We start from the raw sequence: 57,671 nt of genomic DNA, 5'->3' as shown, positions 1-57,671 counted from the left end.
AAATCCCTTTTTTTCCTTTTTTGGCACGATCTTAAAATCATTTTTCTGCATAATCTTTCCTTCTGATATGTATACTTAAATTATACAGAAGCAAATACGTTTTCAATAATTATTTAATGTTTATCATTAAATAATTATTGTTTAATAAAATAGGATAGCTTTTTAGCTATCCTAAATCTTGAAAACAACTCTCTTTGATGCATTGTTTTAAATAATTCTCATCTTTTTTATCGGCATATGTAATATGAAAATATAGAGCACGTTCATCCTGCATTAATTTTGCTTCTATTTTATAGATTCCATCCTCTTCTTTATCCAGTATTTGAATTGTCTTACCATGATATACAATTGGCTTGACTTCTTCCAGTTCATTTAGATATGAACAAATATGTGGTTCTTTTGAAGCCTGAATCAACCATGCCCAATGTGCATCATCTTCATAAGGAGACATCAAACAAAGTGCATTATTTACAGGATCAAAACTTCTTTCACTTGCTCCATCGGCTACTACTTTCGCATCTTGGAATAAATGATAGACTTCTTTTGTTTTATATTGAATGACTTCTTCCTCCATAGGTACCGCATCGTTTAAAAGCTTTTCTCTTTGTAACATATCACATAAGTAGTTATATTCGTTAACTGGAAGAGGAATACTGTCATCTTGTTTATACGCTAATTCAATATAATCACAAATCGTATTCGCATGTTTTTGTGTTTGATCATTCATCATTGTATATCGACCAACACCTTCTTTAGAAAGAAGAACCAAAGCACAGTTTTTAAAGAATTGTGCATCACGATCAAAATTATTCCAGATATAGAAGTTATCCATCAAATCATGTAAATGCATCTCTCTAAATTCTTTCGTATCGATATCTCCAATACTGGTAAATATACGATCTTTCTTTTCAATAGGTAAGAAGAATGTTTCTTCATACAAATAATTCTGCGTTTTCAACAAATCATTTGTCAATAAAGCATTTCTTAAATACTCAAGCTCATCTTCATACACATGGTGAAGACGATGAAAATCTTCATCTTCACTAAATTCAAGATCGTCTACCAATTCATATTCTCCTGGCACTTCTTCTTGAATATCCTTACAAATATCTACGACAAAGGCGTGGAAACCAGCTCCTGCATGTCTTGTATTGGCATGAATGATCATATCCTCTCCATCTTCAGAAATAACGATCTTACCTTGTGGGCATACGATCATCTCAACCACATCACCACGATCTTCAATCTGAACCTGTTCTCTTTGCGCCAATAAGCCTAGAACTTGATACAATTCATTTTTTTCTTTTTCATTACGATCTTTACAAATCATAGAAACATACATGTAAAAGACCCCCTTTTCATTTGCGAAAATATTTTAACACAATTTTTCTATAATAATGTATAATACAGTCATGAATCAAATTAGTAAAGACTGGAAAGATTATGAAGTCATAGATACAGGAAATAAAGAAAAACTCGAAAGATGGAACAAGACAATTTTAAGAAGACCGGATCCTGTTTGTATCTGGCCTATTGAAGACGAATCAAAATGGAACAATGTTGATGCGATTTATCATCGTTCAAAATCCGGAGGAGGCCACTGGGAAACAAAACACCCAATCAAAGAATTTTGGACAATCGGTTATAAAGAATTGCGCTTTAAAATTAGTCCAACTGGTTTTAAACATACTGGATTATTCCCTGAACAAGCTGCGAACTGGGATTTTGTAATGAATAAAATTCGCAATTCAAAACGTGATGATATACGTGTTTTGAATCTATTTGCCTATACAGGCGGGGCTACGATCGCCTGTTCTAAAGCCGGAGCAAAAGAAGTCGTCCACGTCGATGCTGCTAAAGGTATGATTCAATGGGCTAAAGAAAACATGGAGCTAAATCATCTAGAAAATAACACAATTCGTTTCATCGTTGAAGACTGCTTAAAATTTGTCAAAAGAGAACAAAGACGACAAAGAACATATCATGGAATCATTATGGATCCACCTAGTTATGGTCGAGGACCTAAACAAGAATTATGGAAACTAGAAGATCAACTATATGAACTTGTTGATGAATGTCAAAAGATCCTTGATAAAGATGCCTTATTCTTCTTAGTAAACTGTTATACCACTGGTTTTAGTTGTAAAACATTAGAAGAAGTATTATCTCGTTCTTTATTGCCATCACATCCAGGAAACATTGAAACTGGAGAAAACCTTCTTCCTGTTACCTACAACAACAGTATTCTTCCTTGTGGAATCTTTGGAAGATGGACAAAAGACTAACTGATAAAAAAGACCTTTCACTCCCTTCATGATCGTGATTGGTCTTTTTTCTTAGATTATTACATCACATGTAGATTTTATATCATATTTTTTAAAATATGCATTTTCTTTAGGAATCCATTCCTTGATAAAACGTTCAAGTAAATTCTTTGAACGCTTTTCAAGTCTGTTTATTTGTTCTTCTGAATCTAGATCGATCCAAATCTTCCTGGTATCAAACTCTTTAAAATAGGGATGACAACTATAACTTCCTTCAATCACCATAATATCTTTGTAAGGAACATGAATCGGTTCTTCTAATTTTAATGTTTGACAGTTATATCTTTGATAGACAATGTTCTCTTGTTTAGACCATGGATCAAAAATTTCTTTTTTCACTCTTTCATAATCCACATTCCCGCCAATTTCTTCCAGGCGTTCTGGCACACGTTGAAATGGTTGGAGAAAATAATCATCCATATGAAAAATAGTTAATGAAAACAATTCATGAAGAATGTTTGAAAATGTTGTTTTTCCACTTGCGCAGGGTCCTTCAATGCAAATTAGAGTTCTTTCATTATTTTGAATTTGTTTATATACAAATTCTATACCTTTCATATAATCTATATATTCTTTTTTTATAACTCTATAATGTGGATCATAAGTATCAACATATTCTTTTGAATGATGTAGATTATTAGAAGGCTGAAGATCATATTCCATTAATAAACTTTGGTAAAGCTTAGTATCTGGATCTTGTTTTGAGCTACGAATGAACAATAAATTATACAATTCTTCCTTTTCTTTCATAGAACTACAGCTAACTCTTACATATCCATTCCCTATATTTTGTATTGATGGCTTAGAGTTATCTTGGACTACTTCCTGCTTCAATTGATCTAGACAATCTTTAACAGAAGTAATCATATGACCATTACCAAAACATGCTTGATATATTAATTTTGATATATCTTGACTGGTTGCCTGGGGATGTAGCTCTTTTTCTAAGTTGATTGCATCTATGATAGATTTCATTTAAACCCTCCAAAATAAAAAGGTCTTTCGACCTTTTTATTATACTATAAACTATTTAACTTCGAATACTGGAACCACTACACCATTATAGTTTTCTTCGATGAAATCTACTGTTTTCTGTGTTTCTAATACAGATAATAGATCTTGAATTTTCTGAGAATCTTCATCACCTTTACGTACTGCGATAACATTTGCGTATTGATCTGCTGCTTCAGAATCAGTTGATTCAGTTACCAACAAATAATCTGTGATATCTGCATTTAAAGCGTTATTACCATTTGCGATTGCGAAATCAACTTCATTTAGTTTTGTAGGAACAACTTCAGCTGCAAGTTCAATGATTTCTACATTATGTGGATTTTCAACGATATCAGCCTTTGTAGCTTCCAATCCTTTGCCTTCTGCCAAAGTAATAATTCCTTGTGCTTGTAAAAGCTGCAATGCTCTTGCCTCATTAGTTGTATCGTTTGGCACAGCAATTTGTGCTCCATCTGGTACATCACTTACATCTGTGTGTTTTGAAGAATAAATTCCTAGTGGTTCAAAGTGAATCTTTGCAGCGCTCACTAAATCATCTTTATTTTCACAATTGTTTGCTACCCAGTCTTCTAGGTATGGTGTATGTTGGAAATAGTTACAATCAAGTTCACCTTCATACAATGCTTGATTTGGTTTTACATAATCAGAGAATTCAACCACTTCTACTGTATACCCTAATTCTTCAAGATCTGGAACGATGTTGTTGATGATTTCTGCATGTGGTGTAACACTTGCTCCAATTGTAATTGTTTTGTCTTCTGCTGCATCGTCTCCTGATCCTGATGAGCAGCCTGTTAATGGTGCTGCAACCAATGCACATGCTAATAATCCTTTTACAAATTTTGTATTCATTTTTCTTTTCCTCCTATTTAATATTTATTTCTTACTTATAATAAGTATCGAAACCTAATGTGTTGTTTTCCTTGCCAAGAAATTTCCAATTCCTTGAACCAAGATTGTTAATAAAACTAGAATGGCTAAGCTAACCCATAAAATGTCATAATTATATTGATTATATCCATAATTGATACAGAAAACACCTAAGCCACCACTACCTGTAACACCTAGAATTGCCGTCAAACCAATCATAGAAATCAATGTAATCGTAAACCCTCGAATAATGCTTGGAATACTTTCTCTTAGATACACTTTCCAAATAATTTCAAATGGGCCAAATCCCATAGATTGACTTGCTTCTACTAAACCTCTATCAATCTCCGATAAGGCCTGTTCCATTTGTCTAGCACAGAATGGAGCAGTTCCTATGATCAAAGGTATATACGCACCTTTTAAACCAATAGAAGTACCCATGATCAATTGAGATAAGGGTGTTAATATCATCGCTAAGATAATAAATGGAGCTGCACGGAATAAATCTATAATTTTTCCTAAAACTGTATAAACCGCTTTATTTTCCAAAATATCACCCGGTCGAGTAACAACTAAGATTGTTCCAAAAATCAAACCCAAGATCAGTGCTATAGAACCACTAATCAAGATCATCAATAATGTTTCATAAATTGATTCTACAAATACATCAAAACGATCTACGACATTAGGCATGATCTGAATGATAAAATCCATCATTTCTTCATCACCTCCACAACAACATCATTATCTCTACACATCTGTAAAGCTTTCTTGATGTTTTCATGATCTCCTGTAAAGATCGTTATCAAAGTTCCAATTGGACTGTCTTTTACAACTTCGACATTTCCAAATATGATGGAACAGTCAACATTGAAATCTCTTGAAATCTTAGAAATCAAAGCTTCTGAAGTATTTCCACTTTGATATTGAAGCTTGATAATTTGTTGATTCTCATTGATTTGAACCAATGGATTGTTTGCCTCGATCAATTCATCGATCTTTCCTAAGTTATTCGTCGTATTGATAAAATTCTTTGTGACTGGCATCTGTGGATGTGCAAATACAGTAACAATGTCACCTTCCTCAACAACACGTCCATTTTCCATTACCGCAACACGATCACAAATTTCTTTGACTACAGCCATTTCATGTGTGATCATAACAACCGTTAGCTTTAATTCCTTATTGATCTTTTTGATCAATTGAAGAATGCTTTGTGTTGTGTGTGGATCTAGAGCACTTGTTGCTTCATCACATAACAAGACCTTAGGCTTTGTAGCTAAAGCTCTGGCTATCGCAACACGTTGTTTCTGCCCTCCTGATAATTGACTTGGATATGAGTCTTTTCTTTCTACTAAATCAATCAATTCAAGAAGTTCCATGACTCTTTTATCAATCTGTTCTTTATCCATTTTTAGATGTCTTAGTGGAAATGCTATATTTTCATAAACCGTTCTTGATTTCATCAAATTAAAATGTTGGAAGATCATTCCCATTTTTTGACGTTCTATACGAAGTTCTTTTTCTGTGATCTTTAATAAATCTTTACCATCAAAAATCACTTCGCCATGTTCCGGTTTTTCCAATAAATTGATGCATCGAACCAGTGTCGATTTTCCAGCTCCGGAAAAACCGATGATTCCATAAATCTGTCCTTCATCAATCTGTAAGCTTACATCTTTAACCGCATGTACATCACCATCTTTAGTATTGAATGTCTTGGTGATATGTTTAAGATTTATCAAGCAAACCATCCCTTTCTATAAATAAAAAAACTTTCATCCTGCTATAGGACGAAAGTTGAACTTACGTGTTACCACCTATTTTCACAAAACAATCACTTGTTTTGCCTCATCGAGTACCATCATACTCTATCGCTATAACGGGCGACCCCGTCATGACCTACACTCTCGATCATGCGACTCCAAGACCATGTTCCAATAAGCTGTTTTTATCCTCTTTCAGCATACAAGGACTCTCTTCTAAAAAACTTCTTAAAGTACTCTTCTTTTCTTCATCATTTTGTATTTATGGTAAGATTTTACCAACAAAAAAAATATATGTCAAACGTTTTCTGAAAATTTTTCATAAAATTTTCAACAAACAATCCAATTTGGATAAAAAGGAATTCCATTTTTGATCATCCTATGAATCAAAGGACGCCCCAATGTTTGATAATAATGTTCCATTGTGGGAACCTGTAAAATTAAAATATCTGCTAGTTTACCCTTCTCCAAGCTTCCTCTATCACTTAAGCCAAATGTCTTAGCGGGTAAACTTGTCATAGATTCCAACAAAGTTCTTAAGTCCACTTTATACATATTAAATAGAATATATGCCAAATGTTGAAAACTATATACATATGAATTTGGCTTACCAAAACCACACGACACGATAAACTTTTGTGGTTTTAATTCATGAAAATCCTGTTCTCTTTCAATAATAGGATACTTACTTTCTTGTTTTCGAACAAAGACATCCTGCGTAAGTTCTTTTTTTTGAATTCTTTTTTTATCTGATAAAATTGTTAAGATTCCATTTGTTTTCATGGCATACAATGCTGAATTATTCTCTCGTAATTGATCCCCTAAACGCACCTTAGAAAACCCCTCAAAATTACAATCGATAAATGCCGGTATTACCGTTTCACCACAGGCATCTAAAACACGGGTTGCGCTGTCAATCCATTTTTTATAGTCATGCACACCTAGATCAATGATCTTATCATGATGACATGCGATAAATGCATGCTTATATACCGTAAAATCTTTATCACAGGTATATAAACTTTCAATATTTTTTATTATAAGTGTCGCTTTCATGATTTCCCCTTTTCTTCTATAATTATATCATAATGAGGTGGTAATACATGTTATTCTTTAAAAAGAAACAGAAAGTAATCATAACGATCCATGGCTTTGGAAAAAATGTCCAACATGAATTTGATCCTTTGGCAAAACACATCGACAAAAAAAAGTATCAAATCATTCAATTTGATATGTATGACCCCTATGATCCTCACGACGATAATTACGAAACATGGATCAAGAAAGCAGAAGATAAGATCCAAGAATATAAAGACCAGGAAATTATCCTTCTTGGCTTTTCCATGGGAGGCGTCATTGCCAGTTATCTAGCAAGCATCTATCATGTAAGATCCTTGATCCTTGTTGCTCCTGCTTTTCAATATCTTGATTTAGCCAATATCACAAACCATGGCATCAAGATAGTTAAGAATCTAGCTAAAAAGAGTGTCAGTGTTCCATCTGCATCACAAACCAAAGCCTTTCAAACGATCATAAATCAATACAAAGAATCTATTTATCATATCGACTGTCCCGTTACAATTTTTCATGGAACAAAAGATGAAGTGATTCCGGTTGAAAGCTCAAAAAATATTTATTCAAATATTCCCGGTAAAAAACGTTTGATCTATATTGAAGGTGGCAAGCATAGAATGCTGTATGACGGAATCATGGAAGAATGTATTTTTACCTTAATTGATGATGCTTTAGAAGATAAGCTAATTTAAAAAGAGCCATCGGCTCTTTTTACTTATATTCATTTAACATTTCTAATTTCAATGTTAATAGTTTTTCTGTTAGATCTACATAATACTCCTGAGGATATTCAAAACGTTTGATTTCCTCCCAAATATACTCTAACTGTTCTGCACAATAAGCACGAATCTCATCAAGAGTAGGTTCTTCATACACTTGTTCACCTCTAATAAAGATTGGAACTAATAATTCTTTTAAGATATAAGATCCTGCTGGAATAACTTTATATTTCCATCGAGACATAGGGTGGTAAATCGTAAGATCTTTTGATTCATCCAACTCCTCATCCCATAAAGCCATTAAATCAGCTTGTGCCATATTTGTTTCTTTATCAATGATGCGATACAACTTCTTAAGTCCTGGATTTGTGACTTTTTCAACGTTATCGCTGATCTTGATCTTAGGAATGATCTTACCATCTTTTTCGATCGCAACTAATTTATAAACACCACCAAAAACAGGTGAATTTTTTGAACAGATTAAGTTTTCTCCTACACCAAAAGAATCGATTTTAGCACCCTGCTGGTGAATCAAGGATGTAATGACATATTCATCTAAAGAGTTGCTGACAACGATTTGACAATCCTCAAGTCCTGCTGCATCTAATTCTTTACGTACCTTTTTTGAAAGATAAGCCATATCTCCAGAGTCAATACGAACACCTTTTAAACGATAACCATTTGGCTCTAGATAATCTTTAGCAACTTTGATTGCATTTTTGATACCTGATTTTAATGTACTGTATGTATCAATCAACAAAGTACAACTTTCCGGATAAGTTTTCGCATAATATAAGAAAGCATCATATTCACTATCAAAGCTCTGAATAAAAGAATGTGCCATGGTTCCCAATACAGGAAGACCATATTCTTTTCCGGCATATGTCGTTGCACTTCCAGCACAACCTACGATATATGCAGCTCTGGCTCCATAAATTGCCGCATCAAAGTTATGTGCTCTTCTTGCCCCAAATTCCATAACAGCTCTTCCATCACTGGCCTGTACGATACGACGTGCCTTGGTCGCAATCAAAGTTTGATGATTTAATGCCAGTAATAAAGCCGTTTCTACAAGCTGTGCTTCAATGATCGGTGCTTTTACACGCACCAATGGTTCATAAGGGAAAACCGGAGTCCCTTCTGGAATCGCATAAATATCTCCTGTAAAACGAACAGTTGATAAATATTCTAAAAATTCATCTGTGAACTGGTTCAAGGAACGCAAATATTCAATTTCTTCTTTTTCAAAATGCAAATTTTTTACATATTCAATAACTTGCTCTAACCCTGCAAAGATACACAAGCCTCCATCTTCTGGGTTATGTCTATAAAATAAATCAAACACAACTTCACGATTTTTATCTAAATTAAAATAACACTGACTCATGGTCAGTTCATAAAAATCCATTACAAGTGATAAATTTCTAGTTTCCTTCATAATTTCATCCTCTAATTTCTGAGACGACCAGAATTCCATTTGTCGCCATATTTTTTAAGCTTACATCATTCCAAAAATAAGCATCATGTATATCTTCGACATGATATGTTTCAACCAGATTAGCTGGAACAATGACTCTTTGTTCACAATGATTATGCTCATTCAAATAACTTTGCAAAGAGAGCGCAAACTGTAAAATGCAAAGATCCGTGCAACAGCCTACAATAATCAAATCTTTATAACGAGAACACTCATCCTGCAAGAATTCCTGAAATTCAGGAGCTACAAATGTGTTCGTACTATTTTTGTGAATGATCCTTTTGATGTGATCTTTTAATTCATCAATTATTTCAGCTTCTTTTGTTCCAATCATACAATGTTGTGGATACGATAAAAATTCTCTTGTCTTTGGAGGATGGGTATCGCATACAAATACATTGCGACATTCTAATTGATCCATTAATTTCTTTTGACCTTCTGCAATAGACATAATTGCAGGATCAGCCAAAGCCCCCTCTTTAACAAAGCCGTTGACCATATCAACAACAAAAACGACCGGGTCTTTTAATTCATCTACATTCATTGGTTTATATAGGTTATTTTTTAATCTTGCCATAAAAATTCCTCATTTTTTTTATTATATCATGCAATAAAGAAATAAAAAAAGAGAAAACCTTGATGATTTTCTCGCGTATTAGCTTATTCTTCTTTCTCACTGTTTTGATAAGCTTTTAATTTTTCTTCCAGCATGCTCATAAAATCTGGATTGTTCTTGATGTATTGTTTAGCTGCTTCTTTTCCTTGTCCAATCTTTTCACCTTCATAGCTAAACCACGCACCAGCTTTTTTGATGATATTGGCATCAACGCAAAGATCGATCAATTCAGAAACATATGAGATTCCCTCTCCATACATAATTTCCAAAACCGCGCTCTTGAATGGAGGAGCCACCTTATTTTTGACAACTTTTACTTTCACTTTATTTCCGACAATATCGGTTCCATTCTTGATCGCATCGGCTTTACGTATATCAATACGTACCGAAGAATAGAATTTTAAGGCACGTCCGCCTGGTGTTGTTTCCGGATTACCATATACAACGCCAACTTTTTCACGCAGCTGGTTGATGAAGATTGCCGTACATTCATTATGATTCATCAAGCCGGCAAGCTTACGCATAGCTTTGGACATCATACGAGCCTGGCTTCCAACTTGAAGATCTCCCATTTCTCCATCCAATTCTGCTTGAGGAACCAATGCTGCAACACTATCCACGACAACTAGATCTACAGCACCACTGTCAATTAACATCAACATGATGTTAAGTCCCTGCTCACCTGAATCGGGTTGCGATAAGATCAATTCATCAATATCTACACCCAGATTACGTGCATACACTGGGTCGATAGCATTTTCTGCATCGATAAAAGCTGCACGTCCACCTTTCTTTTGAACTTGTGCGATCGCATGAAGAGCCAGAGTTGTCTTACCACTGGATTCAGGACCAAAAATTTCAATGATCCTTCCTTTAGGGTATCCACCAATTCCTAAAGCCTGGTCTAATAAAAGACTTCCAGAAGGAATCGGTTCTACATCCACTGCAGCTCGATCTCCAAGCTTCATAATAGAACCTTTACCATATTCACGTTCAATTTCTGTTAAGACATCTTCTAATAATTTATCTTTTGATTCTGCTTTTGCCATAATTACTCCTTCATTATGATTTCTGCAAGATTGTTGATCATATCTTGGACAACCTGCATTCTTAATTCATTTCGTTCTAAACCTTGATATTGGAAATGATAAACTTTTACTGCATCTTTTGATGCGATAGCACAAAAAACACAACCTGCCGGTTTATCTTCCATTGCATCTGGACCTGCATTTCCTGTAAAAGAAACACAATAGTCACTCTGTGTGATCTCTCTAGTATTTTGTGCCATTTGTTTTGCACATTCTCCAGAAACAACACCAAATGTATCAATCAAATCTTTCTCTACATGTGCCATCACTTGTTTCATTTCTGTAAAATACGTTACAAAGCCACCTTTTAATACAGCACTAGCTCCCGGTATAGAAGCAAGCGTACTGGTAAAAAGGCCTGCCGTCAAACTTTCACAGCTGGAAACTGTTACATGTTTGTCTTTACAAAGTTCGATAAGATCTTTAGCTGTTTGCATTACATAGACTCCAAAATATACTTCTTTAATTTCATAAAATAAATATATCCACTATATAAAGAAGCTAAAGTTGCAGCCCACAATAGAATCTGGTCTACAGGTAATCCGAGATATGAGAAAGGCCAGTTCTTCAACAACAAGAATACGATTGCAACCATCTGCAACACTGTTTTAAGCTTTCCATAGAATCCTGCACTTACAACTTTTCCCTGACTAGCGGCTGTCATTCGAAGTCCATCCACAAACAAATCACGTGCAATCATCAATAGAACCGCTATAATATTCGCTTGATGTGTGTAAGCCAACATGATCAAAACAGTATTTACTAACAATTTATCCGCAATAGGATCTACAAACTTTCCAAATGAAGTAATCAAATGGTATTTTCGTGCAATCATCCCATCCAGCATATCTGTTATAGATGCTGTCGCAAAAATAATAAAAACTAGAACATCACGAAAGGCTAATCCACTTGTTTCATCCATCACCCAAAAATTATCACCTATACAAAGATATACGATTACTACGAGCGGTACTAAGGCTATCCTTACCATCGTAAGCTTATTTGGCAAATTCATTCTCGTCACTCTCCTGTTTGTTCATTTGCTTTGATAATTATATCTAGATATGCGGGTTCTCCCGGATACCAGTAGTTTTCATCAAAGGCAAGATTATTGCCATTGACAGAAAACTGATTACCTGAATAAGAACCTATTTCAATTTCCAATGTACATTCTTTATCCACGGTGATTTCTTTCTTGAAAGTATCACTATAAATCGTACTTGTATCCCCTGTGATTACTTCGCCATCTTTATAAATAACAACTGTACTGTCCAAAGGTAGGGTAATTTCTAATTCCAGTGGTGTCGAATTTTCCAAAACATTTGTTATCGTATATGTATTTGTACTTGTATTTTCTATTACGATATCTTCTTTTTGTGCCTCCTGTTGTCTTTGTTGGGCTAATCTTTCTGTCTCCGCTTCTTTTTCAGCTAATTCAGCTTTACGATTTGCTTCTTCCTGCAAAGCCTGCTGCGAAGAATAATAGTCTAATCCAAGATTTACCACAAACAACAAACCAAAAATTAAAACACCTGCGATAATTCCTACTCGGATCAAACGTTTTCGCGACCATTTCAAATTTCGTGACAAACGAGTAATCCTTTTTTGAAAATTGCTCTGTTTACTTCTCTTTATCTTTCTTCCCTGCCCTGAAGGCATAGAAGCTACCATACGTTTTTGAGCCTGCGTTAAAGCCATGTTCCGTTGATGTGCATATGCATTGATATTAGCATCAACTTCAGCTTGAACAGCTTGCCAGTTAACTCCGATTGCATCACAATATGCTCGGACAAAATAACGAACAAAGGAGAAATCATCCGAAAAAACTTCCAGGTTATTCATTTCAATTGCCTGAATGTACTCAGGAGCCAAACGAGTTTGCGAGCTCACATCCTGGATGGAAAGTTTAAGGTCTAGTCTGCGTTGTCTTAAGATTTGATAATAAGTCACCTAAAAACTCCCCCTTTGCCCGTACATTATAACAAGAAATCTTCTATTTTTAAAATCAATATTCACAAAAAAACACGTAGCATAAAAACTACGTGTATGATTTATTCGACTGTTACAGATTTAGCTAAATTTCTAGGCTTATCAACATCACATTCATTCTGTAAAGCTGCATAATAAGCAATTAACTGTAACACGATCGTAACAGGTATCAAAGACAAATAAGGATGAATATTATCAATCTTAAATACATGGTCATAATCGGAAGATACTTTTTGCATGGAAGTGATCAAGATCACATGCGCTCCACGAGCCATCGTTTCTTCAATATTGGAAAGCGTTTTTTCGGCCACATTTTCCTGCATTGCTAACGCGATAACTACGCTGCCTTTTTCAATTAAGGCAATAGGTCCATGTTTTAATTCTCCAGCATAGTAGGCATCTGCATGTATATAGGATATTTCTTTTAATTTAAGGGCTCCTTCCAAAACACTCACATAATCCAACTGTCTACCTATGAAATATGCATCTTTTTTATTTTTTAACAAGCTTGAAAAATCTTTGATCAATTCTATTTGTGAAAGAATCTTTTCGACATGCATATCCATGTTCTGTAAATCTTGCAACAAAGAATCAACATCCAAGATAGAACAATTCATTTTTTGAGCCAATTGGATCATCAATACACATAACAAAACAAGCTGTGTCGTATAAGCCTTGGTGCTTGCAACTGCAATTTCGGGTCCTGCACATGTATAAAGCGTAACATCAGCCAATCTTGAAATCGTAGATCCAAGCACATTTGTGATCGCAATTGATTTCGAGCCTTTCTCTTTAGCCATTTTTAAAGCAGCCAAAGTATCTGCTGTTTCCCCTGATTGACTTACTAAGATACATAATGTTTTTTTGTCCAGTTTAGGATCTCCATAGCGAAACTCACTGGCTGGCATGCAAAAAGATGGAATATTCAGCCATTTGTCAAATAAGTATTGAGCATACAAACAAGCATGATACGCTGTTCCGCAGCCAATAAAATAAACACGATTAAAATCTTCAAAATGCCAATCCATCTTGTCAAGTTCATCGATCTTGATCTGTGTATGATCCATGTACATTCTCAGTGTTTCATGTATTACATAAGGTTGTTCATGGATTTCCTTTTCCATAAATGTATCATAGCCACCTTTTTGGGCCGCCGCTATATCATAAGGAACATGTTGTTTTTTTACCTCAACCAAAGTTCCATCAAAATCCATGATTTCAATAGAATCTGGTTTTAAAACAGCCAGCTGATCATCACCTAATACGATCACATCTTTGGTGTATTCCAAAATGGCAGGAATATCACTGGCACAAAAACTTGCCTGATCATTCTGTCCTAAGATCATTGGACTTTCTTTTTTGGCAACGATGACCTGATCTGGATGATCAAGTGATACTACACATAAGGCAAAACTACCTTGAAGATATTTTAAGGCATGCCTGGTTGCTTCTAGTAAATTCCCTTCATAATAATAATCAATCAAATGCACGATACATTCGCTGTCTGTCTGTGAAACAAAGGGATAGCCTACTTCTTTTAAATAATTACGAATTGCCTGATGATTTTCGATGATCCCATTATGAACGATTGAAATCGTATTAGAACGATTGGTATGAGGATGTGAATTCAGTTGACTGGGAATCCCATGCGTCGCCCAGCGCGTATGTCCGATCCCTGTACTTTGATGATGCTCTTGATGTTTGAGCTCCTCTTTAAGATCACTTAAACGACCTTTAACTTTATACGTATTAAGGCCTTGACTATCCACCAAGGTAACACCCGCAGAGTCATATCCTCTATACTCTAGTTTTTCAAGACCCTGCAACAAAAATGGCAAAGCACTCGTTTGCCCAGTAAAAGCTGTGATTCCACACATAATAAAAAAACCTCCATTTACTTTTATTCATGGAGGATACCTATATGAATTTGTTCAACCTTCACAGATTGTTTTTGTCATACTTTTAAGGTCGTATCAAACCTCCAGATCACCCGCCGAATCTTTCGATAAATCTGGTCCTCGTCAACTGCAAGCAGTCCTGGCGCTATTCTCTTCAATTTTCTCCATGATGTTTTTATTATACAGAAATCTTTAAAAAAATAAAGGGTATTTGATCTAATTTCTTTATAACAATTCGAAAAGAAAACTGGTATTTCTACCAGTTGTATTTCTATCGTAATACTTTTTCTTTAAGTTTTTCCACTTCTTTTTTTCCATCTCTAATTAAATTGTCTTTGGCAGCTTCAGCCTTATCTTGAAACTTTTCAAGATTGTATTCTGCCTCTTCTTTTGCGAGTTCTGCCTTCAATTTCATTTCGTCCTTGGTCGTAAGTGAATCTTGTTTTAATGTCTCCAGTTTATCAATGATTGTCTGATTACATGTCTCAAGATCTTTTTTTAAATTATTCATGTTTTCTCCTTTAGAACATCTGTTCTATATTCTTATTATACCTTTACCTTTAAATAATAGCTTGTGATATGCCCAGAATACATTGAATAGTAAAGAAAAATGAATTAATATGCAGGTAAGGAGCAATATCATGAATTTTTTTAGAAAAAAGAAAAAAGAACCTCAACCTTTCATAATGACAGACAACAGCATTATACGAAGACACTATCGCTTTACCGGTATCGTTCAAGGTGTTGGTTTTCGTGTGGAGGTATGGAAACGTGCCGTTGATCTAGGCTTAGTTGGATGGGTAAAAAACAACTATGATGGAAGTGTCGAATGCGAATTGCAGGGATCACAAGAAAAAATGGATCACTTGGTTGCATCTATGAAGAAGATACCAAGGATCCATATTGAAAGCATCTCAGTCCACCAGATTCCCTTAAAACATGAGAGTGGTTTTGAAATGATGGGTTATTAATTTTTAGATAAAGATTGGATGGCTTTTAATCTTTGTAAAGTTAAATCACTTTTATCTTCCGGCATTTGTTGATAGATCATAGACCATTTCTTTTGTTCTTTTTCCATAAAATCATAGAACACTTGATCTTTCTGCATATTTTTACCATAAAATATTTCTGCCTGATTCAAACTTTGAGTAGATTTTAGATCATGAGAAACCTTCAGGAGCGGATAATAATGATTTCCATCGTGGATCATCCGCTCTTTTTCTATACGCAGATGATGGCATGCACAATATTTTCGCAAAGAATCTTCATCTTTATGCGGCATCAAAAGAAAAGTTCGATTTGTACAATCCCCATTATCAAGGATCATTTCAATGGTCTTACTACCCATGCCCGCAATTACCACAAAATCAACTTCTGAAGAAAGTCCGGAAATTCCATCCATCAAGACACATTCAATCTTATCCTGCAAACCAAGCTCTTCAATTGCTTTTTTCGCATTGTTCAATGGTCCTTGGGCAATATCACATGCATAAGCCTTTAAAACCTTCTTTTGGCGAATTGCTTCAATGGCCACATAAGCATGATCGCATCCAATATCAGCTAGAATCGTTCCATCGATCCAATCAACGATTGCCTGTAATCTCTTTGATACAGATATCATGATTTAACAAAATCTTTTAATCGTTTAGAACGATTTGGGTGTTTTAATTTACGTAATGCCTTTGCCTCAATCTGACGAATTCGTTCGCGTGTAACATTGAACTCTTTACCAACTTCTTCAAGTGTACGTGTTCTTCCATCCATCAAACCAAAACGTAACCGCAATACTTTTTCTTCACGTTCTGTAAGGCCTTGTAATACGTTATTGATTTCGTCTTTTAAAAGCTGGTTATTAGTATAATCGTCTGGAGACAAAGTTTCCTTATCTTCGATGAAATCACCCAGATGAGAATCATCTTCTTCGCCAATCGGTGTTTCAAGGCTCACTGGATCTAGAGCAATCTTCTGGATCTCACGCACTTTATCCGCTGTGATATTTTCCATTTTTTCCGCAATTTCTTCCGGTAATGGATCTCTTCCTAGATCCTGTACCAATTGACGTTGAATTCTTGTAAGCTTATTGATCGTTTCTACCATATGCACTGGAATACGAATTGTTCTTGCCTGATCGGCGATTGCACGCGTGATAGACTGACGAATCCACCAAGTTGCATATGTAGAGAATTTAAAACCTTTTGTATAATCAAATTTTTCAACCGCTTTGATCAAACCACAGTTTCCTTCCTGAATCAAATCTAGGAACAACATACCACGTCCAACATATTTTTTGGCAATGGAAACAACAAGTCTTAAGTTACTTGAGATCAACACTTGTTTTGCCTCTTCTCCATCGGCAACAACACTGGCAAGTTTTTTTCTTTCTTCTATATCAAGATCTGGTTCTTCCAACTTTTTCTTTGCGGCTTCTCCATCTTGAATTCTCTTGGCAATGATTGGCTCTTCTTTTGGATCCAACAATGGAATTTGTCCAATTTCCTTCAAATACATCTTTACTGGATCATTGATCTTAGTATGCGATGCATTGGCAAATGTCTGCTCTAACTGAGAAATTTCATCTTCGATGGAATTTTCATCGACTGCATCATCAATTCTAGAATCTAGATCTTCATCCACATCATCAATGACTTCTTCATCCATATCAAACTCGTGTTGATCCATGAAAGAGATCTCATTTTCGTCACACCAGTCAAACAACTTATCCATGTCATCATCTGATAAATTTAACTGGGAAATAGACTCTATAAACTGATTTTGTGATACTTCAACATCAGCATCGCGGCACGCAAGAATATATTCTTTGGCATCTTCTAAAGTGGCGAACTTTTTGTTTTTTAAAGCATCAGTTAAGGAATTTGTCATAACATCAACCATCCTTTCTTCTAAGTGCATTTTTTTGCACGATAAGTTCATTTTTCTTAGAAGCTAATTTCAGCTTTTCCATAGCCGAAGGCATGCTCTCTATTTTTTGATTGATTAAGTCAATCTGCTCTTTAAGCGTACATTCCTTGATCTTGATAAGACAATCTTGGAAGTATTCTTCATCATATTTTCCGGGTAGAGAGCTATTTCCTATCAAACTGATAAAAAAGTTTCTAACTTCTTCTTCATCGATCGAAGCTATCAGACCATCCATATCCAGACGATCTTTACTTCGATACATATCGTAACAGTAAAGCGACAATTTTGAGCATAGATCATCTTTAAAGAAACCTATCTCATCTTTAAATCGCATTGCTGCTTCTTTTGACAATAACATCATGGCAAGGCATGATTGCTCTGCTTTCAATCTTCCCTGCAAAGGCGCTTCTAAATACGTATATGATCTAGGCGCACTTGTACGTTTTCGCTCCGATGGCTTTTGATTGTGCTTTAAAGCACTAAAATCAAATCCTGTCTGCGTTTTTATGCGTGAAAGATATGTTGCGCTTTCGACTTCATCACAAGTTTTCTTGATCGCATCATAAATCTCTTCGGCATACTTTTTCTTATCTTCATAGTTATCCAGATTGTACTTAGTCAACAGATAACCAAACAAAAATTCTACATATGAAACAGTCTTGGAAATCAATGCTTCCAGACCATCTTTCCCTTGTTCTTCAAATATTTCATCCGGGTCTTTCTTTGTACGGTTGTTTACGATTACAAAGTGAAGTCCATGTTCACAAGCCATCTTGGAGAATTTATACGTAGCATCCATACCCGCTCTATCCCCATCATAACAAACCACGATACCAACTTGTAATCGTTTCAATAAATTGATCTGATTTGTCGTACAGGCTGTTCCCAGACAAGCAACACCTTCATGGATATCGGCTTTTTCCAAGGCAATGACATCCATGGCTCCCTCAACCAGGATACAACGATGTTTTTTACGAGCAAAATCTTTCGCTCGATGATAGTTGAATACAAGATTTGATTTTTCATAAATCTTTGTTTGTGAAGTATTGATATATTTAGGAGCCCCCTCTTTATTTGTAATGATACGCGCTGTAAATCCAACTGGATTTCCATTTTCATCATGAATCGGTATCATCAAACGATCAAAGAAGGTTGAAGTGTATCCATCATTTCCTTCACGAATCAAACCTGTATCCAACAAAATTTCATCACTGTATTTTTTAGCTTTTAAATAATGGTAGGACTTTTCCTGTGCTGGAGCATACCCGATTTGGAATCGCTTAATGATATCTTCGTTGATATTTCGTCTATGACAATATTCAAGGCATGCCATACCAGTAGCAGCATTCAACTCATATTGAGTATAAGCGATATAATCATTCATAACATCATAATAAGGTTGATTTACATTTGGCTTTGCTTCAAATCCATTCGTACTGATTTCCAATGGATACCCTATCATCTGCGCTACCTTGGCAACAGCTTCCGGAAAAGAAATTTCTTCTATCTTTTGTACAAAAGTAAATACATTTCCTCCTGTTCCACATACAAAACACTTAAAGATCTGTTTATCTGTAGAAATAGATAAACTTGGATCGTGATCATCGTGGAACGGACAGATTGCTCTGTAATTCTTTCCTTTTTTTTCCAATGTTAGATAATTAGACATGATATCAACGATATCCGCCTGTTGGCGTATCGCTCGCATATCCTCTTCTTTTATCCAGCTCAAATCATACCACCTGCTTAAAATTTGATTCTTTGTTCAATATAATCTTTTAACTCACTTAAGGCTACGCGTTCTTGTTCCATCGTATCGCGATCGCGTACTGTTACACAGTTATCTTTTTCGGTTTCAAAATCAACCGTAACGCAAAATGGCGTTCCGATAGAATCCTGACGACGATAACGTTTTCCAATACTTTGAGCATCATCATAAGTACATGTAAATTCAGAAGCAAGATCACTGAAGACCTTGGAAGCCTGATCATTTAATTTTTTAGATAATGGAAGCACAGCTACTTTATAAGGTGCCAGATAAGGATGTAAATGAAGAACCAAACGTTCATCATTTTCAAGTTGCTGCATCTCATAAGCTTCACACATAACCGCCAAGATCAAACGTTCAACACCAACACTAGGTTCAATAACATATGGAATATATTTAGAATTTGTTTCCTGATCAAAATACTCCAATGACTGCTTGCTGGTAGTCTGGTGAGCTTTTAAGTCAAAATCCGTACGATCGGCAATGCCCCATAACTCACCCCAGCCAATTGGTTCTGAGAAATTGTATTCAATATCACTCGTACCATTTGAATAATGTGCCAGCTCCTCTGGATCATGAGCACGTAAACGAATGTTTTCTTCGCTTAAACCTAGATCTTTTAAGAATTGCACACACGCATTGCAGTAATATTCAAACCATTCAAGATCGGTTCCTGGTTTACAGAAAAATTCAAGTTCCATCTGTTCGAATTCACGAGTACGGAAAATAAAGTTTCCTGGTGTAATTTCATTACGGAAACTCTTACCAATCTGACCAATACCAAATGGAAGTTTCTTACGCATCGTTCTCTGTACATTTTTAAAATTTACAAAGATACCCTGTGCTGTTTCAGGACGCAGATAAATCGTGCTCTTAGCATCTTCTAAAACGCCCTGGAATGTTTTAAACATCAAGTTAAATTGACGGATACCGGTAAAATTCTTTGCCCCACATTTTGGACATACGATATCATGGTTGGCAATGTAATCCTCCATCTCTTCATTTGTCATTTTTGAACAGTTCACTTCATGATTCGTTGCCTCTTCAATTAACTGATCTGCTCTAAAACGTGATTTACATTCCTTACAATCCATCAATGGATCACTAAATCCACCAACATGTCCGCTAGCTACCCAAACATTTGGATTCATTAAAATGGCACTTTGAAGTCCAACATTGTTTGGATCTTCCTGGATGAATCGTTTCCACCAGGCATTTTTTATATTATTCTTCAGTTCGATTCCCAAAGGGCCAAAATCCCAAGTGTTCGCAAGACCACCATAGATCTCAGAACCCTGATAGACAAATCCTGTGCTCTTCATATGAGCAACAACATCATTAAATGTTTTTTCGTTCACTGTTTTTTCTCCTTTACATATCCCTCAAATTTAGATAAAAGGGTACACGATAATATTATACACTAATTTTGATTTTTTTTAAGTGTATAACCATAAAAAAGCCCAATACAAATCTATGGCAATTCATGGTACAATGATTTCATGAAATATATTGAATCAACACAGAACAAACAAATCAAAGAGCGCGCTAAACTGTTACAAAAAAAAGAAAGAGATAGAAGCGGATTATTCCTTGTAGAAGGTCATCATATGATCGAAGAAGCCATGTCTGCAAACTGCCTAAAAGAAATCTATCTGCTGGAAGGCGAAAATAATTTCACTGATCTTGAACCTATCTTTTGTTCCCAGCAGGTCATCAACAAGCTTTCATCGCAGAATTCCGATGCCAAAATAATTGGAGTTTGTACAAAACCTGATATTCAACCCGAGAAATTTGATGTTGTTTTATTATTGGATGGCATTCAAGATCCCGGCAATGTTGGAACAATCTTAAGAAGCGCTTATGCATTTGGAGTAGACTATGTATATCTATCCAAAGATTGTGCAGACATCTATAACCCTAAAACTCTACAATCAAGTCAAGGCGCTATATTCCATATTGGAACCATGAACACAGATCTATACGATACCATCCGTTTTTTGCAGATCGAAAACACGACCATTTATGCTACAAGCCTTCATGAACCATACAAAAATTTACAGGAAGTAAAACCTAAATTGCCTTATGGTCTGGTTTTGGGAAATGAAGGAAAAGGAATTCGACAAGATATCTTGAACATTTGCGATATGAGCATCAAGATCGAAATGGACACTTTTGAATCTTTAAATGTTGCAACAGCCTGCTCGATATGCCTATATACACTTAAGCACGCTTCATGAAACCTCTATCATTTGACGTCAAATCGTACAGTTTTCAGTCCAATTTGACCTAATTTTCAAAAATTTATTTCCAACCATATATAATGAATTAGGGGATATTTATGAAATTGAAAAGGATAAGAGACCTTAGAGAAGACAACGATTTGACTCAAGCCGATATCGCTAAGTATCTAAATGTTACTCAAAGAACCTATTCAAGGTATGAAAACGATGATAGAGCGATTCCCCTTGAACAATTAGTAAAACTTGCTGAATACTATAATACAAGCGTTGATTATCTACTCAACAGGACAGATAAAAAAGAGCCATATTAAAAAAGATGTACAAGTCATTCGTCTTGCACATCTTTAAACCAGCCAAATTTCTGGCAGGCTTTATAAATTCCGTCCTCTACATTGGCATCCGTCACATAGGATGCCTTTTCTTTTAATTCTTTGCAAGCATTTCCCATAGCGATGCTTGTCCATCGTGGATCAAACATGACCATGTCATTGTAGTCATCTCCAAACACGACAACATCTTCTAGATTGCCTTTTAAGATCTTCATCATATCGAGGATTCCCTGCTTCTTTTCATCATATTGAAACATCAAATACTCTTCAACAAAGCGAAGGTGACCTAATGTATCTTTTAACGTTAGTTCATCTTCTTTTTCTTTTGAGATCGAAATATATATTTTATAGATTGCTTGTAAGGCATCATAATCCAAAGCTGGATCAATGATATAATTGGTTGGTTCTTTTCGTGGACCACACTGTTCTCTAAACAAATCATTCTTGGAGTATACATCAATGGAATCATCAAGCATCAACAATACACCATAGCCAAGTTCTTCTGCCTGTTTGATCACACCCTTTGCTTTATCTAGATCAAGAGGAATATTGTGAATGAGCTGATCATCAATAACCAGAGCACCGCCACCGGCACACACCATATCGCTTAATTCGACATCATGCATAAAACCAACAGCCTTATAATGCGCCCTTCCTGTGGCAATAGCCACAAAATGACCTGCCTCTTTTAATTTTTTCAAAGCCACTCTAGCAGAAGGAACAACTTCTTTTGTTTCACGATTTGTCAATGTTCCATCAATATCAAAAAAGAAATATTTTTTATGCACTATATACCTCCTGTCTTTACATTAATGTATTTAAATCTTCCCGTGTATCAATATCTACGATTTCCAAGGCATCACAAGGTACAGAAACAATTGATTTTCCTTTGATCAGCTGTTTTGCACCTCTGTGATTTTGTAAATGCTTTAGATCATCCAAATATTTGGTTGGAAAGATCATCGGATTATAGAAAATATGATCGTATTCTAAGGCTATGATATCTTCATGATTGGCAAGCTCAACCATCTTTTTGATCGTATCTTCCTTTAGAAAAGGCTGATCCGATACCACAAACATGATCGCATCACTTTGACATTGCATACTCGCTAACTTTATTGAGTAACCAATCCCAAGATCAGGTGCATCATTCATAATGATCTCAAAGCCATATTCTCTTGCGATATCTGCAATTTGATCATACTGTGTCACCACATATACATGCGAAAATAAAATTGGATCAATTTTATCTAAAAGATGTCGGATCAATGGTTTACCTTTAAACTCACAAAGAAGCTTATTTCCGCTAAACCGTCTGGCATTCCCTGCAGCCAATACACAAAGATCAATCTTCATCTTTTTTGAATAAAACTTTTTCAGGTGTAATTGGAAGTGTTCTCACCTGGAAACCTGTAGCATGTCTTACGGCAGAGGCAATGGCTGGAGATGGTGTATTGATGACAACTTCCCCAATGGATTTTGCACCAAATGGGCCATTATCCTCATAGCTAGGAATAAAATCTACACGAATCGTCCCTACATCCAAACGCGTAGGAATCTTATATTGAAAGAAAGAATTATTTATCATCTTTCCCTTATCTGAATACTTGATATCTTCAAAAAGTGCCATTCCGATTCCCTGGGCAATTCCACCCTCAGCCTGAACTCTTACTAAGTTGGAATTTATGATTGTTCCACAATCCACTACACTGACATAATCATGTACAGAAACAGCTCCTGTTTCTTTATCTACATCTACTTCCGCAATTCCGACCATGAATGGAGGTGGTGAAGTTTTAGAAACATGTGAACCTGTCGCAATCAAATTACGTCCCTTTCCTCCGGCAAAACAAGTGTGCGCAAAATCTTTAAGTTCCATCTCTTTGCCATCTTGAACAGAAACAATTTTCGATCCATCAAAAGTAATATGATCTGCTTCTATCTGCATAAGTTCTGCCGCCATTTGCACGATCTTGCCTTTTAATTCTTCACAGGCTTTTACAACCGCAGTACCTGTTAAATATGTCGTGCTGGAAGCGTATGAACCTGAATCATAAGGCGAAGTATCTGTATCTACACCATTGGTAATGATTTGATCAATATCACAATCCATACATTCAGCCATGATCTGTGCCAGGATCGTATCACAACCAGTACCCATGTCCGTCGCACCTATAGATAGAGTATAGAAACCATCATCCTGCAGCTTAACTTCTACACTGGCTAGATCGACATTTGAGATACTTGATCCCTGCATAGAACATGCAATTCCTAGACCACGTGTAAAATCACCCATATCTCTAACTAGCGGTTTATTTTTCCAGTCGATCATTTCCATTGCCTTTTCAATACATCGATCAAGGGTACAGCTGTTAAGATATTCATTGTAATATTGAGGAAGTGTTTCTCCTTCATGGACAACATTTTTTAAACGCAACTCAGCTGGATCCATATTTAACTCATCAGCAAGCTCATTTACGATTGATTCAATGGCAAACAAACCTTGCGTTGCACCATATCCACGATAAGCGCCCGCCTGCATCGTATTGGTATACACAACATCATATACAAAACGACTTGCTAAACAATGATTATAAATCGGTAAAGACTTATGTCCGGAAAGCCCAACCGTCGTAGGGCCATGTTCTCCATAAGCTCCTGTATTGGATAATGTATAAAGATCGATTGCCTGAATGATACCATCTTTGGTTGCTCCCAAACGAACCTTCATCTGCATCTCATGACGAGAATTAGAGGCTATAAATGTCTCATTACGTGTATAAATGACTTTAGCCGGTCTTTTTAATTTCCAGGTTACAAAGGCATTAAAAATTTCACAGCATGCTGTTTGCTTGGCACCAAAACCGCCACCAATTCTTGGCTTTATCACACGAATCTTAGATTTAGGAATATCTAAGGCATTTGAAAGAATGCGTCGAACATGGAATGGAATCTGTGTTGAACTTACGACATTCAAACGGCCATATGTATCGATATAGGAGAATGCTCTAAAAGTTTCCATCATCGCCTGGGCATTGGCTTTTGTATGATATGTTCTTTCCAAAACTACTGCGCTATTCTTCAAGACATCTTCAACATCTCCATATACACTTTCACCATGGGCACAAAGATTACGTTTTTGATCCGTTCCCACATCACAAAGTGTTCTAAAGTTGTCTTCTTCATGAACTTTGATTGGGTTATCCAAAGCTTTTCTAAAGTCTAAAACAGGCTCTTTGATCTCATAATCCACTTTGATTAGTTTTAGAGCTTTATCCACACAATCTTCATTCTCACCGGCAACAATAGCTACTTCATCTCCTACATATCGAACCACTTCATCTAAGATTTTTCGATCATAAGGACTTGGTTCTGGATATGATTGACCAGCCAGGGTAAAACGAATATCCGGAACATCTTTATATGTATAGATAGCTGCAATGCCGGGAACTTTTTTCGCAATATCGATATTAATGTTCTTGATCCTTGCATACGCATGAGGGGAACGTAAAAGCTTTACGATCAAACAGTCTTTTGTCGCAAGATCATCGGTATAAACCGGTTGCCCGCTCAACAAGGCATAGGCATCCTTTTTCACAATAGGTTTTCCAATTGATTTCATCCTAGGCACCTCGATTCAAATACTTGGTAATCGCACGCATCTGTGCCATATAACCAGTACAACGGCATAAATTTCCTGCCAAATAATTCTTGATTTCTTCCTCACTTGGATTCTTTAACTCTTTTTCCATTGCCAATACATTCATGATCAAGCCTGGTGAACAAAAGCCACACTGCTCAGCTCCTTCATTTGCCATAAAATTCGCAAATACTTTGGCCTCTTTTTGCAAACCTTCCAAAGTCATAATTGAATGATTATTAGCTCGTGCAGCCAAGATACTACAAGATAAAACCGGTTTTTCATCCATCCAAACGGTGCATAAACCGCAGTTGCTGGTTTCACACCCTCTTTTAACACTGTAACATCCGTGATTTCTTAAAAAATCAATCAATAATAGATCACAAGAAACATCATCTTTGATCAATTTCCCATTTACCTTAATTTGTACCTGCATCCTGTGATTCCACCTTTCTTAATGCACGCGCTGTCAATACTTTGACCAGATGACTGCGATACTCTTTAGATCCGCGCATATTGGATCCACAAATAACCTTATTCTGGATCATAGAAGCTACTTTATCAATATCATCAATTTCAACATCATAGCGAGTCGCTACACCCGGTCTGGCTCCTACACAAATATGATATTGATTTGATTTAGACACCGCCACATTCAACACAGAAATATCTGTTGCGGATCGTCTTAAACACACAAAAGCACTCTTCCAATCATTCTTCTTGATCGTTATATGTGTAATGATATCCCTTTGAATATTTGATTTAGAAAACTCCTGAATGCTCATTTCACCTGCATGATATAGATGTACACTCGCATCAAGACACATCAAAGCACAAAGGACATCGGAAAAGCCAAAGCGAGAAAAAACACTTCCTCCAATCGTTGCCAAGTTTCGCAACTGCACACCTACAATATCTTTAAGGGCATCATGAATTACATTCCCCGTTGCCTTATTTAATTGTTCATGTAATTCTAATTCTCTTAAAGTAACCATAGCTCCGATCTTGAAACAATCTTCTTTTTCTTCGATTTGATCAAGACCTAAACTTGAAAGATCAATGGCCTCAGGCACGACTTTATCTTCCATTTTCAACCAGATCATTCCACCAATGATACAGTTTTTAGGATTCTTCATCAAAGCAGCATATGCTTCATCAAGAGATTGAGCACATGTATATTTTTGAATTTTTAACATATTATCCTCCTATGTCGATCATACCATATTTTAATGATATCATTTATACCTGTATAATTGAATAAAATCATATGAAAAAAACATGCAGTCACAAGACTACATGTTGATTAACACTTATCTATCCTCAAATTTCCAATAAATTAAATTTGAATTTTTATCATACGCAAAATGATTTGAGAAGAGTTGATTATAAATTTCACAGAACTTTTCAATGAACTCAAAATCTTTTTTTTCAAGTGTATCAAAGATCTTTCCATCTTTCATAAACACGATTTCATCGGCATATCGAATGGCTAAATTGGGATCATGTATACTGATAAGAATCATCTTATCATCTGTTCTTAATATTTTGATTCGTTCCATAAACCGATATTGTTTTTCATAATCCAAGAACGTGCAAGGTTCATCCATGACCAGGATATTTGCCTCTTGAACGATCGATCTGGCAACATAGCATAACTGGAGTTCTCCACCACTGATCTCAAACATAGAACGCTCCTTTAAATGTTCCAATCCAAATTCTTTCAAAGCGTTTAAAGCTATATCATAATCCTTATCGGATGGTGTTTGATAACTGGGTAAAAACCGTGTCCTTCCGGCAACCACAAACTCTAAGACCGAAATATGATCGACCAGAGTTTTGATTTGTGGTACGTAGCTAAAAATTTCTGCCAAAGATCTTTTATCTAGATCATTGATCAAACGATCTTGAAAATAAACTTTTCCATCATAAGGTATCAGCTGCAACAAACATTTGATCAACGTTGTCTTTCCACAACCATTTTCTCCTAGTAACATCACGATCTTACCTTTTTCAAGATGTAGATCAATATTAGACAAGATTGAATGATAACGTATATTCTCTAATCGAATCATATGACCTTTTTCCCTCTTCTGAAAATGATTGCAAGATAAAGTGCTCCAAAAAAACTTGTAACGATGCTGATAGGAAGTTCGATCGTAAATAAACATCGAGCAATATTATCACACCATAACACAAAAACAGCTCCAACCAAAAATGTCAGTACATAATTTTTTGAAATGGGCTGATTGGTCCACAAGCGAATCATATGTGGCACTAACAAGCCTACCCAGCTAACTGGTCCGGCAACGGAAACAACACTGGAAACTAATAAGATTGAAAAAATCAAAGCTCTATTTCTTATCTTCTTTACATCGACCCCCAGTGTATTTGCCTCTTGTCCAAAGCCTATGATCTGTATTGACCAACGCAACCGATACAAAATAAATACACTGATTAAGATAAGTACAAAACATATCAATAAATTTGACCAGCTGGCGTCGGCAAATCCTCCCATTAGCCAATATTCAATACTAGGAAGTTGTTGATAAGGATCGGCTACGATTTTAAAAGCCATGATCAGTGATGTAAAAATAGCCTGTACGATAATACCCGAAATTAATAAATTCACAATTTCATTGCCTTTTGAACGTCGTGTTAAAAAATATACCAGAAACAAACTTAACAACCCCCCTATAAAGCTAGAAAGTTCAATCATTAACACATCATTCAAAAATAGAATTCCTAAAATCGCACCAAGCGAACAACCACTGGTTGTTCCAATGATATCAGGACTAGCTAAACTGTTTTTAAATATCGTCTGAAAAACCATTCCTGCTATTGATAAGGCTCCACCGCAAAGACAAACTAAGAGAATACGTGGTAAACGTATATTGTATAATAGGCTGTTCGCAATTTTATCTCCTTGAAAACAAAGTGCTGAAAATGTCTCGTTGATACTAAGACCATAACGTCCTAGAAACAAAGATACGAATATGCTTATACACAAGATCAGCAACCACGTCTTCGCATTTTTCATTATAATGCCAGATCCTGTGCCTCAGGCGTAAAGCCATAGAATTGTTCATAGAAGGCAACAGATTCTGCTTCAACATCATCCATAGAAACCAGCTCAGGATGTAAAATTGATGCAGCCCATAATTTACCTAAACAACTTGAAAGTGATGGTGTATCCCATGTTTCAAGCGTACTAGGGAATACATAAACATGATCATTTTGTACGGCTTGAAGTTCCTTTACTCTTGCATCATTTTTAAAATCATCTGCACTTAAAGAACCTGCTTCAATAAATACATAATCTGCATTTGCTGCCAACAATGTTTCGATATCGATATTTACCCAGCTGCTTCCTTCAGCATCAATCGCATTATCTGCCTGTGCATAAGATAAGATTTCTCCTTGATACATATCATCTGTTGCACAAGTTAATAGATCAGATCCTGCAAAATAAACAGTTGGTTCTTCCTCAACTTCATCAAGTTCATATTTTTCTAATAAATCTTCTTCATACTGTTTATATTCATCGACTTTATCTTCACATCCCATTACTTTACCAATAATTTCAACAGCTTCTTCAAAATCATCCGCTGTTTCCGGTTCTAAAAGTACAACTGGAATATCTAATGCTTCTAATTCTTCAACATAACTTTCAAGACTGACTGGTAAGAAAACAACATCTGGATCTGCCTTGGCACATTCTTCAACATTGAACATCTTTTTATTTCCTAATTGAGGTAAATCTAAAATCTCTTCTGCAGCCTTGGCATAAATTGGACGAGTCTCTGGTTTCATTTCAATTCCAGTCAACTTATCCTGCTGCTGCAAGCCAATCATGATCGTTGTTGTGATGTAATAGCCGCTAGCTGCTGTTTGACAAGGTTCTTCAAATGTAACTTCACGACCTGCCTGATCTGTAATGGTCAATGTCGTATCCTGTGGTTGTCCCTGGCAGCCAGCCAATAAAAACATACTTAAACATAGACCTGCACTTAGTAATTTTTTCATAAACTGTCCCTTCCTATTCTGTAAAATATTTTTGAAACGATATTTCAGCTTGTCTTTCTATTTCCAACATCATGGATCGATATTTTCGCATTAGTTCTTTGCCTTGAGCCGTAATAATAGTATGCCCTCCATCAGCACCTCCGCTTTTACTTTCAAATAAGACAATTCCAAGATCTTGTTGGGCCCTTTGGATAATTTTCCAAGCTTTTGAACTCGACATGTTCATAGCTTTGTAAGCGGCCGAAAGCGAACCGGTTCTCTCGACTCCTTCCATCAACTCAATTACACCTTTTCCAAAACTGGCTTCCTTTTGTCCAATGCGCACCTTAATATCATATTTCAAAAACATCACCTCGTTACTCTCACTTGAGATAAACGCTATAATCAGTATATATAATTATAGTAAAAAAGAAAAGAAGTATTTCTACTTCTTCATCGCCCATAATGTTTCGATCGCTTTCTTTACTTCTTCAAAATCACAATGGTCTAAATCATATACGATCACTTCAGGAAGATGCTTGATTTCTTTGATATAAGATATATCGATTTTTCTACACACGCCCAAGACATTAGGATATTCTTTGATTTTCTTTATCAATACATCTAGATATTTTCTTTCATCTCTTTCCAGGAATCCAATTTCATCTAGTATCAATAAACCTGAATTAGAATGTTCTAAGATTTCAACGCCAAAATCATCAAACACACCTTTAACAACCTGTTTACCATGTGAAAATAGAATATCATTGCGTTCTAGACTGATTAAAGAATGAAGATAAAACCCTATTCTTTCACCGTTTTCAAAATATGGTAATGTAATATATCCACTACAAGGCACTTGATTTTCCTGAATGAATTTTTGGATCAATGTACTTTTTCCAATCTGTTTAGATCCTGTTAAAAAGACCTTCATATAATGTTCCTTTCTATCTCTAAAATCAAAAAGGAGCTTTACGCTCCTAAATGAATTATTTTATATCATGAACATAAATATTATTCACACGATCTGGTCCCACAGAAATCATAGAAACTCGAACATTTGTGAATTCTTCAATAAATTTAATGTAATCCAGACATTCTTTTGGAAGTTCGTCAACACTAGACATCTTAGAAATGTCTTCCTTCCAACCTTTAAATTCTTTATAAACAGGTTTCGCTTTCGCAACATCTGCCTGATCACTTGGAATATAATCATAGACTTTTCCATCAATTTCATATCCAGTGCAAACTTTCAGCGTATCCAAACCCGAAAGAACATCAATTTTTGTCAATACGATATCTGTTAAACCATTTAACATGGCAGCATGTTTTACAACCAATAGATCTAACCATCCACAGCGACGAGGACGTCCTGTTGTTGCCCCAAATTCAAAACCATGTTCACGAATCCAAGCTCCCTGTTCATCTAATAATTCAGTTACAAATGGACCTTCTCCAACACGTGTTGAATAAGCTTTAACAACACCGACAATCGTTTGTAAACGACTTGGTGCTACACCTGCTCCGGTCGTTACACCTGCACTGGTTGGTGAACTGGAAGTTACAAATGGATATGTTCCATAATTGATATCCAACATACAAGCCTGTGCTCCCTCGAATAAAACTGTTTTATCTTCATCAAGAGCTTTATTGACCATGCTTGTCGTTTCTTTGATCATTGGTACGATGCGATCATGAATTTTTTCAAAGTCAGCAACCATTGAATCATAATCCATAGGCTCTGCACCATATACCGCCGTAAATAACTTATTTTTAAAATCTAAACACTCTTTTAAACGCACTTTAAATGTTTCAAAATTAATAAATTCATGGAAACGAATTCCACGGCGTGCATACTTATCTGCATAACAAGGACCAATTCCTCGTTTAGTCGTTCCAATCTTACTGTTGGCAGCCTCTTCTTCAAGTTGATCTTGATAACGATGATATGGCATTAACATTTGTGCTCTATCGCTGATTACGATATGATCACACTTTAATCCACCTTCTTCAAGCTGCTGCATCTCTTCTAATAGAACAAATGGGTTACAAACAACACCTGGTCCAATTACACAAGTTGCTTCTTCATGAAGAACGCCACTTGGCAATAGATGCAACACATACTTCTTGCCGTTTACGATAACCGTATGACCTGCGTTATCTCCACCTTGGAAACGGACAATCATATCTGCTTTTTCTGCTAATACATCGACGATTTTTCCTTTACCCTCATCGCCCCATTGGGTTCCAACTACTACTTGGCTAGACATATGAGCCTCCTTTAAATGTGTCTAGAAACACAACACCTAGATTATAAATAATAAGTTTTTATAAGTCAATTTATAGACCAATTTTCTCTCATGTATTTACAATTTGTTCCATTTTGTTACAAAAGCTTTAATTCATTCGAAATAAAAAAAGACGAAGTGTTATCTTGTAACATTTCGTCATAATTACTACTGGCAGGGGCAGTAGGAGTCGAACCCACATCAACGGTTTTGGAGACCGCTATCTTAACCATTGGACGATGCCCCTAAGTGCTTGTTTATTCTAGCATAGAATAGATTATGTTTCAATCCTAAATTTGAAAAAGTCATAAACAAGCCTCCTTAGTTTAATACGTGATAACATTTTTATCGTATACATTCCCTAGCATATCCTGTTTATTAGCTGGAATCACAATTGTATTAGGATCACCATCAGATATATACTTCGTTGTTTCCAATGTAGTAAAATTCATTTCTATATCAAAATCTTGACCGTTATTATCATAAGCTCGGATACGTTTAATAAAAGCTGGATTAAATTGATTACTATAAGGAGAATAATCCGCCTCCCAAGCTACCTGTAACATCGATTGAGTTGTATATTGTTTGCCTTTATATAGTCCACTTTGAATATATGGTATCATTTCGTGATCATAACTATATGGTGAACCAAAAGGTAAAGCAACGATATTCACATATTGTCCAGGAATGATTTCGTCCAACATAGCATAAACACTTCCAACTTCCTGCTGTGCTATCTGCCCATCTGTCGTAGTAAAATCAACATGTGAATAAGTATGATTGCCCACATCATATCCATTTTCAACTAACCATTTTATAATCTGTTCATTATATTCAGGTTGTCTAAATAGACCTCCATTTACAAAAAATGTAGCTGTTACATTAAAGTCAGGATATTTCTTTTTGAAACTTTCTAAGATTCCGACCGCACAATTGGGATCTATATTAATATTTCCTTCTTTATCCGTTCCTGTGACCAAAATATTGTTTTCTAATCCATCATCAAAAGTAAGACAGATAGGACTTTTACCTGCTTCTACATCTATATTTCCATTTATATAGTCATTGAGTCGTATCATACGATAGCCATTATCATAATAGAATTGTAAATCTTGACGAAAAGCTTCGGCTGTTCTTTGATATCCGTCTACATCTACATTTCCGCCAACATAACCTGTTTCATTACTTGGTATATTATGGATGCCATGATACATCATAACTGGAACATTCCCTAATTCATCGACTACATATTTTGTGTAATCTTCTTTGGATAATTTATTTTCCTTTTTTGATTCCTGCTTCTCCCCAACTTTTTGTTCACTTACAAATAAAGTATCCACAATCATAAATACTACCTTTACAAACACACCTAAGATCAATAGAAAAGCACATAATAATATTAATAGATTTCTTCTTTGTTTCTTTCTGTTTATTTTTGCCATATAAGTATTTTATCACAACAAGTAAAAAAAGTAGGCATAATTACATACCTACTAATCTTAAAATATCATTGTATGTTGCAAAGATCATCAATCCTAGTAAAAGAACAAAACTAATCATAATAACATTCTCAACCAAAGCTGTATTGATCTTTCGTCTAAGTATCTTTTCAATCAACAAGACCAATACTCGACCACCATCCAGTGCTGGTATAGGAATCAAGTTAAAGATACCAACATTCACTGAAATCAAGCCGACCAAAGAAAGATATGCATTCAATCCCATCTCAGCTGTTCTAGCAGTAACATTCAAAATTCCCACTGGCCCAGATAATTGATCTAAAGCTTGTCCAGATAACAGAAGCCCAAGAGATTGGTAAATTTCAACAGTTGAATCCCATAGATCCTTCGTACCTTCCACAAAAGACATATACCAAGGAATTGGTTCTAAATATGCTGCAACAATATAGCCCAAAGTATACCCTTGCGATTCTTTATCATATTCCGGTGTAATCGTCGTCTCAAATTCCTGCCCATCACGTGAAACGGTTATTTCCAATGTATCATGATGCAACTGTACGAATTTTAACAAGTCATACTGTGTTTCTGGTTTGATTTCTTCACCATCGGCTCTAGCGCTTATAATTTCATCATCTTTTTGCAAGCCTGCCTCACTTGCTGGCGAATTCTCGATCACTTCATATACAACTGGTAACGGATCCGATTGTCGATATCCATTTGCCAATGAGATGCCAATAAAAATGACCCAAGCCAATAAAAAGTTCATTATAACACCAGCCAACATAACCAGAGCTTTCTGATATGTTGGTTTAGAAGTTAATTTACGATTTTCAGGAACTTCTTTTAACCATTCTGTTTCATCATCTTGTGATCCGTCTTCTTCTCCTGCCATTAACACATAGCCCCCAAAAGGGATAGCACGAATGGAATACGTAGTCTCTTTCCCTTTCTTCTGATAAAGTACAGGACCCATTCCCAGAGAAAACTCATGACAGTAAACACCAAAATGTTTTGCGACAAGCATATGTCCCAGTTCATGCACTACTATAATTACACTCAATAATACGATAAATGCAATGATACCGAGTATACTCATTTCATCAACTCCTTATACGATCAACAATACATGTAAGATTCCAAACAATAAAATATTCATCATCAAAGAATCGACTCGATCCAATACACCTCCATGACCTGGAAGTAGATTTGAAAAGTCTTTTACTTTATTGCTTCGCTTAATTGCGCTAAAACACAAGTCTCCTAATTCCGCTACAACTGGACATAGACAGCATAATAATGTATTTAAATAACCATTCAATGAATCCGCATATAGGAAACTTACTATTAAGCTTAACAGAAATCCAAAAACAATTCCACCAAAAAAACCTTCCCAGCTCTTCTTTGGAGAAATTCTTGGGTTCATCTTATGCTTGCCAAAATAGCTTCCAACAAACCAAGCACCTGTATCAGAACCATATGTTGCAAATACAATGGTCCAAAGATACATATACTCAGCCACCAAGTATCCAATAGCGTGATAGATCAAAGAAAATAAGATAAAATACGTTAAGCAGTAATAGCTATCCGGCAACGAAAAATTCTCAACAAATACCGGAAGGGCAAAGAAGAAACAAACCCCTAAAGCATAAATAATATATGTGTAATGCTCAGGGATAAAACGCGTCAAGATCACTAAGACAACCGTAAGTGGGTATACATATACCGGCCATGAATTAAAATCACGTCGAACATGCATCCATTCAAAAGCCGTTGACAACAAGATGAATAGAGCCAATAGCTCAAGCAACCAGCCTCCAAAGGCAACTGGCAAGGCGACAACCAAGATGATGGCTAATGCAGTCATTACTCGAGTCTTCATTTTGTCAACCCTCCAAATCTACGATCCCTGTGCTTAAATTCTTCAATGCACTTGACCAACTCTTCTTTATTGAAGTCTGGCCAGGCAACAGGTGTAAAGATCAATTCCGAATATGCAAGTTGCCATAATAAGAAATTTGAGATCCTAACTTCACCACTTGTACGAATCATTAAATCTATATCTTCTGGAACGAATAAATATTGACTAAAATCTTCCTCTGTTAGATTATTTTTTCTTCCATTTTTTACTTCATCCGCATATTTTTGTATGCCTAACAATATTTCTCTTCTTGAACCATAGTTGATTGCAAGACAAAGTTCTAATCCTGTATTATGTGATGTATCATTCACTGCACGATTTATCACTTTTTGTGTATCTGAAGGGAATCTTTCTAACTCACCGGCAAAAGTAACGCGAATATTTTTTTCCATTAGTTCCCTGATATATTTATTAAAGAACAGGCCTGGTAATTTACATAAATATCCGACTTCATCTTCCGGACGTTTCCAGTTTTCCGTTGAAAAAGCATATAGGATCAGTTTTTTTACACCTAATTCATTTGCCGCCAAAGCCACGGTTCGAATCGTATCCGCACCTTGTTTATGACCTGCTGTTCTTGGCAATCCTCTTTGTTTTGCCCATCTTCCATTGCCATCCATAATGATTGCAATAGTTTGAGGAATATTGTCGTTCATCTAAAAAGCTCCCTTCTTAAAAAAACCCAATCAAGATTGGGTTTAGACATTCAAGATTTCTTTTTTCTTTTCATTTACGATTTGTTCAACTTGTTTGATATAATCGTCAGTTAATTTCTGTGAATCTTCTAATTCAGCCTTACGATCATCTTCCGTTAATTCTTTATTTTTCTTTGTAGCATCGTTAGCATCACGGCGGATGTTACGAATCGCAACTTTAGCTTCTTCACCATATTTCTGTGCATCTTTTGCCAACTGTTCACGACGCTCTTGTGTTAATTGAGGAACTAGAATACGAATAACATCCGCTTCTACCTGTGGATTTAATCCAAGGTTTGCAGCCTGAATCGCATGCCCTACAGATTTGATAATACTGCGATCATAAGGTTTTACGACCAATTGTGTTCCTTCTACAACTTGAATAGAAGATAACTGATTAATTGGCATCATAGATCCATAATAGTCAACTTGAACACGTTCTAAGATTTGTGAACTTGCACGTCCTGTACGAATCGTTTTTAAATTACTTTCTAAGTTTTCAATAGCCTTTAACATTCTTTCTTCAGCTTTAATTAAATTATCACTCATTTTAAATCTCCTGTTCTAAAATTATTTTGAAATCAATGTTCCTGTAACTTCCTGCTTAACAGCTTTTAATATGTTGCCTTTTTCGTTCATGTTGAAGACAACAAGGTCGATATCATTATCCATACACATGCTAATAGCTGTAGAGTCCATTACTTGAAGTCCTTTGTTTAAAACATCCATATAATGTAAAGAGTTGAACTTTTTAGCTTCTGGATTTTTCTTAGGGTCACTGTCATATACACCATCGACACCATTCTTTGCCATTAAGATCACATCGGCATCAATTTCACTTGCTCGTAACGCAGCCGTTGTGTCTGTGCTGAAATATGGTGAACCAGTTCCGGCACCAAAAATAACAATACGTCCTTTTTCCAAATGACGAATAGCACGACGTAAGATAAATGGTTCTGCAACCTTTTGCATTTCAACAGCTGTTTGCACACGAGTAGGAACACCAGCCTGCTCTAAAGCATTTTGAACAGCTAAAGCGTTGATTACTGTTCCTAGCATACCCATGTAATCTGCCTGAGCTCGATTCATACCCATTTCAGCCATCATCTTGCCACGAATGAAGTTACCTCCACCAACAACGATTGCAAGATCGACACCAAGCTCATGAACATCTTTTAATTCTGCCGCCAAAGATTTTAAAACCTCTGGATCAAAAGGCTGTCCATTGCCAGATAAAGCCTCACCACTCAATTTTAATAACACTCTCTTATACATATTATTTTGTACTCCTTTGAAGATTTCATCATTAAGATTATACACTATCTTTTATCTGAAAAAAAGATTGACTCAATAAAAAAAGGGTTATGATTAACCCTTGATTTGTGACATTACTTCTTCAGCAAAGTTTTCTTCGCGTTTTTCAATACCTTCACCAGTTTGGAAACGTACGAAAGATACTAGTTCAACTTTGTTGTCTTTTAAGAAATTAGCAACTTTCATCTTAGGATCCAAGAAGAATTCCTGATCTAATAAGCACTGATCTTTGAAGTGTTTGTCAACTTTTCCTTTTAAGATACCCTGAAGAACTTTTTCTGGTTTTCCAGCCATCTTAGGATCAGCTTTCATCATCTGCAACTGTAGTTCACGTTCATGTTCAACTACATCACCTGGAATATCACTCTGAGATACATAAGTAGGAGCCATAGAAGCAACCTGCATTGCGATATTTTTAGCAACAGTTTCGTTTGTTTCACCTTTTAATACAACAAGTGCAGAAATTTTTCCACCCATGTGCATATAGCTTCCGAAGAATTCATCATCTGCTTTTTCAACTACAGAAACACGACGGAAAGTGATTTTTTCTCCGATTGTAGCTGTAGCATTTGTGATCAAATCAGCGATTGTTCCTTCTGGAGTAGATGTTGTAAGAACTGCATCTACGTCAGCAGCCTTAGTATCCAAAATAGCATTCTGGATTACATCTAATAAATGTAAAAATTGTTCGTTTTTCGCAACAAAGTCTGTTTCAGAGTTAACTTCAAACAAGATACCTGTATTTCCTTTTGTTGCAACACGAGTTAAACCTTCAGCAGCGATACGACCTTCTTTTTTAGCAGCCTTGCTGATACCTTTTTCACGAAGCCAGTCAACAGCTTTTGCCATGTCTCCGTCACATTCAGTCAAAGCTTTTTTACAGTCCATCATCCCCGCACCAGTTTTTTCACGTAATTCTTTAACTTGAGATGCAGTAATCATTTTCTTTTCCTCCTATGATTTTTTTATTCAGCTGGTTTTTCAGCTGGTTTTTCTTCTTCTTTTGCAGGTTTGTTGAAACGACGGTTTTTACGTTCGAAGTTACGTTTACGACGTTCTTCATTACGCTGACGACGACGTCTTTCATTTTCAGCAATCTGCTGTTCAACATTTTTGATAACGTCTTCCATTGTTACGTCATCTTCTGTTTCATCCAAATAAGCAAGTTCTAACAATCCGCTCTTAGCATCAACGATAGCATCAGCCAACAATGTGATAACTAATTTAACTGAACGATTTGCATCATCGTTAGAAGCGATTGGATAATCTGCATCATCTGGGTCACAGTTCGTATCCAACATTGCGAATACTGGGATACCAAGTTTTTTAGCTTCCGCGATTGCGTTGTGTTCTTCTTTAGGGTCAACTACAACGATAGCATCTGGAAGTTTCTTCATTTCTTTGATACCACCTAAACTTGATTCAAGTTTAGCTTTTTCTTTACGCAAGTTAGCTTGTTCTTTTTTAGTATATACTTCGATTTTCCCGCTAGCTTCCATTTCTTCAATTTCAACTAGACGTTTAACACGTTTCTGGATCGTACGGAAGTTTGTTAATAAACCACCTAACCAACGTTTGTTAACGTAGAATGATCCTGAACGTAAAGCCTGTTCTTCGATAGTGTCTGCAGCCTGTTTTTTAGTTCCGACGAATAATACTTTTCCGCCTTCTTCGCTAATACGTTTTAATTCCTGGTAAGCTGCTTCGATCTGAGCCTGAGTTTTGTTCAGATCCACGATGTAAACCCCGTTACGGCTTGTGTAGATGTATGGTTTCATCTTAGGGTTCCAACGGCGAGTCTGATGTCCGAAATGTACACCATTCTCTAACATTTTTCTCATTGATACAATTGACATAATAGTCCTTCCTTTCCGTTACTCCTCCACCATTTCAAACGAATGCAACATCTTTGATGCACGGGCAAACGAATCCATGATGTGTGTATTCGCGCATTTTCGCGCTATTAGATTATAACAAGTCAATATCGACTATTCAAGTAAAAATATCATTGTTTTGCCAAAGGATGTGCCTTCTGATACACATCTTTGAGCTGTTTGGTCGAGACATGCGTATAAATCTGGGTCGTTGATAAAGAAGCATGCCCTAAAAGTTCCTGGACAACACGAATATCGGCACCATTATCCAACAAATGCGTCGCGAAGCTATGACGAAACATATGCGGATGCACATCCATGTCCATTCCTATATTTACTGCATGTTTTTTCATTAAAAACTGAACGCCTCTTGAAGTCAGTCCTTTTCCTTTTTGTGAAATGAATACATGATTATCGCCTTTTTCATATTTTTCATAATATACAAGACGATATTTCTTCAGTTCTTTTTCAAATCCTTTGAAAAAAGGTACGATTCTTTCTTTATTTCCTTTTCCCAGGATGCGTACACACCTTTGATTCAGATCAACATCCTGCCATTTCAAATTAACCAGTTCGCTAACACGAAGACCACAGGCATACATCATAGTAAACATGGTCTTATCCCGAAACTCAATCGGGTCATTTTCATCATATGTGTCTAAAAAATTTTCTATCTCTGAAAGAAATAAGAAATCTGGAATTTTTCTTTTATTTTTAGGCGTCTTGATTGAAGAAAGCGGGTTGGCATTGATTCCGATATATTCATTCAGGTAACGATAGAATGATCGATATGTAGAAATCTTACGAGCAATCGTTGAATTTTTAGCCGATGTTCCATCCGGTAAAACTCTTAGCTCCATCAAAAAATTCATAAAAGTCAGACGATCTACATCTTCAAAATTTGTGATCCCCTGACTTTCAAGATATTCTTTAAATTGAGTTAAATCCCTTTTATAAGCATCAACGGTTTTTTCAGACTGGGAATTTCTACGATATATATATTGTAGAAATCGTTCAATCAACTCATTCATCTAAAAGCCCCTGTATCGTTTTGATGCGCTCGAGTGCCTGATTGCATAATTTCTCTTTACGTTCATGTTTTCTACATTTCTCATTCAAATGCATGATGCCAAAATTGGCGTTCATTGGCTGGAAATGTTTTGGATCACAATGAGTCACATAATATGCCTGAGAACCCATCACACATGTATTTCCAAAGATAATTGGTTCTTTATCATTTAAATAACGAGCCATGTTGACCCCGGCAATCATCCCACTTGCACAAGATTCTACATATCCTTCAACACCTGTGATCTGCCCGGCAAAGAACAGATCCTCACGAATTTGTGTTTGGTATGTTTCTTTTAAACAAGTTGGACTCGATAAATAAGAATTTCGATGCATGACACCATAACGAGTAATCTTTAAATTTTCCAAACCAGGAATCAAGGAGAATACTCTTCTTTGTTCCGGCCATGTTAGATGGGTTTGAAAGCCAACAATATTGTACATAGAAGCTGCAACATTATCCTGACGCAACTGTACGACCGCAACAGGATGATGATTTTCATCTTTTTGTAAACCGACTGGTTTCAAAGGCCCAAACAATAATGTTTTCTTGCCTCGTTTTGCCATTTCTTCAATTGGCATACATCCTTCAAAATACTTCTCATCTTCAAAATCATGTAAATGTGCACATTGGGCATGGATCAAGGCATCATAAAACTGTTCAAACTCTTGTGCATCCATCGGACAATTGATATAACTAGCCTCTCCTTTATCATAGCGAGACTTATAATAAGCTTTATTAAAATCGATACTGTCTTTTTCCACAATTGGAGCAGCTGCATCATAAAAATGAAGCGTACCGGTATGAAGATACTCACAAATGGCCTTAGCTAAATCATCACTTGTCAAAGGGCCGGTCGCAATGATGCATGGCCCTTCAGGGATCTCTGTGATTTCTTCATTGATGACAGTAATATTTTCATGATTTCGAATCGTATCCGTAATATAGTGCGAAAAACTTTCTCTATCTACAGCCAAAGCACTTCCTGCAGGAACGCTGGTCGCATCCGCAGCTTTTATGATCAGTGAATCCAATAATCGCAACTCTTCTTTTAAGATTCCCACTGCATTGTTCAAAGAATTGGAACGCAATGAATTCGAACATACTAGTTCTCCAAATAAATCTGTATGAAATGCTGGCGGATATTTTTTAGGTCGCATCTCAATCAAATTAACTTTTATTCCTCGTTTTGCACATTGATAAGCCGCCTCACATCCAGCAAGGCCGGCTCCAATGATCGTAACTTGTTTTTCCATTATTTCTTTTCCTTCGGTTCTTTTTTAATATAACGACATTTTGGATAATTTGAACAACCTATAAAAGTTGTACCATAGCGCGATTTACGTTTAACCAGTTCATGACCACATTCTGGACACATCTCTCCTGTTGGTTCTGGTTTTGCCTTTTCTTTTAAAGGCTGTATCGTCTTACACTCTGGATAGTTTGAACAAGCCCAGAAAGGCCCATAACGACCTTTTTTTATGATCATCTTGCTGCCACAATTTGGACAGATCTTTTCTTCTTGATTTGGATCTGCATTCTCCTGCTCTGCTTCATCATTTTCAGTATAACGGCAGGAAGGAAAATTGATGCACGAAATAAACTTGCCATAACGTCCGTTTCTATAAACTAGATCGCCTCCACAAGAAGGGCAGGTTCTTCCAACTTTTTCTAATTCCATCTTTGGCATTTTTGAATACGCATCTTCAACGATAGGAGCAAATTTATCATAGAATTGATGCATATATGCAATTGAATCTTGTTTTCCTTCCGCAATTTCATCCAAGGTCTTTTCCATATCCGCCGTATATTCAACATTGATCACATCGGAAAAATACTGCCCCAGTTTTTCATCTGTCAACATTCCCTGCTTTGTTAGAACAAACACCTTGGTCTTGCTGGTTTCAGAAGTTTTCTCAAGTGTTGCATATCCTCGTTTTTGCAAAGTATCTATGATCGTTGCATATGTACTAGGTCGACCGATTGATTTTTCTTCTAATTCTTTGATCAATCTAGCTTCTGTATAACGAGCCGGTGGTTCTGTGAAGTGCTGCTTTGGTTCTACAACCACATCATGGAACACTTCATTCTCTTCAATTTCCGGCAAGAGTTCATCTGTTTGCTTTTCATATTTCTTATAAACTTTTGTATATCCATCAAAAGCCATTGTCTGTCCACTTGCGCTATACTGCAAACCATCCACTTCAAATGTAATTGTAGTAACATTAAAGCTTGCCTCTTTCATTAAAGATGCCAATGTTCTGGCATAGATCAAAGAATACAAACGATATTGATCATTGGTCAAATATTGTTTGATACTTTCAGGCGTATTTTTGATATCCGTAGGACGAATGGCTTCATGGGCATCCTGCGTATTGGCTTTATTTTTGGTATGCGCCTTACCAACATATTCTTTTCCATATTCGTCTTGGATATAAGCCAACGTATCTTTGACAAACAAATCAGAAAGACGCGTAGAATCTGAACGCATATATGTGATAAGACCTTGCATCTGTCCTCCTAAATCAATACCTTCATACATCTTCTGGGCAATGCTCATGGTCTTTCTAGCTCCAAATCCTAATTTGGTACTTGCTTCCTGCTGCATTGTTGATGTTGTAAAAGGAAGCTTAGGCTGTTTTTTCTTTGAGCGTTTTGTGATTGAAGTTGCAATAAAATCACCTTTTGATCGTTCGACAATTTCACTAGCCTGTTGCTCATTCTTTAGTTTTGGTTTTTTACCATCTACTTTAGACAAAGTTGCTTCAAAACTCTGTGTCCCTTTTTTCAGATTGGCATGAACGCTCCAATACTCTTCCGATTTGAACGCCTTGATTTCATTTTCTCTTTCTACGATCAACTTAAGTGCTACAGACTGTACACGTCCAGCTGATTTTGAACGAATCTTGTTTTGTAATAACTTGCTCAATTTAAATCCAATGATACGGTCTAACATTCGTCTTGTTTCCTGACTTCTTACCAAATCCATATCAATATGCTTTGGATGTTCCATGGCTTCAAGGATAGCTGGTTTGGTTACTTCATGAAACACGATACGCTTTGTCGTGTCGATATCTAAATCAAGAACTCTAGCTAAATGCCATGCGATTGCCTCCCCTTCACGGTCCGGGTCACTGGCCAGATATACATCTTTGGCTTTCTTTGTCAGTTCTTTTAACTCTTTTACTACGTCTTTTTTCTCTTTACTTATTTTATATGTAGGTTCAAAATCGTGATCTACATCAATTCCTAACCCTTCTTTTCCACTTGTGGCCAAATCACAAATATGACCTTTGCTGGAAACGACCTTGTAATCTTTTCCAAGATATTTTTCAATCGTTTTAGATTTTGATGGAGACTCAACGATAACTAAATTCTTTTTCATCTTCGTAAAACTCCCTCCAATGTTCACGCTCTATAAAACAATAAAAAAATTGATTTGTCAATTCCTAAAGATATTCTAATTCCTTTTCACTTGACAAAATATTTGCTCCCTGACTAATTAAATAATTACATCCTTGATACCTTACATCATTAAAAGCTGTTGGTAAACAATAGACCGGTTTCGAAAGTTCCAACATCTCATTCACCGTTAACATCGTTCCACTTTTGATCGTAGCTTCGATCACGATCAAGGACTCGCTTAAAGCCGCAATCAAACGATTTCTCCAAGGAAAATTTCTGGCATATGGAGCAACCCCAGGTGGATATTCACTGATCACAAGTTGTGTGGCATACATCTTTAAAAACAGCTCTTTATTCACATACGGATAAATTCGATCAATACCACAGCCAATGATCCCTATTGTATCCTTGTCTAAACTTGCCCAATGACTTGCCGCATCAATTCCTTTTGCCAAACCCGATACGATGCAGTAACGTTGTTTTAAGCGCTGACTGACAAGAGTCGCATTTTCTATAGCCTTTTGACTGCAGTTTCTTGCTCCAACGATTCCCACACATCTTTTTTTCAATAGATCATAATTACCTCTATAAAAGATGATCCATGGTGGAAAGCGAAGTTGTCGAAACGATAAAGGATAGGCTTCATCTACGATCGTGACATATGACTCAGAAATCTTAATTTCCTGAAAACTTTCTTTTGATCGTATCGCTTGTCCGATCTTATTCCAATCACCTTGATATTTTATGGCATAATACAAAATAGCTTTTCTCATTTCATTCATACTTTCTATTACACCGCAAAAAGAAAAAGGAACAAAAAGTTCCTAAAAAAGTTTAATTTCCAACATTTTTTGCACAGGCCCATAACTTCTTCTATGGCAGTCTAAGACACCATATGTATTTAATGCCTCTATATGTGCCTTAGTTGGATATCCTTTATGTTTACTAAATCCATACATAGGATACAGCTCATCCAGCTTTTTCATATATCGATCTCGTGTAACTTTTGCCAAGATGCTGGCAGCTGCAATCGATAAAGACTTTTGATCTCCTTTTATAACCGATTCCCATTCCTTGTCCAGCGATGGTAAAGGCATGGCATCACTTAAAACGATATCAACAGGTGCATTATGTGCTATTTCCAACATTGCCTCCTGCGTTGTGCGATAGATATTCTTTTTATCGATGATCTTTTCTTCAATGACCAGTATTTGATACCACAAAGCCTCATTGGTGATCAAAGAGAATAAAGCTTCTCTTTTTTTCTCCGTCAGCTTTTTGGAATCATCGATCATCTCATTTGTAAATCCCTTTTCAAAACAGACACCAGCTACGACCAATGGACCGGCAATCGGACCACGTCCGGCTTCATCAATGCCTAGAACATCTTGATGTAGATCCCAATGATCAAAATCAATTGGCCTATCCAACATTGGGTTTCTCCCAGGTAATCAGCCCACATTTATTTTCACGCATATCTTTGACAAACGAATTCATCAATCGATTCTCATCAATCTGTCCTTTTTGAAGATATCCTCGCTTGATCGCAACTTGTTCTAATGTATGCCATGGTGTGTCTTGAATTTCGATTCCATAGGTTTCAATCAAAGAAGAAGGATTATTTTCCATCAACCATTCAATCGCAAACATTGCTAACTCATCCATGGTTACGACCTCATCACGAATCGATCCCAACAATGCAAGCTTTAAACCAATCTGCTGGTCATCAAATTTAGGCCATAATACCCCTGGTGTATCCAAAAGCTCAAGATCTTTATCCAATTTGATCCATTGTAGACTTTTTGTAACTCCTGGCTTATCTGCTGTTTTGGCCGCTTTTCTCTTAGCCAAAGTATTGATCATAGTTGACTTACCAACATTAGGGATCCCGCACACCATGGCACGTAAAGCCCTGGGCTTGATTCCGCGGCGTTTTTGTTTTTCTATAAAAGAAGCACACAAAGTTTTAGAAGCCTGTACAATAGCTGCTTTATAATTCTCATGTACTAAATCCAAGGCAATGACACGTACATTGTCTTTTTCTAAATACGTGATCCACTCTTTGGTTAATTTAGGATCTGCTTTGTCTTTTTTAGACAAAATGATCAATCTAGGTTTTGTATGAATGATGCCATCCAGCATAGGATTTCGACTCGAATCTGGTATCCTGGCATCACGGATCTCGATGACAAAATCGACTTTCTTCAAGTTTTCTTCCATCTGCCTGGCAGCCTTTGTCATATGTCCTGGAAACCATTGTATTTTTTTTGAATTCTGCATAGTCTCTCCTACTTAACACCCATTTCGCTTAATGGAAAGATAACGATCACATTTTTGCCAAAAATCTGATCTTTATGAACAGGACCCACTGAAGTATCGCGAGAATCTTTTGAATATGGGCGGTTGTCTCCCATCACAAAATACTCATCTTCTCCTAAAGTAATCGGACCAAAATCCATATTAAAATATCCAAATTGATCGATCATGCTTTGTTTATAATTTTCATCAATATATTCACTTTCATCCAAGACTTCGCCATTGATATAGATTTGTTCATTGATACATTCAATTGTTTCGTTTGGCATACCAATGATACGTTTTACCCAATGACTTGTTTCCTGTGTATCGGGATCTGTCATTCTTACCACGACAACCTCCCCACGTTCTGGTTCAGTCAATAATGTTCCAATAATATTCGTAAATCCAATCTCTCCATTCTTCAGTGTTGGATCCATGCTCTTACCATAAACCGTTACTGGATGTGCGATAAAATTAATAAACAACAAAATCAGGACCGTTCCGATCACAAAAATCTTCAAAAAATCCAGTATATCCTCTAGCAGTGTTCTTTCATCTTCTTCATTGTAACGAAATGAAGAACTTTTCTTTAGTTTTTCCATCAACATCTACCCCTTTAATTAAATACACCCTTATTATACACAATTTTAAAAAAAGCTGGATATATAATCCAGCCTAATTAACGAACTTCTTTTAAACGAGCAGCTTTACCAGAACGTCCGCGTAAGTAATGTAACTTGTTACGACGAACTTTACCGTGACGAACTACTTCAATTTTTTCAATGATTGGTGAGTGTAATGGGAATTTACGTTCTACACCGATCTGGTTAGAAATCTTACGAACTGTGAATGATTCTGCGATTCCTCCACCTGTACGTTCGATTACAACACCTTCGAAAACCTGGATACGAGATTTTCCACCTTCGATAATTTTAACGTGAACTCGTACGGTACTTCCTGAACGGAATTCAGGAATATCTGTTTTTAACTGAGATTTTGTAATTTCGTTAACTAGATTTAAATTCATCTTTCTTTCCTCCTGTATCTCGTTCGATCATATTGTTCATTCGCAAAAATAACTGCCAGCGGAACAGATCGTGCATAAATGCTAGAATATGATATCACATCTTTATTCTTTAGGCAATAAAGAATCTAAGAAATCTTTGTCTTCTTTTGTCAATGGATATTCGTTTAATAAATCTTTACGATGATAGTATGTATTCTCTAAAGCTTTTTGATGGCGCCATTTTGCGATATTGGCATGATGTCCACTCAATAATACATCCGGTACTCTTTTTCCATCATATTCCACTGGTTTTGTATATTGAGGATATTCCAGTAAACCATTAGAGAATGAATCATCCTGCCAACTATCCTGACGAATGACTCCTGGCAATAAACGAAGAATGGCATCACACATAACTACACAGGCCGATTCGCCACCAGTCAAGACAAAATCTCCCAAAGACATTTGAATATCAACATAATCACGAATTCTTTCATCAAAACCTTCATAATGACCACAGATAAAGATCAAATGATCCTTTAAGGAAAGCTCTTTTGCCCTGGATTGATTAAAAGTCTGACCCTGTGGAGTCAATAAGATCACAGTGCTATCCTCCGTACGTATGCTCTTTAAAGCATCCAGTATCGGTTGACACATCAAAACCATACCAGCACCTCCACCATAAGGTGTATCATCCACATGGCCATGCTTTTCCTGTGTAAATTTTCGAAAATCGATCACTTCGTATTCAAAAAGATCTTTTTCTTTAGCTCTTTTGATGATGCTGGTATTCCATAAAGGTTCAAAATATTCTGGAAATAATGTTAGAATACTGATTTTCATCGCAAGCCTTCCATTTCTTTGATCGTGATCTTTTTTTGTTCGATATCTACATCAATCAAAAAAGCATCTACAAAAGGAAGTAAAAAGCTCTTTTTCCCATCTTGAATACGCAGAACCAGATTCGCTCCTGTTTCCAAGATATCGCTGACTTTGCCAAGATATTCCTCTTGTTCATTAAACACTTTGCAATCAACCAGTTCATAGTAATAATACTCATCTTCACTCTTTAAAAGGTCTGATTTTTTGATGAACACTTCTTTGGTCTTTAAAGCTTCAGCTTTTTCTATTGTATCAACATCAACAAACTTACAATAGCCAAACCCTTTCTGCTCACGATAGCTGATTACTTCTAATTCCGTACCATCCTGCAGATAGAGAATATTTCCTTTTTTAAAGCGCTCCTGGGGTTGATCTGTATGAATGTATAATTTGCATTCGCCTTTAAGACCATGCGTATTAATGATCGTTGCTACCCTAAGCATGTTCTACCTCCCTTAAAAAAATTAGGATGTGCGATCACACATCCTAATAAGCTTCAAACTTCACAGAAACTCGCTTATGAGTTTCTCTTGCAGCAATTGACATCATCTGACGTATACTGCTTGCCATTGAACCTTTACGTCCAATTAGACGAGCTACATCTTCACTGTTCGCATACACGTATAATAAGACTTCGTTTTCATTTGTTGATGACATTGTCTTTACCGATAAAGAATTCTTATCATCAACAAGTGGTGTACAAAGATCTAAAAGTGTTTTTTCTAAATCTACCATTATTTTGACATTTTAGCTTCATGAAATTCTTTCATGATGCCTTCTTTTGACAAGATAGCACGAACAGTATCAGTTGGTTTAGCTCCATTGTTCAACCATTTCATAGCAACTTCTTTGTTCAAAGTTACCTGATTTTCAGTAGCAATTGGATTATATGTACCAACTTCTTCAATGATACGTCCATCACGAGGACTACGTGAATCAGCTGCTACGATACGGTAGAAAGGACGTCCCTTTTTACCCATTCTTTTTAAACGTAATTTTACCATTTTCTTAACCTTCCTTTTCTTTAAGCTCGTATAGAATACCATGCCTTATTTAAAGTGTCAAGTATTTTTGCTTGACAGTATCACAGTTTCAAAAGAAACTTCATGACCATCTTCTATTAAGATCAATTTTGAATCTTCAGAACGTTTAAAATTCAGTTCATATACAAGAGTATCTATTTTATCACCCGTATTAAAAGAAATTGAATATTCTTTATCTTTGATTCCCATATTAACACTCTCTGGATCTACATTCATTTTATAAAAAACCACATAACTATTGTTAGCTCCTGAAATCAAATAGATTGAATCTTCTTTCTTTTCAACCATAGAGTATTGATCTAGAATGTTCGAATCAACTTGTTTCAAAGATTCTTGTGGTTTAGCACATCCGCTAAAAAGAAATAAGCAACAAAGAATAGTTAAAAATATTTTCATCTTGATCACCTGCTGCATATCTCAATATGATTTGAGCTATTAAACTTTTCCATAAACTCTTCTTTTTCTAAACTGTTTTTAAAAAGCATTTGTACTTCACCTAATAAAAAATCAATTTCATCTGAAACATTCACATTTTCTATACAAATCGGAATAATGATCTTATTTCTTCTATCTGCAAATCTCAATTCCTTTAAGCAATATTTTGAATTAATTGAATGTCTAGAAAGAAAGAATATAAAATGTGATGCATTTTTTATATGATTCATTAAATTTTCAGTCCATGATGATCCTGCCCTGATTCCTTCATCAAACCAAATGCGATACCCTTGATTTATTAGCATTTGTAAAACTTCTTTTACTACCTTGCTATCGGTATGAGAATAACTCACAAAGATATAAGGTTTATCTCCTTCATATGCCTTAATTGGTTTATTTGAATTGGCTTTTGTCTCTACCTTAGCCTTATCAATCGATTTATTCTCTGGCTTCTTGTTTAAAAGATTGTTTATACGTTCAATATCTGCTTTGCAATCTTTTCCTGATTCATTAGCTTTTTTATACCAATTCAAAGCCTCTGTTAAATTTTTCTTGACCCCTTGTCCACTTTCATAGATTCGTCCAATTTGACTTTGCGTATATCCATAAAGATTTCCTTTTAGATAAAGTTGAAGTGCTTTTTGATAATCTTTTTTTGCACCATTACCATAATAATAACAATCCGCTAACCAACCATGCGCTGTGGTATCACCTAAATCCGATGCTTTTTTAAACAGTTCAAAAGCTTTATTGTAATCTTTTTGAACGCCTTCCCCATTATAATACAAAGCACCTAAATTGTTCATACTAGAGGCATGACCAAAATCAACACCTTTTTGAAAGTGTTCAGCCGCCTTAGGATAATCAGAACCAGTGCTTAAACCACGTGCATAGATACATCCAATTTGGTATTCAATAACTCCTCTAGGCTTTACTTTTAAATAAAACTGGAGTGCTTTTTCATAATTGATCTTTGTACCTTGTCCGTAAAAATAACAATCTGCTAAATACTCGTAAGCTAGACTTTCTCTTAAGTCACAAGCTTTTTTAAATAAACCAAAAGCCTTATTGTAATCTTGTTGAACTCCTTTCCCATCATAATATAATCTTCCTAAATGATAAATTGCATTTGCAACATTTTCATTTGCTGCTTTTTCATACCATCCAAAAGCAGAATCTAGATTCTTTTTGGTTCCTTTACCATATTCATAACAATATCCAAGCCAATTCATAGCGGATGAATATCCATCTATTGAAGAGGATAAAAAGCATTCAAATGCTTTTACATAATCAATTTTTGTATTATTTCTGCCATTATAATAATCAACACCTTTTTCAAACAATTCTTTTGATTCTGTGTTCGAACTCAAAGTTTGTTTTGATTGTACATTTTTGTACTTTCCTTCAAGTATCAATTTTTCCAATGCCGCAATAGCTGGCTTATAATTCATTTTTGCAGCATTTTTAAAATAAGCTCCAGCCATTCTATAATCGCAATCATTTAGAGCTTCTACACCCATTTGATAAATTTCTTTAGCTTCTGTTTGTTCCATTTTCACACCTCCTTATTTAAATTCTAATAATAATTTAACTGTATCGCGATCTTTATCTTTTTCCACTTTCGAGAGTTTTTCATATGGAATCAAATCAATATGTATTTTTTGTTTAGAATCTTTATTTTTGCCATTTGCCGGAATTCCATACTTCCAATTTGATAGGTAATGATATCGACTCCAACGTATATGTTCCAAGTGTGCCAAGTAATCAATCCGTTCATCAGTCAGATTATTTAAATCCCAATCTTGGATAAGCTTTAAACGCGTAACGTGATAATCTGTACTGCTGATATTCGAGTATTTTGTGAATGTATCTAATTTATTCCATTCAAGCTCTTTATTCACTTCATTTTCTTCAACATTGTTATAAAGATGTGCATATCTTAAATTCAATCTTTTTGCTACATCAAGAGTTCTCTCATTAAAGATATTCTCTTTTGTTAGAGCTAATTGTTTAAAATCAAAAATATTGAGTCGATTTTGTTCTGATAATAAATCATAGATTGAAGGGTTATCGGCAAAGACTTCGATTTCATTTATCGTTGTCTGCATCAATAAAGTTTGAATAATAGATAACTGATTATTTTGTTCGCAGACAATAACCACGTCAGCTTTGTTGATAAGATCTAAATGTGACTCCCAATGATCATAAAATACAACAGTATCAGAAATATTAGCTAAGCTCGAATAAATTGAAGTAAAATGTTCTTCTTCTCCAAACACATCATATGTAATATGCTGGCCAGGGTCAAAGATGTTATTCTGTAAAGCTTGCAGAATTATTTCTTTTCCTAAATTCCCAAATCCGATCAATACAATATGTGCATCTTTAATATTCGCTAAAATTTTTTTAATATCAAATTTATTCCAATATAGTCTAGCACTAATTTCATTCATATTAAATAATTTAACATTATCATTCGATATGAGTTGAGAACGTAGTGTTTCACATTGAATATAAACTTTCTTATCCCTTAATTTTTCTTTATGGTTTTCATAAAACAAAAGATTCTCTTCTTCAGCTCCACATAAGATATATCGATGTGCTTTTACAAATTCAAAATCTTCTGTTTCAATAATTGGGTTATTTAGTGATTGTTTTATAATACTGCATAATTCAGCGTTTCCATATAGTACAACACTATCATTTCTTTGATATTTTATATAATTATAAATACGTTGACGATAATATGAAAAGAACATCAAAACACTGCTAAATGTCATAATTGGTGCTAACCATCTTGCCGCTTCAACATAATAGTTATAGGCAGGTCCTTCATAGGCAACAAAGTACATGCTAAAAGAATAGAAAAGTGCATCCGACATTGGAATTTGTGCTTCTGTTAACCCAATGATTCCAAGGATCAAAGGAAGAATGAGGAATATGTAACTGATTTTAAGCGTTTTCATAATTAAATGATAGCACAAATTACTCTGTTTCTTAAAAAAAAGAAAAAGAATGTTCGCATAGAACATTCTGTAGGTTATTTCTTCTTTTTCTTTTTTGACTTCTTTTGTTTTTTGCTTCCTGTATGTTTGGACATGCCTGGCATTCCAGCACCTCTTTGCATATTGCTTAGAGCATTCATATTGGGCATCCTTCCGCCGTTCATGACTTTTGTAAGCATCTGCATTTGTTCCAATTGATTGATCAATTTATTAACATCCATCACCTTGACACCGGCACCTTTGGCAATACGATTTTTTCTTGATGCCTTTAAGCAGGAAGGATTTTCTCGTTCAAAAGGTGTCATAGACAAGATAATGGCTTTATTTTTCTTCATAGAGTCATTAACCTGGTCATCATCGACCTTGTTGACCATCTTGCCCATTCCCGGGATCATCTTTAACATATTCTGCATCGATCCCATTTTCTGGATCTGACCAAACTGATCCAAAAGATCGTTGAAGGTAAAGACACCCTGCTGCATACGTTTGGCCGTCTTTTGTTGAACTTCCATATCCAGTTTTTCCTGTGCCTGTTCAACAAGGGTAACGATATCTCCCATGCCCAGAATTCGATCCGCCATACGATCTGGATGGAATTCCTCAAGGTCTTCTACCTTTTCACCACTGGAAACAAATAATACAGGAACATTGGTAATGCTACGAACAGATAGCAGTCCACCTCCACGAGCATCGCCATCCATCTTTGTTACAACCAAGCCTGTAATGGATAAACGTTCATTGAATTCTTTGGCAACCGTAACAATATCCTGACCTGTCATTGCATCCACTGTCAATAAGATATCATCCGGTTTAACGAGTTCTTTCATCTCAGACAACTCGTTCATCAATTCATCATCAATATGTAAACGACCTGCCGTATCAAAGATCACAAGATCTTTTTGTCGATCCGCTGCATAGCGCATTGCCTGACGAGCTGTTTCAACCGCTGGCGTTTGGGCACCTAGTGTAAATACTTCAATATCAATACTCTTACCTAATGTCTGTAACTGTTCAATAGCTGCCGGTCTGACTACGTCACATGCAACTAACAAAACTCTTTTTGCCAGCTTTTGCTTGCAGTAGCGTGCGATCTTGGCAGATGCTGTTGTCTTACCTGTACCTTGAAGACCAACCATCATCAACGTTGTAATACCTTGTTTTTTAAAGTTGATCTTTGCGTCTTCTTCACCTAATAACGTTTGAATTTCATCGCGAACGATCTTAACGACCATCTGTCCAGGATTTAATGAATCCATGACTTCCTGGCCTAAGGCTTTTTCTTTTACATTCTCAACAAACTCTTTAACAACATTATAGTTAACATCCGCTTCCAAAAGTGACAGGCGCACTTCCTTCAGCATTTCATTCATATTTTTTTCAGTCAGTTTTCCCTGCCCGGAAATATTCTTTATCGCTTTATTCAAGCGTTCACTTAACGATTCAAATGCCATATATATTCTCCTTCAAACGCTACTAGTTTACCTAAAATTATGAAAAATTACAATCCTTGCACCAATGATATGCCCATCTTGGTTCACCATTTTTTAAAATGATCGTGCCAACGTGTTTAAAACCATGTCGAGTCAATAAATTCTGCATAGGAATATTGTCCTCATGCGTATCTATACGCACATTTTTATTGTGTTTGAATGCATAATTTAAGATTTCTTCTCCCATGTGTCTTTTTAAGCCTCTGGTAGCAACCTTATGTAAAACTGCATATGGCTCATCATTTAGCCATTCACCATCATAAATAATCTTGTAACATGGATCAATTCCTTGATAATATACAAAACTTGCCTGAATGATACCTTCACTTTCAAGCACATAAAAACGATCTTGTCGCATTTCCTCTAAAAGCTCATCTTTTGATGGATGGCCTTCTGGCCATTGGTTTGGATTGCCTGCCTGCATCATGAAAGCCCGTGCTCTTTGATAAATTTCTAATAGCACAGGCATATCTTCTATCGTAGCTAATCGTACTTTCATTGTTTATTCTCCAATTGTCTATCATAAGACCATCCTAATTTGAAGCGTGCAATCGATAACCAGATACGATAAGCGACACACAATATCGGATTGATCTTTTTCCAGTCAATATTGGCAGGAATATAAACCGGGTTATCTTTTTTAGAATAGAAGAAAATCAACGTATAGAGTATTACCATATCAGAATTATAATAATTTGAATCAAAAGAGAACTTTTCATCTGGATATAATTTATGCAAATAAGCTTCCTGATATTCATACGCTTTACGCATATCATATACAGTATCAAGATCCATATGGTTGGTCAAAGACCCCCTTCTTTGAACATAATGGTAATATCGATTTGGAATCGTGCACACTTTTTTCGCATTATGGAATGCCTTAAAAATCGTGCGTGTATCCTCAAATCCTCTAGTACCGGAAGGAAAGCGAACATTGTCAAAACATTTCCTAGAAAACAATTTTGCCCAGGGATAATTATTGACACCTTTATTAGATACCATATTATGTAAAGCTTCTAAACTTGTCATGGTCTTTTTAGGTGCAACTTTTCTAAATAATGGAAACAAGCCAAAATCCATCACATATCCACAAGCAACGATATCACAGTGTTCCCTTTGAACGACATCCATCATTTTTTCAATTGCTCTACGTGTTAGAAAATCATCACTGTCAACAAACATCACATAGTCACCATGAGCTTTATCTAAAGCGCGATTTCGGGTTGTGGAAATCCCGGCATTTTCATAATCATATACATATATATTGTTAAAGCGTTTTGAATACAACAACGCTATATCTCTAGAATTGTCCGTCGATCCATCATTGATGATAATGATTTCAATATCTTTATAAGTCTGCGCAACTAGTGAATCTAAACAACGTGATAGATAACGCTCAACATTATATACAGGTATCAAAATACTGACTAAAGGCATTATATCCCCCTTATCTAGTGATCAAATGTAACAATTTCTTTATTAACGCATCAAATACAAATACGATGAGAATCAACCAAATCGTCCATGCCATAACACTGGCTAGATCTATATCCAATCTTGCCAACTGAATCTGCCGACCAATACCCGTTTGAACTTGTCCAAGTATTTCTGCCATAACGCCTACTTTAAAAGCTAAAGAGCTTGCACTGATCAAGCTGGATACTACAGCTGATTTCATTAATGGAATATAAATTCGTGTAACCGTCACATACATACTTTGCGGATAGATCATCAAAACATCATGCCACAGATTTTCCTGTTCTTTTAAAGACTCAAAGATATTTTGATAAATGATCGGAAACAACAATAAGAAGGAAACTATAAATACCATAGTTTCTCTAGAAACCCAAAATAACAATAAGATCACATAAGTCACATTCGGAATCGAACGTAAGATCAATATTGTTTTTTCCAATAAACTAGATATGAAATGTTTCCTTAAAGAAATGATCGCAATAAGTACTGCGACTATAAACGAAACAATAACAGAAAGCACAGCACGAAATACGCTCATGAATACAGAACTATAAAAGCTGGTCGCAAATAAAAGTTTGATCATGATTTCTATCACCATAAATGGTGAAGGAAGTATATAAATATTGTTGATCAGACACGATAATATCAACCAGAAAACCAAAAATCCTGCGATAAAATAGATCCAATGACGAACTTTCATGTCAGCCCCCTGTTATAGATTTTAGCATTTTTCCTACATAATACAAAATTTATTCGAGATTAAAGCTAGAATCCACATGATCTACTACATACTCCCAGAATATTTTTTTGCCTTCTACTTTTTCAGGATCGACTTGTAACATATCATTAAATAAACGATTGGAAACAGAATATCTTTCAAGTTTTAAACAAGCCTTTAAGATGATGATCGCATTATAGCCATCCGGCATCACATCATCATACATCCCAATAACACCTTCATAATCTTCCAATTGATATAAAGCTTTTAGCTTATGCGTAAGAAAATAAGTTTGATACTCTTTAGGAATATGATCAAATATATCAACAACCATCTCATATCTTTTATGTTTCAAATGTATATCCAATAAGATCATCATATAAAAGATATATTCTGAATCACTCTCCGGTTCAGCATGATTTACATCATTTAGCAAATAATCTTGGTAATCGTCTAAATCATGATCCAAGGCAAATTTTAATAGTAGAGTAAAAGCACCACAGTTATCTTGCACATAAGATTCCAAACAGCGCAAATACTGAATATTTGAAATATTTAAATGTTTTAGTGCTTCCGTATGTGCCAGAACAAAATCAAAAGGTTCATCATCCTTTAATTCATAATTCTCTATGATTTCATGAAATAAGATATTTGCGTTATCAAAATCATTGTTTTTTTCATAAATAGAGGCAAGATTGTATTTAAGTGCATCGCTATTGATTTCTTTTAGTGCCTCTAAGATATATGGTAAAGCCTCGTCTAGTCGGTTATTGGTAAATAAATAATCTGCTTTAATACGACTTAAAGAAGCACTAGAAATTATGTTTGTCTTCTGTGCAATCTGATCAGCCTCGTCAAAACAATTCGCAAAAATTAATTCCTGACAGATAGGCTCGATCAAATAATCATTATCTAAAAGCTTTTCAAAATAATCCATAGCACGCGATACTTTACCGATACATAAATAAGAAACTGCACAGTTATACAAGACTTCCGGAGTTTCATTTTCTAATAATACATCTTCAAAATAAGAAATCGCATGATCATAATCCTGTAAATGGAAATAAGAAAGACCAATCATATAAATTGTATGCATTAAATTCGGATCATCCTGTTCTAAATGACACTGTTTAAAATTCTGGATTGCGTTTTCAAAATCCTGTAAACCAAAATACGCATCTCCCAAACGTTCATATACAATGTCATTTTCTATACCATCTTCAAGAGCATCGTTCATTAACTCAATAACATAGTCATACTCTTCATTAGCCAATAAAACGTCACTTGAAGCCATATAGTAAAACTCATCCTTACCATATTCAAAACAATATTCTTGAATGCTGTGTTCAGCATTTTCTAAGTCATCATTTTCTATTTGTTCAATAATCAGATCTTGCATTTTTTCCTGCATCATTGATTCTCCATTCTATTTAAATCTGTCTTTCTAAAAAATAGTATATCAAACGAAAGATACAAAAAAAAGGCAAAAAAAAGGGACCCGGCGGCAAGCTATCTTCGCAGGGGCAGGCCCAACTATTTTCGCCGATGAAGTGCTTAACTTC

Annotated in this window: 63 protein-coding genes, 1 tRNA gene and 1 other annotated feature (1 of these 65 running past the window's edge); of the genes, 5 read left to right on the top strand and 59 right to left on the bottom strand. The window is 35.7% G+C overall.

Going from position 1 to position 57,671, the window contains the following annotated elements:
- Both PND65_RS04910 and PND65_RS04905 read right to left on the bottom strand, forming a co-directional pair.
- On the bottom strand, positions 1-51 hold the start of the coding sequence (locus PND65_RS04910; RefSeq protein ID WP_271990824.1) for a hypothetical protein. Its footprint begins 441 nt before the window's first position; 51 of the gene's 492 nt are visible here — the first part of the coding sequence; it begins with the start codon at positions 49-51; its stop codon lies beyond the left edge, outside the window.
- A gap of 115 nt (positions 52-166) precedes the next feature.
- On the bottom strand, positions 167-1,342 hold the full coding sequence (locus tag PND65_RS04905; protein WP_035400360.1) for a hypothetical protein: 1,176 nt from the start codon (positions 1,340-1,342) through the stop codon (positions 167-169).
- A gap of 70 nt (positions 1,343-1,412) precedes the next feature.
- Here PND65_RS04905 and PND65_RS04900 point away from each other — a divergent pair, with 70 nt between their 5' ends.
- Positions 1,413-2,285, top strand: a complete 873-nt coding sequence (locus PND65_RS04900) for a class I SAM-dependent methyltransferase (RefSeq protein ID WP_035400447.1) — start codon at positions 1,413-1,415, stop codon at positions 2,283-2,285.
- A 51-nt stretch (positions 2,286-2,336) separates the two neighbouring features.
- Here the strand turns inward: PND65_RS04900 and PND65_RS04895 are convergent, their stop codons facing one another.
- The 5 genes from PND65_RS04895 to PND65_RS04875 form a co-directional block, all read right to left on the bottom strand.
- Positions 2,337-3,299: a uridine kinase family protein gene (locus PND65_RS04895; protein ID WP_271990826.1), complete on the bottom strand. Its 963-nt coding sequence runs from the start codon at positions 3,297-3,299 to the stop codon at positions 2,337-2,339.
- 51 nt (positions 3,300-3,350) lie between these two features.
- Positions 3,351-4,190, bottom strand: coding sequence for a MetQ/NlpA family ABC transporter substrate-binding protein (locus PND65_RS04890; RefSeq protein WP_271990829.1), 840 nt, complete (start codon positions 4,188-4,190; stop codon positions 3,351-3,353).
- A gap of 54 nt (positions 4,191-4,244) precedes the next feature.
- The gene (locus PND65_RS04885; protein ID WP_271990831.1) at positions 4,245-4,925 is read right to left on the bottom strand and encodes a methionine ABC transporter permease; all 681 of its coding nucleotides are present in this window, start codon (positions 4,923-4,925) and stop codon (positions 4,245-4,247) included.
- Entirely contained in the window at positions 4,922-5,953 is a 1,032-nt protein-coding gene (locus tag PND65_RS04880) for a methionine ABC transporter ATP-binding protein (RefSeq protein WP_035400451.1), read from the bottom strand. The genes PND65_RS04885 and PND65_RS04880 overlap by 4 nt, the downstream gene beginning before the upstream one ends.
- Positions 5,954-5,994: 41 nt before the next feature.
- Positions 5,995-6,232 (bottom strand) — a binding site (T-box leader).
- A gap of 72 nt (positions 6,233-6,304) precedes the next feature.
- Positions 6,305-7,030, bottom strand: coding sequence for an amidohydrolase family protein (locus PND65_RS04875; protein WP_022356226.1), 726 nt, complete (start codon positions 7,028-7,030; stop codon positions 6,305-6,307).
- A 47-nt stretch (positions 7,031-7,077) separates the two neighbouring features.
- Here PND65_RS04875 and PND65_RS04870 point away from each other — a divergent pair, with 47 nt between their 5' ends.
- Entirely contained in the window at positions 7,078-7,740 is a 663-nt protein-coding gene (locus PND65_RS04870) for an alpha/beta hydrolase (RefSeq protein WP_195191058.1), read from the top strand.
- Between the two features lie 19 nt (positions 7,741-7,759).
- On the opposite strand, the gene PND65_RS04865 is transcribed toward PND65_RS04870, so the two are convergent.
- The 8 genes from PND65_RS04865 to PND65_RS04830 all read right to left on the bottom strand — a co-directional run bounded on the left by PND65_RS04865 (position 7,760) and on the right by PND65_RS04830 (position 15,346).
- Positions 7,760-9,205 carry a nicotinate phosphoribosyltransferase gene (locus PND65_RS04865; RefSeq protein WP_035400363.1) on the bottom strand — a complete coding sequence of 482 codons (1,446 nt, stop codon included), beginning with the start codon at positions 9,203-9,205 and terminating at the stop codon, positions 7,760-7,762.
- Positions 9,206-9,209: 4 nt separating this feature from the next.
- A complete protein-coding gene (locus tag PND65_RS04860; protein ID WP_271990834.1) occupies positions 9,210-9,821 on the bottom strand; it encodes a cysteine hydrolase family protein in 612 nt (203 codons plus the stop codon).
- 83 nt (positions 9,822-9,904) lie between these two features.
- Positions 9,905-10,909, bottom strand: a complete 1,005-nt coding sequence (gene recA / locus PND65_RS04855; protein ID WP_015535321.1) for a recombinase RecA — start codon at positions 10,907-10,909, stop codon at positions 9,905-9,907.
- 2 nt (positions 10,910-10,911) lie between these two features.
- A complete protein-coding gene (locus PND65_RS04850; RefSeq protein ID WP_022356230.1) occupies positions 10,912-11,385 on the bottom strand; it encodes a CinA family protein in 474 nt (157 codons plus the stop codon).
- Entirely contained in the window at positions 11,385-11,963 is a 579-nt protein-coding gene (gene pgsA, locus PND65_RS04845) for a CDP-diacylglycerol--glycerol-3-phosphate 3-phosphatidyltransferase (RefSeq protein WP_022356231.1), read from the bottom strand. The genes PND65_RS04850 and pgsA overlap by 1 nt, the downstream gene beginning before the upstream one ends.
- A 5-nt stretch (positions 11,964-11,968) precedes the next feature.
- Positions 11,969-12,898, bottom strand: coding sequence for a helix-turn-helix domain-containing protein (locus tag PND65_RS04840; protein ID WP_087158655.1), 930 nt, complete (start codon positions 12,896-12,898; stop codon positions 11,969-11,971).
- A gap of 101 nt (positions 12,899-12,999) precedes the next feature.
- A complete protein-coding gene (glmS, locus tag PND65_RS04835) occupies positions 13,000-14,814 on the bottom strand; it encodes a glutamine--fructose-6-phosphate transaminase (isomerizing) (RefSeq protein ID WP_271990836.1) in 1,815 nt (604 codons plus the stop codon).
- Positions 14,815-15,106: 292 nt separating this feature from the next.
- Entirely contained in the window at positions 15,107-15,346 is a 240-nt protein-coding gene (locus tag PND65_RS04830) for a hypothetical protein (protein ID WP_035400375.1), read from the bottom strand.
- Between the two features lie 130 nt (positions 15,347-15,476).
- Between PND65_RS04830 and PND65_RS04825 the strand changes: the two genes are divergently transcribed.
- Entirely contained in the window at positions 15,477-15,806 is a 330-nt protein-coding gene (locus PND65_RS04825) for an acylphosphatase (RefSeq protein WP_271990838.1), read from the top strand.
- Here PND65_RS04825 and PND65_RS04820 read toward each other — a convergent pair.
- From PND65_RS04820 to PND65_RS04805, 4 genes are read right to left on the bottom strand one after another with little or no spacing between them, the layout of a single operon-like run.
- Positions 15,803-16,456 (bottom strand): class I SAM-dependent methyltransferase, encoded by a 654-nt coding sequence (locus PND65_RS04820; protein WP_271990841.1) that lies wholly within the window; start codon positions 16,454-16,456, stop codon positions 15,803-15,805. The genes PND65_RS04825 and PND65_RS04820 overlap by 4 nt on opposite strands.
- Positions 16,453-17,715 carry an RNA polymerase sigma factor RpoD gene (gene rpoD / locus PND65_RS04815; RefSeq protein WP_270459167.1) on the bottom strand — a complete coding sequence of 421 codons (1,263 nt, stop codon included), beginning with the start codon at positions 17,713-17,715 and terminating at the stop codon, positions 16,453-16,455. The genes PND65_RS04820 and rpoD overlap by 4 nt, the downstream gene beginning before the upstream one ends.
- A 4-nt stretch (positions 17,716-17,719) precedes the next feature.
- A complete protein-coding gene (dnaG, locus tag PND65_RS04810) occupies positions 17,720-19,486 on the bottom strand; it encodes a DNA primase (RefSeq protein ID WP_271990843.1) in 1,767 nt (588 codons plus the stop codon).
- A gap of 14 nt (positions 19,487-19,500) precedes the next feature.
- On the bottom strand, positions 19,501-20,880 hold the full coding sequence (locus PND65_RS04805) for a glycine--tRNA ligase (RefSeq protein ID WP_195191063.1): 1,380 nt from the start codon (positions 20,878-20,880) through the stop codon (positions 19,501-19,503).
- Positions 20,881-21,021: 141 nt separating this feature from the next.
- On the opposite strand from PND65_RS04805, the gene PND65_RS04800 reads away from it, so the two are divergent.
- Complete coding sequence (locus PND65_RS04800; protein WP_271990847.1) at positions 21,022-21,759, top strand: TrmH family RNA methyltransferase; 738 nt, start codon at positions 21,022-21,024, stop codon at positions 21,757-21,759.
- A 101-nt stretch (positions 21,760-21,860) separates the two neighbouring features.
- A complete protein-coding gene (locus PND65_RS04795; protein ID WP_015535323.1) occupies positions 21,861-22,073 on the top strand; it encodes a helix-turn-helix domain-containing protein in 213 nt (70 codons plus the stop codon).
- A 14-nt stretch (positions 22,074-22,087) separates the two neighbouring features.
- On the opposite strand, the gene PND65_RS04790 is transcribed toward PND65_RS04795, so the two are convergent.
- From PND65_RS04790 to PND65_RS04595, 40 genes are all read right to left on the bottom strand, one after another.
- Positions 22,088-22,879 (bottom strand): HAD-IIB family hydrolase, encoded by a 792-nt coding sequence (locus PND65_RS04790; protein ID WP_271990849.1) that lies wholly within the window; start codon positions 22,877-22,879, stop codon positions 22,088-22,090.
- A gap of 16 nt (positions 22,880-22,895) precedes the next feature.
- On the bottom strand, positions 22,896-23,447 hold the full coding sequence (locus tag PND65_RS04785) for a nucleotidyltransferase family protein (protein ID WP_271990851.1): 552 nt from the start codon (positions 23,445-23,447) through the stop codon (positions 22,896-22,898).
- On the bottom strand, positions 23,437-25,713 hold the full coding sequence (locus PND65_RS04780) for a xanthine dehydrogenase family protein molybdopterin-binding subunit (protein ID WP_271990853.1): 2,277 nt from the start codon (positions 25,711-25,713) through the stop codon (positions 23,437-23,439). Before PND65_RS04780 ends, PND65_RS04785 begins: the two co-directional genes overlap by 11 nt.
- A gap of 1 nt (position 25,714) precedes the next feature.
- Complete coding sequence (locus PND65_RS04775; RefSeq protein ID WP_271990855.1) at positions 25,715-26,167, bottom strand: (2Fe-2S)-binding protein; 453 nt, start codon at positions 26,165-26,167, stop codon at positions 25,715-25,717.
- A complete protein-coding gene (locus PND65_RS04770; RefSeq protein ID WP_087319810.1) occupies positions 26,151-26,927 on the bottom strand; it encodes an FAD binding domain-containing protein in 777 nt (258 codons plus the stop codon). Before PND65_RS04770 ends, PND65_RS04775 begins: the two co-directional genes overlap by 17 nt.
- Positions 26,928-27,041: 114 nt before the next feature.
- Entirely contained in the window at positions 27,042-27,803 is a 762-nt protein-coding gene (locus PND65_RS04765) for an ABC transporter ATP-binding protein (protein WP_271990857.1), read from the bottom strand.
- Positions 27,800-28,768: a FecCD family ABC transporter permease gene (locus tag PND65_RS04760; RefSeq protein WP_035400398.1), complete on the bottom strand. Its 969-nt coding sequence runs from the start codon at positions 28,766-28,768 to the stop codon at positions 27,800-27,802. The genes PND65_RS04765 and PND65_RS04760 overlap by 4 nt, the downstream gene beginning before the upstream one ends.
- Complete coding sequence (locus tag PND65_RS04755) at positions 28,768-29,754, bottom strand: ABC transporter substrate-binding protein (RefSeq protein ID WP_271990859.1); 987 nt, start codon at positions 29,752-29,754, stop codon at positions 28,768-28,770. Before PND65_RS04755 ends, PND65_RS04760 begins: the two co-directional genes overlap by 1 nt.
- Before the next feature lie 13 nt (positions 29,755-29,767).
- Positions 29,768-30,103: a winged helix-turn-helix domain-containing protein gene (locus PND65_RS04750; RefSeq protein ID WP_081683606.1), complete on the bottom strand. Its 336-nt coding sequence runs from the start codon at positions 30,101-30,103 to the stop codon at positions 29,768-29,770.
- Positions 30,104-30,178: 75 nt separating this feature from the next.
- Positions 30,179-30,667 carry a nucleoside-triphosphatase gene (locus PND65_RS04745; RefSeq protein ID WP_271990861.1) on the bottom strand — a complete coding sequence of 163 codons (489 nt, stop codon included), beginning with the start codon at positions 30,665-30,667 and terminating at the stop codon, positions 30,179-30,181.
- Between the two features lie 55 nt (positions 30,668-30,722).
- Positions 30,723-32,003 (bottom strand): adenylosuccinate synthase, encoded by a 1,281-nt coding sequence (locus PND65_RS04740; protein WP_271990864.1) that lies wholly within the window; start codon positions 32,001-32,003, stop codon positions 30,723-30,725.
- Between the two features lie 190 nt (positions 32,004-32,193).
- Positions 32,194-32,268, bottom strand: a tRNA-Trp gene (locus tag PND65_RS04735).
- Positions 32,269-32,347: 79 nt separating this feature from the next.
- Complete coding sequence (locus PND65_RS04730; RefSeq protein WP_087158674.1) at positions 32,348-33,463, bottom strand: polysaccharide deacetylase family protein; 1,116 nt, start codon at positions 33,461-33,463, stop codon at positions 32,348-32,350.
- Positions 33,464-33,503: 40 nt separating this feature from the next.
- The gene (gene rseP / locus PND65_RS04725; protein WP_087158675.1) at positions 33,504-34,577 is read right to left on the bottom strand and encodes an RIP metalloprotease RseP; all 1,074 of its coding nucleotides are present in this window, start codon (positions 34,575-34,577) and stop codon (positions 33,504-33,506) included.
- A 12-nt stretch (positions 34,578-34,589) separates the two neighbouring features.
- Positions 34,590-35,360, bottom strand: coding sequence for a phosphatidate cytidylyltransferase (locus PND65_RS04720; RefSeq protein ID WP_271990867.1), 771 nt, complete (start codon positions 35,358-35,360; stop codon positions 34,590-34,592).
- A complete protein-coding gene (locus PND65_RS04715; RefSeq protein ID WP_087158676.1) occupies positions 35,357-36,055 on the bottom strand; it encodes an isoprenyl transferase in 699 nt (232 codons plus the stop codon). The genes PND65_RS04720 and PND65_RS04715 overlap by 4 nt, the downstream gene beginning before the upstream one ends.
- Before the next feature lie 42 nt (positions 36,056-36,097).
- The gene (gene frr, locus PND65_RS04710) at positions 36,098-36,643 is read right to left on the bottom strand and encodes a ribosome recycling factor (protein ID WP_015535337.1); all 546 of its coding nucleotides are present in this window, start codon (positions 36,641-36,643) and stop codon (positions 36,098-36,100) included.
- Positions 36,644-36,664: 21 nt separating this feature from the next.
- The gene (gene pyrH / locus PND65_RS04705) at positions 36,665-37,369 is read right to left on the bottom strand and encodes a UMP kinase (protein ID WP_015535338.1); all 705 of its coding nucleotides are present in this window, start codon (positions 37,367-37,369) and stop codon (positions 36,665-36,667) included.
- 93 nt (positions 37,370-37,462) lie between these two features.
- Positions 37,463-38,350 (bottom strand): translation elongation factor Ts, encoded by an 888-nt coding sequence (tsf, locus tag PND65_RS04700; protein ID WP_087319794.1) that lies wholly within the window; start codon positions 38,348-38,350, stop codon positions 37,463-37,465.
- A 23-nt stretch (positions 38,351-38,373) separates the two neighbouring features.
- Positions 38,374-39,264, bottom strand: a complete 891-nt coding sequence (gene rpsB / locus PND65_RS04695) for a 30S ribosomal protein S2 (RefSeq protein ID WP_022355823.1) — start codon at positions 39,262-39,264, stop codon at positions 38,374-38,376.
- A 149-nt stretch (positions 39,265-39,413) separates the two neighbouring features.
- Positions 39,414-40,313, bottom strand: coding sequence for a site-specific tyrosine recombinase/integron integrase (gene xerA, locus PND65_RS04690; protein ID WP_022355824.1), 900 nt, complete (start codon positions 40,311-40,313; stop codon positions 39,414-39,416).
- A complete protein-coding gene (gene trmFO, locus PND65_RS04685; RefSeq protein ID WP_271990869.1) occupies positions 40,306-41,607 on the bottom strand; it encodes a methylenetetrahydrofolate--tRNA-(uracil(54)-C(5))-methyltransferase (FADH(2)-oxidizing) TrmFO in 1,302 nt (433 codons plus the stop codon). The genes xerA and trmFO overlap by 8 nt, the downstream gene beginning before the upstream one ends.
- A complete protein-coding gene (topA, locus tag PND65_RS04680) occupies positions 41,607-43,736 on the bottom strand; it encodes a type I DNA topoisomerase (protein ID WP_271990871.1) in 2,130 nt (709 codons plus the stop codon). Before topA ends, trmFO begins: the two co-directional genes overlap by 1 nt.
- 64 nt (positions 43,737-43,800) lie before the next feature.
- Positions 43,801-44,538, bottom strand: coding sequence for a DNA-processing protein DprA (locus PND65_RS04675; protein WP_204714984.1), 738 nt, complete (start codon positions 44,536-44,538; stop codon positions 43,801-43,803).
- Between the two features lie 42 nt (positions 44,539-44,580).
- A complete protein-coding gene (locus PND65_RS04670) occupies positions 44,581-45,189 on the bottom strand; it encodes a ribonuclease HII (protein ID WP_195295141.1) in 609 nt (202 codons plus the stop codon).
- Positions 45,179-46,036 (bottom strand): ribosome biogenesis GTPase YlqF, encoded by an 858-nt coding sequence (ylqF, locus tag PND65_RS04665; RefSeq protein WP_271990873.1) that lies wholly within the window; start codon positions 46,034-46,036, stop codon positions 45,179-45,181. The genes PND65_RS04670 and ylqF overlap by 11 nt, the downstream gene beginning before the upstream one ends.
- Positions 46,037-46,044: 8 nt before the next feature.
- Positions 46,045-46,656, bottom strand: a complete 612-nt coding sequence (gene lepB, locus PND65_RS04660) for a signal peptidase I (RefSeq protein ID WP_271990875.1) — start codon at positions 46,654-46,656, stop codon at positions 46,045-46,047.
- 77 nt (positions 46,657-46,733) lie between these two features.
- Positions 46,734-47,081 carry a 50S ribosomal protein L19 gene (rplS, locus tag PND65_RS04655; protein ID WP_022355831.1) on the bottom strand — a complete coding sequence of 116 codons (348 nt, stop codon included), beginning with the start codon at positions 47,079-47,081 and terminating at the stop codon, positions 46,734-46,736.
- 102 nt (positions 47,082-47,183) lie between these two features.
- Complete coding sequence (trmD, locus tag PND65_RS04650) at positions 47,184-47,903, bottom strand: tRNA (guanosine(37)-N1)-methyltransferase TrmD (RefSeq protein WP_022355832.1); 720 nt, start codon at positions 47,901-47,903, stop codon at positions 47,184-47,186.
- A complete protein-coding gene (gene rimM, locus PND65_RS04645; RefSeq protein ID WP_271990876.1) occupies positions 47,900-48,385 on the bottom strand; it encodes a ribosome maturation factor RimM in 486 nt (161 codons plus the stop codon). The genes trmD and rimM overlap by 4 nt, the downstream gene beginning before the upstream one ends.
- A 43-nt stretch (positions 48,386-48,428) precedes the next feature.
- Positions 48,429-48,677, bottom strand: a complete 249-nt coding sequence (locus tag PND65_RS04640; RefSeq protein ID WP_015535709.1) for a KH domain-containing protein — start codon at positions 48,675-48,677, stop codon at positions 48,429-48,431.
- Positions 48,677-48,946, bottom strand: a complete 270-nt coding sequence (rpsP, locus tag PND65_RS04635; protein WP_022355834.1) for a 30S ribosomal protein S16 — start codon at positions 48,944-48,946, stop codon at positions 48,677-48,679. Before rpsP ends, PND65_RS04640 begins: the two co-directional genes overlap by 1 nt.
- Positions 48,947-49,003: 57 nt before the next feature.
- Positions 49,004-49,381: a hypothetical protein gene (locus PND65_RS04630; RefSeq protein WP_015535345.1), complete on the bottom strand. Its 378-nt coding sequence runs from the start codon at positions 49,379-49,381 to the stop codon at positions 49,004-49,006.
- A 5-nt stretch (positions 49,382-49,386) separates the two neighbouring features.
- Positions 49,387-50,973: a TIR domain-containing protein gene (locus PND65_RS04625; RefSeq protein ID WP_271990878.1), complete on the bottom strand. Its 1,587-nt coding sequence runs from the start codon at positions 50,971-50,973 to the stop codon at positions 49,387-49,389.
- A gap of 12 nt (positions 50,974-50,985) precedes the next feature.
- The gene (locus tag PND65_RS04620) at positions 50,986-52,386 is read right to left on the bottom strand and encodes a RyR domain-containing protein (RefSeq protein ID WP_252830945.1); all 1,401 of its coding nucleotides are present in this window, start codon (positions 52,384-52,386) and stop codon (positions 50,986-50,988) included.
- Positions 52,387-52,460: 74 nt separating this feature from the next.
- Positions 52,461-53,876, bottom strand: a complete 1,416-nt coding sequence (gene ffh, locus PND65_RS04615) for a signal recognition particle protein (RefSeq protein ID WP_195191787.1) — start codon at positions 53,874-53,876, stop codon at positions 52,461-52,463.
- A gap of 37 nt (positions 53,877-53,913) precedes the next feature.
- Positions 53,914-54,414: a GNAT family N-acetyltransferase gene (locus PND65_RS04610; protein WP_087319779.1), complete on the bottom strand. Its 501-nt coding sequence runs from the start codon at positions 54,412-54,414 to the stop codon at positions 53,914-53,916.
- Positions 54,411-55,352 (bottom strand): glycosyltransferase family 2 protein, encoded by a 942-nt coding sequence (locus PND65_RS04605; protein ID WP_271990881.1) that lies wholly within the window; start codon positions 55,350-55,352, stop codon positions 54,411-54,413. Before PND65_RS04605 ends, PND65_RS04610 begins: the two co-directional genes overlap by 4 nt.
- 10 nt (positions 55,353-55,362) lie before the next feature.
- Positions 55,363-56,091, bottom strand: coding sequence for an ABC transporter permease (locus PND65_RS04600; RefSeq protein WP_204714978.1), 729 nt, complete (start codon positions 56,089-56,091; stop codon positions 55,363-55,365).
- A 49-nt stretch (positions 56,092-56,140) separates the two neighbouring features.
- Complete coding sequence (locus tag PND65_RS04595; RefSeq protein ID WP_271990882.1) at positions 56,141-57,520, bottom strand: tetratricopeptide repeat protein; 1,380 nt, start codon at positions 57,518-57,520, stop codon at positions 56,141-56,143.
- Between the last annotated feature and the right edge of the window lie 151 nt (positions 57,521-57,671).

The organism is Faecalitalea cylindroides (genome assembly GCF_028321995.1).
Taxonomy (GTDB): domain Bacteria; phylum Bacillota_I; class Bacilli_A; order Erysipelotrichales; family Erysipelotrichaceae; genus Faecalitalea; species Faecalitalea cylindroides.
The sequence above is the reverse complement of the archived record's forward strand: the minus strand, read 5'-3'. Positions and strand labels throughout refer to the sequence as shown.

What these genes read in the sequence shown, in the direction of transcription:
- PND65_RS04905 (WP_035400360.1), bottom strand. Translation starts at nt 1,342, where the DNA reads ATGTATGTTTCTATGATTTGTAAAGATCGTAATGAAAAAGAAAAAAAT.
- PND65_RS04900 (WP_035400447.1), top strand. Translation starts at nt 1,413, where the DNA reads ATGAATCAAATTAGTAAAGACTGGAAAGATTATGAAGTCATAGATACA.
- PND65_RS04895 (WP_271990826.1), bottom strand. Translation starts at nt 3,299, where the DNA reads ATGAAATCTATCATAGATGCAATCAACTTAGAAAAAGAGCTACATCCC.
- PND65_RS04890 (WP_271990829.1), bottom strand. Translation starts at nt 4,190, where the DNA reads ATGAATACAAAATTTGTAAAAGGATTATTAGCATGTGCATTGGTTGCA.
- PND65_RS04885 (WP_271990831.1), bottom strand. Translation starts at nt 4,925, where the DNA reads ATGATGGATTTTATCATTCAGATCATGCCTAATGTCGTAGATCGTTTT.
- PND65_RS04875 (WP_022356226.1), bottom strand. Translation starts at nt 7,030, where the DNA reads ATGAAAGCGACACTTATAATAAAAAATATTGAAAGTTTATATACCTGT.
- PND65_RS04870 (WP_195191058.1), top strand. Translation starts at nt 7,078, where the DNA reads ATGTTATTCTTTAAAAAGAAACAGAAAGTAATCATAACGATCCATGGC.
- PND65_RS04865 (WP_035400363.1), bottom strand. Translation starts at nt 9,205, where the DNA reads ATGAAGGAAACTAGAAATTTATCACTTGTAATGGATTTTTATGAACTG.
- PND65_RS04860 (WP_271990834.1), bottom strand. Translation starts at nt 9,821, where the DNA reads ATGGCAAGATTAAAAAATAACCTATATAAACCAATGAATGTAGATGAA.
- recA (WP_015535321.1), bottom strand. Translation starts at nt 10,909, where the DNA reads ATGGCAAAAGCAGAATCAAAAGATAAATTATTAGAAGATGTCTTAACA.
- PND65_RS04850 (WP_022356230.1), bottom strand. Translation starts at nt 11,385, where the DNA reads ATGCAAACAGCTAAAGATCTTATCGAACTTTGTAAAGACAAACATGTA.
- pgsA (WP_022356231.1), bottom strand. Translation starts at nt 11,963, where the DNA reads ATGAATTTGCCAAATAAGCTTACGATGGTAAGGATAGCCTTAGTACCG.
- glmS (WP_271990836.1), bottom strand. Translation starts at nt 14,814, where the DNA reads ATGTGTGGAATCACAGCTTTTACTGGGCAAACGAGTGCTTTGCCATTT.
- PND65_RS04830 (WP_035400375.1), bottom strand. Translation starts at nt 15,346, where the DNA reads ATGAATAATTTAAAAAAAGATCTTGAGACATGTAATCAGACAATCATT.
- PND65_RS04825 (WP_271990838.1), top strand. Translation starts at nt 15,477, where the DNA reads ATGAATTTTTTTAGAAAAAAGAAAAAAGAACCTCAACCTTTCATAATG.
- PND65_RS04820 (WP_271990841.1), bottom strand. Translation starts at nt 16,456, where the DNA reads ATGATATCTGTATCAAAGAGATTACAGGCAATCGTTGATTGGATCGAT.
- rpoD (WP_270459167.1), bottom strand. Translation starts at nt 17,715, where the DNA reads ATGACAAATTCCTTAACTGATGCTTTAAAAAACAAAAAGTTCGCCACT.
- PND65_RS04800 (WP_271990847.1), top strand. Translation starts at nt 21,022, where the DNA reads ATGAAATATATTGAATCAACACAGAACAAACAAATCAAAGAGCGCGCT.
- PND65_RS04795 (WP_015535323.1), top strand. Translation starts at nt 21,861, where the DNA reads ATGAAATTGAAAAGGATAAGAGACCTTAGAGAAGACAACGATTTGACT.
- PND65_RS04785 (WP_271990851.1), bottom strand. Translation starts at nt 23,447, where the DNA reads ATGAAGATTGATCTTTGTGTATTGGCTGCAGGGAATGCCAGACGGTTT.
- PND65_RS04780 (WP_271990853.1), bottom strand. Translation starts at nt 25,713, where the DNA reads ATGAAATCAATTGGAAAACCTATTGTGAAAAAGGATGCCTATGCCTTG.
- PND65_RS04775 (WP_271990855.1), bottom strand. Translation starts at nt 26,167, where the DNA reads ATGCAGGTACAAATTAAGGTAAATGGGAAATTGATCAAAGATGATGTT.
- PND65_RS04770 (WP_087319810.1), bottom strand. Translation starts at nt 26,927, where the DNA reads ATGTTAAAAATTCAAAAATATACATGTGCTCAATCTCTTGATGAAGCA.
- PND65_RS04765 (WP_271990857.1), bottom strand. Translation starts at nt 27,803, where the DNA reads ATGATTCGATTAGAGAATATACGTTATCATTCAATCTTGTCTAATATT.
- PND65_RS04760 (WP_035400398.1), bottom strand. Translation starts at nt 28,768, where the DNA reads ATGAAAAATGCGAAGACGTGGTTGCTGATCTTGTGTATAAGCATATTC.
- PND65_RS04755 (WP_271990859.1), bottom strand. Translation starts at nt 29,754, where the DNA reads ATGAAAAAATTACTAAGTGCAGGTCTATGTTTAAGTATGTTTTTATTG.
- PND65_RS04750 (WP_081683606.1), bottom strand. Translation starts at nt 30,103, where the DNA reads ATGTTTTTGAAATATGATATTAAGGTGCGCATTGGACAAAAGGAAGCC.
- PND65_RS04745 (WP_271990861.1), bottom strand. Translation starts at nt 30,667, where the DNA reads ATGAAGGTCTTTTTAACAGGATCTAAACAGATTGGAAAAAGTACATTG.
- PND65_RS04740 (WP_271990864.1), bottom strand. Translation starts at nt 32,003, where the DNA reads ATGTCTAGCCAAGTAGTAGTTGGAACCCAATGGGGCGATGAGGGTAAA.
- PND65_RS04730 (WP_087158674.1), bottom strand. Translation starts at nt 33,463, where the DNA reads ATGGCAAAAATAAACAGAAAGAAACAAAGAAGAAATCTATTAATATTA.
- rseP (WP_087158675.1), bottom strand. Translation starts at nt 34,577, where the DNA reads ATGAGTATACTCGGTATCATTGCATTTATCGTATTATTGAGTGTAATT.
- PND65_RS04720 (WP_271990867.1), bottom strand. Translation starts at nt 35,360, where the DNA reads ATGAAGACTCGAGTAATGACTGCATTAGCCATCATCTTGGTTGTCGCC.
- PND65_RS04715 (WP_087158676.1), bottom strand. Translation starts at nt 36,055, where the DNA reads ATGAACGACAATATTCCTCAAACTATTGCAATCATTATGGATGGCAAT.
- frr (WP_015535337.1), bottom strand. Translation starts at nt 36,643, where the DNA reads ATGAGTGATAATTTAATTAAAGCTGAAGAAAGAATGTTAAAGGCTATT.
- pyrH (WP_015535338.1), bottom strand. Translation starts at nt 37,369, where the DNA reads ATGTATAAGAGAGTGTTATTAAAATTGAGTGGTGAGGCTTTATCTGGC.
- tsf (WP_087319794.1), bottom strand. Translation starts at nt 38,350, where the DNA reads ATGATTACTGCATCTCAAGTTAAAGAATTACGTGAAAAAACTGGTGCG.
- rpsB (WP_022355823.1), bottom strand. Translation starts at nt 39,264, where the DNA reads ATGTCAATTGTATCAATGAGAAAAATGTTAGAGAATGGTGTACATTTC.
- xerA (WP_022355824.1), bottom strand. Translation starts at nt 40,313, where the DNA reads ATGAATGAGTTGATTGAACGATTTCTACAATATATATATCGTAGAAAT.
- trmFO (WP_271990869.1), bottom strand. Translation starts at nt 41,607, where the DNA reads ATGGAAAAACAAGTTACGATCATTGGAGCCGGCCTTGCTGGATGTGAG.
- topA (WP_271990871.1), bottom strand. Translation starts at nt 43,736, where the DNA reads ATGAAAAAGAATTTAGTTATCGTTGAGTCTCCATCAAAATCTAAAACG.
- PND65_RS04675 (WP_204714984.1), bottom strand. Translation starts at nt 44,538, where the DNA reads ATGAATGAAATGAGAAAAGCTATTTTGTATTATGCCATAAAATATCAA.
- PND65_RS04670 (WP_195295141.1), bottom strand. Translation starts at nt 45,189, where the DNA reads ATGTTGGATAGGCCAATTGATTTTGATCATTGGGATCTACATCAAGAT.
- ylqF (WP_271990873.1), bottom strand. Translation starts at nt 46,036, where the DNA reads ATGCAGAATTCAAAAAAAATACAATGGTTTCCAGGACATATGACAAAG.
- lepB (WP_271990875.1), bottom strand. Translation starts at nt 46,656, where the DNA reads ATGGAAAAACTAAAGAAAAGTTCTTCATTTCGTTACAATGAAGAAGAT.
- rplS (WP_022355831.1), bottom strand. Translation starts at nt 47,081, where the DNA reads ATGAATTTAAATCTAGTTAACGAAATTACAAAATCTCAGTTAAAAACA.
- trmD (WP_022355832.1), bottom strand. Translation starts at nt 47,903, where the DNA reads ATGAAAATCAGTATTCTAACATTATTTCCAGAATATTTTGAACCTTTA.
- rimM (WP_271990876.1), bottom strand. Translation starts at nt 48,385, where the DNA reads ATGCTTAGGGTAGCAACGATCATTAATACGCATGGTCTTAAAGGCGAA.
- PND65_RS04640 (WP_015535709.1), bottom strand. Translation starts at nt 48,677, where the DNA reads ATGGTAGATTTAGAAAAAACACTTTTAGATCTTTGTACACCACTTGTT.
- rpsP (WP_022355834.1), bottom strand. Translation starts at nt 48,946, where the DNA reads ATGGTAAAATTACGTTTAAAAAGAATGGGTAAAAAGGGACGTCCTTTC.
- PND65_RS04630 (WP_015535345.1), bottom strand. Translation starts at nt 49,381, where the DNA reads ATGAAAATATTTTTAACTATTCTTTGTTGCTTATTTCTTTTTAGCGGA.
- PND65_RS04625 (WP_271990878.1), bottom strand. Translation starts at nt 50,973, where the DNA reads ATGGAACAAACAGAAGCTAAAGAAATTTATCAAATGGGTGTAGAAGCT.
- PND65_RS04620 (WP_252830945.1), bottom strand. Translation starts at nt 52,386, where the DNA reads ATGAAAACGCTTAAAATCAGTTACATATTCCTCATTCTTCCTTTGATC.
- ffh (WP_195191787.1), bottom strand. Translation starts at nt 53,876, where the DNA reads ATGGCATTTGAATCGTTAAGTGAACGCTTGAATAAAGCGATAAAGAAT.
- PND65_RS04610 (WP_087319779.1), bottom strand. Translation starts at nt 54,414, where the DNA reads ATGAAAGTACGATTAGCTACGATAGAAGATATGCCTGTGCTATTAGAA.
- PND65_RS04605 (WP_271990881.1), bottom strand. Translation starts at nt 55,352, where the DNA reads ATGCCTTTAGTCAGTATTTTGATACCTGTATATAATGTTGAGCGTTAT.
- PND65_RS04600 (WP_204714978.1), bottom strand. Translation starts at nt 56,091, where the DNA reads ATGAAAGTTCGTCATTGGATCTATTTTATCGCAGGATTTTTGGTTTTC.
- PND65_RS04595 (WP_271990882.1), bottom strand. Translation starts at nt 57,520, where the DNA reads ATGCAGGAAAAAATGCAAGATCTGATTATTGAACAAATAGAAAATGAT.